A 55,785-nucleotide genomic window follows, 5' to 3' on the forward strand; every position below is an offset into this window, starting at 1 on the left:
CCCGTCCTTGCCAATGAAGTAGAGGTATCCCTTTTCGCGCTGAATCTTTTCTTTTCCAATTTTGGTTCCCATTTAAACACCTCAAAACCGCAATCGGGTTTTGATAATGAGAGTTGACGCCTGATAATATAAAAAGTTTCCGTCGAAAGCCCGTCGAAGTCCGGATTTTGGCCACATATTTAAGGCCTTTTTGGTCATTGTGACGCACTATTCACTCCGTTTCAAAACCCATGTAAAACGCTCCGTTTCAGTATATACCCCATTAAATACGGGTGAATCGGGGTTTGCCCACCCGGAATCACCGGAAGCAGAAGCGCAGCGCGGAGGGCCATTTTTAGGGGCCCGTGTCGGGGGTGCGGCAGGATCAGTGAAGATCCATAACCGGCCGGATCCAGGGAGGGACGCTCCGTGTAAGGATCAATGGCATTGCGCTGCCGTCAGGCTGGACCGTAATGGAGAATTTCTCATATGGCCGGACACCGTCCGAAGAGCAGAGAGTGAGCTCAAACTGTTCGTTTGGTTCGAGCCATTCATCCGAATCCGCTGTGTGGCCGGGGAGCATGTTGGACTTCTTGGAGATGGTCCAGTTCGGACAGATGAGAGGACTGCCGGAAATTTTCCCCAGGAGTTCAGAACGATTTGCATGGGCCCACTGCACCTGGACACGATCCATGTCGATTGCCCCGGTATCTCCGATGAAGAGCGAGACAACCATCTGTACCGCACCAAGCCTGCCCGGATCATCGTGTACAAACACAATCGGGGGAGTTCCCGTGGGGGTACTGACCATGGAGAAACCGTACACGTCACCTTTTGCATAGATATGGTCGCCGGACATGTACATACTCTCTGCCAGGAGACCGCCGGGAAACGTCCGGGACAGATCGGGAGCACTGCCATGGAGATATACAAGCAGGAGTATAGCGCCTGCAATCAGGACGACAACAAGGATGACCAGTTCCAGGCCGGTGAACCCGTCATCGGTCAGGCCGGTGTCCCGTGCTCTGGCCCCGGTAGTCGGTAAAAAGTTCGATCCGGGCGGCATAAGAGAGAATTGCGAAGATATTGTTTATAGGTTTGCGCCAACGGAGAGCCAGGTAATACCCGGTGATCAGATTTTATCGTCTGCCAGCACCCAGATATACAGGCAGTTTCATGTACTTCCACCTCATCCTTACCGATAACTGCAATCTCTGTTGTAGTTACTGCCGGGCCAAGGCTTTTCTTGATCTCGATGAGAGCGAAGGTGAGCGGGCGGTGGAGATCGATGAGAATATTCCCATCGAACTTGCTTACGATCCGGAGGTCCTGTACTCATTCCTCCGGAAAGATCCCGCCCCCACGCTCACGTTTTATGGAGGGGAACCGCTGCTCCGGGCAGATCTCATCGAGCGGATAGTCCGGGAGGCGCCAGTACACCGGTTCATGATGCAGACCAACGGGCTCCTGCTGGACCGGCTTCCCGCTGATATTATCAACCGGTTCACCACGATCCTCGTCTCCCTTGACGGGAGGAAAGAACTCACCGATGCCAACAGGGGTGAGGGCGTCTATGATCGGGTAATGAAGAATATCCGCCAGATCCGGGCGAACGGGTATACGGGGGAACTCATTGCCCGTATGACTGTTACAGAGCGAACGGATATCGTGGATACGGTCCACTGGCTTTCTGGGAATCCCGATCATTCCTTCACCTCCGTCCACTGGCAGCTGGACGCGAACTTTGCCGGTGATTTCTCACAGCGAACGTTTGCAGAATGGGCAGCAGACAGCTATAATCCCGGTATCCGTACGCTGGTCAGTGACTGGGTGGATCATATGGAATCCGCTGGAGAAGTCCTCCGGTGGTACCCATTCCTCGATCCCATGGAAGACATGCTCCTTGACCGCAAAAGCCTGCTCCGGTGTGGATCCGGTCACGCGAACTACAGCATCATGACCGATGGGCACATTGCCCCCTGCCCGGTCATGATCGGGATGAAACAGTATTATGTCGGGCATATCCGGGATGCCGACCCGTGCAGACTTGGCCGCATTGATATTAAGGGAGAGTGCAGTGCGTGTCATATCCGGACCTTCTGCGGAGGAAGGTGTCTCTATTCCCATATCACCCGCCCCTGGGACGAATCAGGCCGCCACCTTGTCTGCGAAACCGTGGAGAATCTCCACACAGCCTTAACCAATGCACTCCCCCGTGTCAGGTCGCTGATCTCAGACGGGACGATCACACCGGGGGATTTCGTGCATGAGAAGTTCAATGGGTGTGAGATCATCCCGTAATTTTTTTAATGATGGTATTAATATAAAATATATTATTCATAATGCAGATGTATTTATACTGAACGGGAGATTACATAGTGCAGATCAAAACTGCATGAGTAAAACAATGGAAAGAAAGAGTTTTGGCGGACCGAGAGATTTCGGTCCCAGAGAAATGACAAAGACAGTCTGCTCAGACTGTGGCAAGGAATGTGAAGTCCCCTTCAAGCCAACGGAAGGGAGGCCGGTCTACTGCAGGGACTGCCTGCCCAAGCACCGGAAACCCCGGTTCTGATTTCATCATTTTTTCTTTTTTTGTGCCTTGCACGCTGCACTCATCATTTCCGGATATCGTGTCATTTCCGACAGTCTCAAGACACAAGGGTACCCATCTCCACGCATGGCAGGATCATGGAACGAGGCAAAAGAGTGTGCCTCACGCGAGGGACTTTCCCATGTCTATCATGATTGTGATGACGGGATCTACGGTACGTGCAGGGAGGGGGAGTTGCAGGGCTCGTTTAAGAAAGGTGTGTTCATCGAGCACCGTTGCATCTGTATGCCGGCGCACCTGAACGCAGATGAACTGGAAGCAAAAGAGAAGAAATTCCGGACCGAGAATCCCGACTGGTGAACGCGGCAACAACGGCGCAATGCCCGTACGTGCTGCGGGCACTACCACCTATTGTTTTCTTTTGATCTCCATGCGGAACCGGTGAATGATATCAAAGAGCATCAAACGGAACTCAGCGCCTATCTCATCCCACGACTTCACATCGGTTAACGATATGCCGGGAGGTTCTGGTTCATAGCCCCGGTTTTCAGGGATGATCTGCCCGTCCGCTCCAACATGGGGCTGCCACCAGAGTTTCCGCATGATTTCAAAATACCCGCTCGCAAGGACGATCAGGAACACCAGGGCTGCGATGATGGGCGACAGGAACGAGAACAGGGGAGACAACGTTGTCGAGGTGATCTTATCTACCCATTCGAAGATCTGGAGGAGGAACATGATGCAGAAGACACTGCCAAATGCCCGGATAATCGGTGCCGGTAGGTTGAAGGGGAACGGGAATGCCCCGAATATCGCTCCCACAAAGAGGATGATGGCGATCAGCATCAGGAGCCAGAAATTCTCGTTGATGAAGGCTACCCCGGAATTATAGATAGGGTTTGAGATATAGTATTTCAGGATATTTGCCAGGACAATCGCAATCAGAAGACTGATGATCCCAATCATCCGTGTGACAAAAACCCGCCCGAATGACTTTGTACTGTTGTGCACGATACTACCTGCCAAAAATGCTGTATCTAAGTTGTCAGAATTGCTATAATAGTGTTTAAGATCTGTAATTTAACCGATTTCCGGTTCCCCCAGACATAACCTGTATACCATTGACAGGGGATGATCTGGTATGCAGGTCAACTACAAACGCTATGGACTCTACCTGCTCCGGTGGCAGGCAAGTACGCCCATACTGGCGGGCGTGGGAATTATCCTTGCGTCGATGGGACAGCTGGTTGCGGCCATTGTGGCAAACCTGATCGGGGGATTGATCTTCTTCTGGGTCGACCAGTTCATCTTCACTTCGCAGTCGCTTGCCGCCCAATGGGAAGTCAGGGACAATATCGCCTGCGTGGACTGCGGGAAGATTGCCCGGGGGTACCGGCTGGTGCGTTCCGGGGAGTATGACCGGTCGTGCGAGCACGAACCCGAGTTCCGGTGCGAGGAGTGCTCGAAGAAGAAGGCGGATGAACTGAGGGGGAGGGGGATCAGAACCGAGTGAGACGAAGTATCCCGGTATCTCTTTATCTCTTCTTTTTTTATTCTTCTTCAGTCTCCATCTGGCTCCTGTACCGATCAGAGAAGTACCGTTGGGGAAACAACAGCGGATCATTTTTCCCAATCTTCAGATTTTCCGCGCTGTCGCCCTGCTCAACAGTCATGTGCAGCGTAATAAAAAATACACCAATAACCAAAAAATTACAACAATGTATAAATATGTACAAAGTTAACCTGTAAAGCAGACAAGAGGTATGGTTTCTGCGATCGTTTTGCGGGAGCAGACCTCACGAGAAACGGCGGGTGCCAGATGGCCTGCCGGAAGGACCCTGACAGCATGATACCAAATCTGAATCTCAACCTTGGACAAGAGGAGTTTGTCACTGCGGTGAATACCCAGCCAAAACCGCTTATCATTCCGTTGTGCGCAGAATTTCCACTCCCGGATCTCTCGCCGCTCGATCTGTACAGGGGGATCCGGGCGGGATGCGGCTTCCTGCTCGAATCCATGGACGGGAGCGAGAAACTTGCCCGGTACTCGTTCATCGGGATCGAGCCGGAGATGATCGTCACCATCGGGGCAACAGTCGGGATACAGGGCAACGAGCCCTTTGTCGCCATTGCCCGCGACCCTGAAGGCAACAACCCGGTTGACCGGATCAGATCGATCCTCTCCCGGTTCCATTACATGAATGTCAAGGCCCCCCGGTTCTTCGGAGGGATGGTCGGGTATTTCGCCTACGACTGCGTGTATTCCCTCTTTGAGAAAGTCCCACGGAAGGAGCGGTGTAATGAGGAGTACGACGACATGCATCACGATGCCCGGTTCATGCTTGCAAAGGACTGTATTGTCATCGATCACCGGGATAAGAAACTGTATATCTTTTCCAGCCCGTTCCTGACCTACGACTCCGATCTGGCAGGGGAATACCACCGGAGCGTAGCGAAGATCCAGGCCCTTGCTGACCGGATTGCATTCTTGGGGCAGGAGTCGCATGACCCTCCCCGGTGCAACCGGGAAAAACCACAGGTTCCCGCAGTCCCGGGCGGTTCCCGGCAGTCATTCGAGAAGGCAGTCGGGTGTATCAAGGAGCATATCGTTGCCGGGGATATCTTCCAGGCCGTGATCTCGCGGCGCCTGGATTTCCCGGTATGCAATGATCCGTTTACCATGTATGAAGCACTCCGGGAGATCAACCCGAGTCCCTATATGTATTACCTGGACTTCGGTGAGGAGAAGGTCATCGGGGCGAGCCCGGAGATGCTCGTGAGGGTTGAGAAGCGCCAGGTGACCACGGTCCCCATTGCCGGAACACGACCCCGCGGTCGCACAACACATGAAGACGATCAGCTGGCAAAGGAACTGCTCTCCGACAAGAAAGAGCGGGCCGAGCATACCATGCTCGTTGACCTTGCCCGTAACGATCTCGGCCGGGTCTGCCGGTTCGGATCCGTAACGGTCGGCGAGTTCATGGGCATTGAGAAGTTCTCCCATGTCCAGCATATTGTTTCCACGGTAAGCGGGACACTCCGTGACAACCTTGACTGCTACGATGCCTTCAAGTCCTGTTTCCCGGCCGGAACCGTTTCAGGTGCGCCCAAGATCCGGGCAATGCAGATCATCGACGAGCAGGAACCGGGTGCCCGGGGCCTGTATGCCGGTGCCGTGGGGTATATCGGGTTTGACCGGAACCTTGATTTCGCCATTGCGATCCGGACCATCCAGGTCAAAAAGGATCGCGCTTATGTCCAGGTCGGAGCAGGGATCGTTGCCGATTCCGTGCCGGAGAACGAGTGGAACGAGACGGAGAACAAGGCCGCCGCTATGATCCGGGCGATCGAGCATTCGGGGGCATGCTCATGAGAGTACTGATTGTGGACTGTTACGACAGCTTCACCTTCAACCTGTACCAGCAGGTGGGAAAGCTCGGTGCAGAACCGGTAGTCCTGCCCTGCGATACCCCCCTTGACGTACTGGAGAAGACCGGCTGCGACCGGATCATCCTCTCACCAGGCCCGGGCTCCCCGCAGGATGCCGGGGTATGTCTCGACGTGCTGGAGACCATGAGCCGGAAGATCCCGACACTCGGGGTCTGCCTAGGACACCAGGCAATCTGCACTGCATTCGGGGGAGACGTTATCCGGGCACCTCACCTTATGCACGGGAAGACCTCATCCATCCGGCATGACGGGAAGGGGATCTTTGACGGGATCCCGACTCCTTTTACCGCAACCCGGTACCATTCCCTTGTTGCCCGCAGGGAGTCTATTCCTGACGAACTCGCTGTGACTGCCACCAGCGCGGATGACGGATATGTCATGGGCGTGCGCCACCGCACCTTCCCCATAGAAGGTGTTCAGTTCCACCCGGAGAGTATTCTCTCGGCAGAGGGTGACCGGATCATTGGGAATTTCCTGTACGGGCCCGGGGTGGCATCATGATGTTCAGGGAGGTGATCCTGCATCTCATGGACCAGAAGGATCTGGATGAGGCTGAAGCAGCCGCGATCATGGACACGATCATGGAGGGAAAGGCCACCCAGGCGCAGATCGGGGCATTCCTCGCTGCCCTTCACATGAAAGGCGAGAGCCCTGACGAGATCGCAGCGTTTGCCCGGGTGATGCGCCGGCACGCGGTCGCGGTCAGGCCGGTTACGAAGGGGATGCTGGTCGACACCTGCGGCACCGGAGGTGACGGGACGCATACGTTCAATATCAGTACTGCTTCAGCGCTCGTTGCAGCAGGGGCAGGTATACCGGTGGTCAAACATGGCAACCGGAGCGTGAGCAGTACCTGTGGTTCAGCGGACGTTCTTTCGGCGCTGGGAGTTAACATTGCCGCCGATCCTTATACCCAGGCCCGGATAGTCGAGACGATCGGGATTGCTTTCCTCTTCGCGCCGCTGCACCACCCGGCCATGCGCCACGTGATGGCGGCCCGACAGGAGATCGGTTGCCGGACAGTCTTCAACATCCTTGGCCCGCTCGCGAATCCCGCCGGGGCGCAGGCGCAGGTCCTGGGCGTCTACAGCCGGGACCTGACCGGCACGATGGCAGAAGTCCTCCGCCTGCTCGGGCTCTCCCGGGCGATGGTGGTACATGGGAGCGGGCTTGACGAGATCACGACAACGGGCGAGACCCTGGTGTCGGAACTTTTTGAAAATACAATCCGTTCTTACACCCTGGACTGCGGGACATATGGTATCGCCCCTGCGCAGCTCGCCGACCTGACGGGCGGGGATGCAGCAACCAATGCCCGCATCATCCGGGAGATCCTCGCGGGAGAACGGGGTGCCGGCCGGGATATCGTGCTCATGAATGCCGGGGCCGCGATCTACGTGGGAGGCCGGGCACGCGACCTGCACGAGGGTATTGCCCGTGCAGGAACCTCCATCGATTCGGGGAATGCCCTTAAACGGCTGGATGCACTCGTACAGGTAACGGGGAGTGCAGCATGATCCTTGACGACATAGTCCGGCGGACCGAGAAGCGGGTGGCACAGATGCCGGCCTCGTTCCCGGAACCGCCCGCGCGCGATATCGCAAGCCTTACCGGCGCTATCCGGGGAAAGAACGGGAAGAATGCCATTATTGCCGAGATCAAGTGTGCATCCCCCAGCAGGGGTATCATCCGCCGCAACGTGGACATGGCCCAGATGGCCGGCGTCCTTGCCGGGGCCGGGTGTGTTGCCTTCTCGGTGCTGACCGAACCGTACTTCTTCGGGGGAACCGGTAAGGATATCGCACGGGTGAAGACCGCTGTGGATATGCCGGTGCTCCGCAAGGATTTCATCATCGACGAGCGCCAGATCGCGGAGTCGCGGGCGCTCGGGGCGGATGCGGTGCTCCTGATCGCGGCGGTGCTCGGCAGGAGACTCCCTGCCTTCGTTGATCTGGCCATGGACTACCATCTCGAACCGCTGGTTGAGGTCCGCACCGCACCCGAAGCAGAAGCTGCGCTGGGCACGCGGGCGGCACTCATCGGCATCAACAACCGCGATCTCTCCACGATGACCATCGATCGTTCGAACACACGGTTGCTGTCAGAGCAGATCCGCCCGAAAGGCCGGATGATCGTATCCGAAAGCGGTATGCGATCTGCCGATGATATACGGGAGATGCGGAACTACTGCGATGCGTTCCTGATCGGGTCGTCGATCATGGCACATGAACAACCAGGAAAGAAACTGGAGGAATTTGTATGCGCATAAAGATCTGCGGGATCACCCGGCTGGATGATGCCCGTTACGCGGAAAAGGCCGGGGCACACGCAATCGGTGTCGTGCTCTTCAGCGACTCGAAACGATCAGTAACACCGGACCGTGCACGGGAGATCTTCAATGCGGTCGGGCCCTTCACCGCAACGGTTGCCGTGACGCACACGCAATCGAGAGAAGAGCTTGACGAGATCATCGCGCTCCATCCCTCCGCAATCCAGATCTTCCACCCGTTCGTCTTCGACAGGTCACCCGGCCCAAAAATAATCCGCGTGATCGCCCGGGGCGATCCGCTGCCGGATGACTGCGCTGCTGTGATCGTGGATGAAAGTCACGGGGGGGGAAAACTGTTTGACGCGGATCATGCAAAAGAGGCCGTGAAGCGGTCGCACGTGCCGGTCATCCTTGCCGGAGGCCTGACTCCGGCAAACGTTGGCAGGGCGATCTGCGAGGTCCATCCCTATGCGGTGGACGTGGCAAGCGGGGTCGAGGTCTCGCCGGGGATCAAGGACCATACGAAAATTGAGGCGTTCATCGCCGCATGCAGGAAGTTCTGATATGACGAAAAAAGGACGATACGGGAACTATGGCGGACAGTACGTCTCGGAAACGCTGATGACTGCGCTGATCGAACTCGAAGCTGCCTATGAAAAAATCCAGGGTGACCAGACGTTTGCTGCCGAACTGGCGGCACTCCAGACAGAGTACGCCGGCAGGAAAACGCCGCTCACCTTCTGCCCGAACGCTTCCAGGGAACTGGGGTGCCGGATCTACCTCAAGCGGGAAGATCTCGTGCACGGCGGTTCGCACAAGCTGAACAACACGCTCGGGCAGGCGCTGCTCGCAAAACGCATGGGCAAGAAACGGCTGATCGCCGAGACCGGCGCCGGCCAGCATGGCGTGGCAACCGCTATCATCGGGGCTGCCTTTGGCATACCGGTCGAGGTCTACATGGGGGAGGTCGATACGAAACGGCAGGCGCTCAATGTCTTCCGGATGGAACTGATGGGTGCAAAAGTCATCCCGGTTACCTCCGGGACACGCACCCTCAAGGATGCTACCAACGAGGCGCTGCGCGACTGGGCGGCGAACGTGAGGGATACCTATTACCTGATCGGCTCGGTTGTCGGGCCGCACCCCTATCCCATGATGGTACGGGATTTCCAGTCAGTCATCGGGAAAGAAACACGGGAACAGGTGATGAATAAAGAAGGGCGGCTGCCGGATACGATCGTTGCCTGCGTGGGGGGCGGATCGAATGCCATGGGCATCTTCTACCCGTTCGTCAGAGACGATGTGGAACTGATCGGCGTTGAAGCCGGCGGCAAAGGAATCGAGACCGGGGAGCACTCGGCCACGCTGTCCGCAGGAGAGCCGGGCGTGCTGCACGGTGCGTTCTCGTATCTGCTCCAGGATGAAAACGGGCAGGTGCTGCCCACCCACAGTATCTCGGCAGGGCTTGACTACCCGGGCGTTGGCCCCGAGCATTCGATGCTTAAGGACAACGGGCGGGTCACGTATGCTGCGGCCAATGATCCGGAAGTACTCGATGCGTTCCGGTTCCTCTCCCGCACGGAGGGGATCATCCCGGCGCTCGAATCAGCCCATGCAGTTGCATACGTGATGACGAACCGGGACAGGTTCGATCGCGACGATATTGTCGTCATCAACCTCTCAGGCCGCGGGGACAAGGACGTTGCTGAAGTAGCCCGGATGCAGGGATGTGCGGTATGAGCCGGATTGACCGGGTGTTTGAGACGCGGGGGACGACCGCGTTCATCGGGTTCGCCGTTGCAGGAGACCCTGATGAGGCGACTTCACTCAGGATCGCAAAGGCACTCATCGATGGCGGGACGGACATCCTCGAACTCGGGGTGCCGTTCTCAGACCCGGTTGCCGACGGGCCCATGATCCAGCGGGCGGACGACCGGGCGCTGGCTGCCGGGACAACCCCGGATACGATCTTCAGGATCGTGAAAGGTGTCCGGGCGTACTCCGATGTTCCGATCGTCTTCCTCACCTACTACAACATCGTGCACAAGCGGGGTATCGAGCGGTTCTATCGCGAAGCCCGCGAGGCCGGCGTTGATGGCATCCTCGTCGCAGATATGCCGGTAGAAGAGTCCGAAGAGGTCACGGAAGCTGCTGCACGGCACGGGATCGATCCCATCTTCCTCATAACCCAGACCACCGGTGACGACCGGATCGGGAAGATCGTGAAAAAGTCACGCGGATATCTCTACCTGGTCTCCGTGCTGGGTGTCACCGGTGTAAGGGATCAGGTCTCGACAGGGGCCATCGATCTCCTGCACCGGGTCCGCCGGCACACGGATCTCCCGCTAGCCCTCGGCTTTGGCATATCAACGCCGGAACATGCGAAAACGTGTGCCGCTGCCGGAGCCGATGGCGTGATCGTCGGGAGCGCGATCGTGGATATCGTTGAGCGGAACCTCGACAATCCCGGAGCCATGGAACAGAGACTCCGCAATTACGTCATGCGGATGAAACAGGCAACCGGTTCCACAAGGCGGCCGTAACCCCCGTTACCCATCTTTTTTATCCCGTGCCTGCCAACGATATCGTGGATTTTATCATGATGTCCAGAACCAGTATTTTTGTTATCCTTGGAGCCTGCCTCGTCGCAGGACTTCTCATTGCAGGATGTACGAGCACACAGCCGCAGGCAGCGGTCCAGACCACTGCAACCCCGGCACCGGCAACACCTTTGGCAACCGCCACTCCGGCAGCCGTAACAACCGAGGGTATGGCAAACCCGGCGTCCGTCAACTGTGTCTCCCTCAACGGAACCGTCGATATCAAAAAGAACGCTGATGGCGGGGAATACGGCATGTGCACTTTTACCAACGGCACCTCCTGTGAGGAATGGGCGCTCTTCCGCGGCGAGGGATGCAAGTCCGGTGTCTCCAACACACCCGTTGCAAATGTAACTGCCCCCAATGCAACTGCTCCGAAGGATGTTCCGGCAGGATCCGTTGGCATGGCGAACCCTGCCTCGGTCAACTGTGGAAAGGTCGGAGCTACGTCAGAGATCAAGACCGCCGCTGACGGCAGCCAGTACGGCATGTGTACCTTTACCAACGGTACCTCCTGTGAGGAGTGGGCACTCTTCCGCGGAGAAGGATGCAAGGCATACGTTCCGGCAGCAACAACCAATGCTTCGAAGTAATCCGGAAAACAGCTGAAATCTTATTCCACCGCATCCCCGCGGTACCCGTGTGCCGCGAGGATCCCGGTGACTTTTTTTACCCACGCAGGATCATTTGCCCCGGCGGGATGTGTGTGGGGTGTGGCCGCGATCTCTTCATTCCAGAGCCGTGCAAGGGCTTCGTCAGAGGTACTGATCCCACCGGCCCCGATCACTTTTCCCACATTGTTCCCGCTGCCATCGTAGACCAGCATCCGGTAGCACCGGAACTCGCGGCAGACCGGGGGACGGGAGGAATAGATGGCGCAGGCAAAGCCATCGCCGCTTCGCGAACGGCAGAGGAACGGGCAGGATCGTTTCCCGGTGAGGGGTTGCTCGGAGTAGCGGTCTGATACTTCATCTGCATATTCCGCATCAACATGCACCGGGAAGAGGTCATGGGTCAGGGAGTACCGGCAATAGTAATCTCGGTCATTCAGCTGGCGCTCAATGGTGATGAACGAGCCAAAACTTGAACAGCATTTTCCGCAGAAGTCGCAGGTGAATATTGCCATAAATGATCGTTCGTTTGACGGGCAGGCTGATAAAAAAATGGGTGTGATACATCAATTCGCCGATGCGGAGGGAAGGGTTGTGGAGAACCGGCAGCAGCAGAAACAATTCCGGCGAACGTATTTGAGGCCTGCCGCTGACATCACTCCCGGGTACATCCCGGACTATACAATACCAGGAGCATCCGACCTTGACAAAGCCAAAGATTCTCTTCATCTGTACGGCAAATGCCGCCCGCTCCCAGATGGCCGAAGGGCTGCTCAGGACCCGGTACGGTGACCGGTACGAGGTATACAGTGCCGGCACCCGCCAGTCGAAGGTGAGCGTACGGGCTGTTGCGGTGATGCAGGAGATCGGCATCGACATCTCCCACCACTATTCAAAAACCGTCGATGATGTAGCAGGGATCTCCTTTGATCTCGCCATTACATTGTGTGACAACGCCCACGCGATCTGCCCGGTTGTCCGGAATGCAAAAAAGACGATCCACCAGGGATTCGATGACCCGCATCTGGTTCCCGGGACTGACGAGGAGATCCTGAACGGGTACCGCAGGGTCAGGGACGAGATCGCAGCATGGATCGATACCACGTTCGGAACACCAGGTACACGTGAGTTCCCGGTTCATCCCTGACAACAACATTGATGAGATGCCATCGCGTTTATTGGATTGAGGTGCGGTTAACCTTGAAACGGGCAAAGAAGGGTGACATCTATGCAGAGTCTCTCGAACTTCACCGGAAACACCGGGGCAAGATCGAAGTCTATTCGAAAGTTCCTGTCACCAACCGGCATGAACTCTCCCTTGCATACACCCCGGGCGTTGCCGAGGTCTGCCGCGAGATCCACAAGAACAAAGATCTCGCATACAAATACACCCTTAAGGCCAACACCATTGCCATCGTGACCGATGGATCCAGGGTGCTCTCGCTGGGAAACATCGGGGGGTATGCCGCAATCCCCGTGATGGAGGGAAAAGCCCTCCTGTTCAAGAAGCTGGCCGGGATCGATGCGTTTCCCCTCTGTTTTGAGCGCTACCACATGGAATTTGCTGATGATATCAGGAATATCGCGCCGGTCTTTGGCGGGATCGCCCTTGAGGACATTGCGGCGCCACGGTGTTTTGAACTCGAAGAGTCGCTCCAGAACATCGGTATCCCGGTGATGCACGACGACCAGCACGGGACTGCCGTTGTGGTCCTCGCAGCCCTCCTCAATGCCTGCCGGGTGACAAAAAAACGGTTCGAGGACCTGAACATCGTCGTATGCGGTGCAGGAGCCGCAGGGTTTGCCATAACAAGGATGCTCAAGTGCATCGGCTACAACCCCGACCTTTGCAGCAGTGTCAATGATATCATTGTCTGCGACCGGAGCGGGATCATCCACCGGCACCGCGACGGTCTCTATGCCAACAAATACAAGTTCATCATCGCGGAGGAGACCAACAAGACCGGCCGGACCGGAACCCTTGCCGATGCCATGAAAGGCGCCGATGTCTGTACCGGGGTTTCAGTACCGGGGATCATTACGCCGTCAATGGTCCGCTCGATGAATAAGGATCCCATCATCTTTGCCATGGCGCATCCCATGCCGGAGATTCTGCCCGCCGATGCACGCGAGGCCGGGGCAGCAATTGTCGGTACCGGGCGGAATGATTTCCCCAACCAGATCAACTATGCCCTGGCGTTTCCCGGTATCTTCCGGGGGGCGCTCGATGCCCGTGCAACGCGGATCTCGGACGAGATGAAAGTTGCAGCCGCCCATGCCATTGCAGATTTCGTCAGACAACCACGAAAAGACAGGATTCTGCCTGCGGTCCTCAACCGTAACGTAGTAACCGCAGTGGCTGCAGCGGTCCGGAACGCCGCTGTTGCAAGTGGCTGTGCCCGTACGATTGACTGACAGGGTCCAGGGCAGTCATGGGATTCTCGTGAGACCGCAAAAAACCGGGTACTAGGTACAGGTGATAAACGCCTGTACATGCAAAACCCTGTCTCTTACTGCGGATCGTGAGGGGGAATTCCTGATGGATCGGAAAAGGGGTGCAGGTCATTATTCATGGGACGGGCGGTTGCTCCGATCTCATCACCCGGCACACATTCCCCATGAGTGCATGGTGCCGGAGGATCTGGTTGACAAACGAGGTGGTGCGTTCACCGGCAGGGATCGGGGTCCAGCTGATGCCACAGTCCGTGTCCCAGAGAATAAGACCTTCTGAAGGTGCAGGCTGGAGGGGTTTTTCTGCTTCAGCGGTCAGAAGTGCATCGATGCTCTCCTCAGCTTCCCCGTCACCGACACGGAGCAGGGCTGATGCCATGCAGCGGACCTGGTGCCAGAGGAAACTCTCCGCGGTCACTTCAAGGAAAACAAAATCTCTTTCTTCCACAACCGTTGCTGAAAGGACAGTCCGGTAAGGATTCCGGTCCTCGAGTCGGGCAAAGTTGGTGAAGTTATGGTTCCCGACAAACCGACCGGCCGCACGCGCCATTGCCCCGACGTCTGAGGGACGTTCGGCAAAGTAATAGCGGTAGGTCCGCATCTTCGCGTCATATCGCGGGTGGAACTGAGCCGGGACTTCCGCAAAGCCGGTGCACCAGCAGTCGGGAGGGAGTTGGGTATTGATGGTCCGGACTGCACGTTCCGGTGCGGTCGTTGTAAATGCGGCCACCTGCCCGATTGCGTGAACGCCGCGATCGGTCCTGCCGGCGAACAGGAACCCCGCTTCCCGCCAGTCAGAGAAGAGACTGAGCCGCTGGCAGGCTGCGATGAACTCCCCTTCCACGGTCCGGCTGGAGACCTGCATCTGCGATCCGAAGAAACTGCTGCCGAGATACGAGACCCGGAAGGCAAGTCTTACCGGAGTTGCAGGTGACGGGTTATCCGCTTTATCTTTCTCCATGTGTTGTTGATAGACTGGCGCGTATACGTGCGCAATGGTGTCTTCTTCCCGCCGCAGGATACCTTCCCGGCGCGGACCGCCTCAAGGATGGCCGGCACCGTCTTATCCGCTTCAACATACGTCCGGCCAAAACCAACGAACTTCGCGTTATGGGCATCGCTCCCGCCAACACAGGGCTTGCCCAGCCGTTTTGCGATCCGGGCCGCCTTCTGGTTTGCAGAACCGACGATATACCGGCTGTTGAATACCTCGACCGCATCCACAACGTTCATACCGGCTTTCTTCCTGCGGGCGACACCGTGCCTCCAGACATGGTACGGGTGGGGGAGGATGGCAAGGCCACCCATCTCCCGGGCAATACTGACCGTCGCCATAACATCCAGACCTGCGGGAATGATCTCGGTAACGCCGAGCACCAGCAGGTGGCCCTGCTTTGTCGAGACCTCTATCCCGGGGATGACGAGAACCGATGACGCAAGGGTCAGTGCCTTTTTTGCACCGTCCACGGTATCGTGATCGGTGATGGCGATAGCGTCGAGCCCTTCTGCTTCTGCCTGCCGGAGGATCTCCTCAACGCTGCTCTCGCCATCCTTGGAATAGTTCGTATGCACGTGCAGATCGCAGGTTAGCATCTGATCATAGTATTTTTATCTCTCTGGTATTAAGGGAACTTATGCGCATCCTCCTCCCCACCGGTTCCGCCACCGAAGAAATGGTCCGGAAGGCAGCCGCCGGTTTTGATGCGGATGTCGTCGTGACCGGGGAGATTGCTTCATTCCTGACACCGCACCGGCTCAGGGAACTCCTCAACCGGGCAGAGTACGATATGGTCATCGTACCCGGGATGAGTACCGCTTCCTTTGAACAGGTTGAGCGGGAGAGCGGGGTGCCGGTATACCGGGGTCCCCGCCACGCGGCAGACCTGGCGATGATCCTCCCTCGTATCGGAACGATCCCCCTCTCCCGCACCGTTCCCGCGGATGAGTTCTTCACCTCGCAGCGGGCACAGGAAGCGATGGCCAGGGTAGAGGCTATGGAGCGGGATGCCGGATGTGACTGTATCATCCGCACCACAAAGATCGGCGGGGAGTCGCGGATGAAGGTGCTCGCGGAGATCATGGATGCCCACCGGTGCAGGGATATCCGGGAGCGGGTGGAGCAGTACTTCCTGTCAGGGGCGGATATCGTTGACCTCGGGTTCGGATTCGATGCAACACCCGCTGACGTGAACCGGGTCTTCTCGGCGCTCGACGGGATCGACCGGCCGCTTGCCGCAGACACGCAGGATCCTGCCCTGATCCGGGCAGCGCTCGCCCGGGCCGATATCATCCTCAGCCTCCAGGAGATGAATCTCCCGCTCGTGGGAAAAGAGGTGGCAGAGGCCGGTGTTGCCGCAGTCATCGTTCCGGGAAATGCCACGCTCGCACAGAACATCAGCCTGGCACGACGGGCGGGGATCCGGTGTATTATCGCCGACCCGCTCCTGCGGCCCGTGGGATCCGGCCTGGTTGCATCGCTGAAAAATTTTAAAAACGGGCGCTACCCCCTCTTCTTTGGCGCCGGCAATGTTGCTGAGCTCATTGATGCAGACTCGATTGGCGCAAACGCACTCCTGGCCGGTATGGCAATGGAACTTGGGGCCGCCATTATCTTCACGAGCGAGCACTCCGACAAGACGCGGGGGTCTGTCTGCGAGATGCGAACGGCGACAGAGATGATGGCGCTTGCCCGGGACCGGCCTTACCCAAAAGATCTTGGGATCGATCTCCTAGTCCTGAAAGAGAAGCGGTGCCGGTGCGAGCCCCCGCTCGAATACGACACCGTGGTTGCGACAAAGAAAATGCCGGACGATCTGGAGTACGATCCGAAAGGCAACTTCCGGATCGGCATCGAGGGCAACCAGATCGTTGCGGTGATCCATGGGAGAGCCCTGAAAGGAACACGCTGGCACGATGTCCTGTACACGCTCCTCTCGCAGGGGGAGGTCTCCCTGCTCGACCATGCCGGCTACCTTGGCCGGGAACTGTACAAGGCCGAGCTGGCAATCCGGTATGGGCGGAGCTTCGAGCAGGACGGAGAGTTCTGACCGATCCAATCTTTTATCTCCCGAAAAAGGCACCTGTATTGCATGGTTACACAGGCACGTGCATCCCATATTCTTGTCAAGAGCGAACAGGAAGCATCATCGATGATGAAGCGCATTGCAGACGGCGAGGATTTCGCCGCGGTTGCAAAGCGGTTCTCCAAATGCCCCTCCGGTAAGAACGGCGGCGACCTCGGCTGGTTCGGGAAGGGCATGATGGTCCCCGAGTTCGAGAAGATCGCCTTCGAAGAAGAGGTCGGCAAGGTTGTCGGACCGGTCAAGACCCAGTTCGGGTTCCATGTCATCAAAGTGACCGGAAAGAAATAACCCGTTTTCTGGTGTCCGCATGGATCACAAGTTTTTTCTGGGCATCGGACTTGCCATTGTGCTCGTGTTTGCCGGTGCCTCCGTATATACCCATTTTGTCAAAACAACCGTGCCGGACTCCTCCGACCATGATACGGCTTACCAGGTCTCGACCATCGATGCCCTGGTACTGGGAGTCTTTGACGGGGTCCAGCCGGTCGGGGAACTGAAACGCCACGGGGATTTCGGGATCGGCACCTTCGAAGCGCTGGATGGCGAGCTGATCATGCTGGATGGCGTTGTATATCAGGCTAAGGCTGACGGGCATATCTATGTGGTAAGAGACAACCTGACCACGCCGTTTGCGACCGTGACGTATTTTTCCGGCGATCAAGCGGTTGTAACAGAAACCCCCATGAACTTATCCGTCTTCTCCTCTGATATGGAGAAACGACTCCCGACCGGGAACATGGTGTACGCGGTACGGATGCACGGGACATTCCCCTTGATGAAGGTACGGGCAATACCGGCCCAGCAGAAGCCGTATCCCACGCTGACCGAGGCGGCGAAGAACCAGTCGGTGTACACGTATACGGATACCACCGGAACGATTGTCGGGTTCTACACCCCGGTCTTCTTCAAAGGCCTCAATGTTCCGGGATACCACCTCCACTTTATCAGCGATGACAAGACAACCGGCGGTCATATCCTCGACTTCACCGTACCGGCCAACACCACGGTCGAATATGATATCACACCGGGATTTGCCATGGGACTGCCCACGAGCGGCGACTTCACCGGTGCCGATCTTTCGCAGGATCTGAGTTCGGATCTGGCAAAGGTCGAGAAATAAATCCTTTTTTATGAGGAGAGTTTTTTTGCGATCGCGTTCAAGAAGATCGGTACAGTACGACACGTGCTGGCAGGACAGTACCATGAAAATCCGCGGTATCCGGCAGGATCTCCTCACGCTTCTTCTTGAGATGGGGCGCGAGAACCACCCGAACGAGTTCGCTGCCGTGATACGGGAGCAGGACGGGGTCATGGAAGAGCTGAACCTGTTGCCCGGGACCATTGGCCGCGAGGACTCTGCATCCCTGTTCTATGATATGATGCCGCTCGATACCCACGTGGCCGGGAGTGTCCACAGCCATCCCAACGGCGTGATCATCCCCTCGGATGCGGATCTCAATTTCTTCCCGCGGACCGGGCGGTACCACCTGATCATCGGGTATCCCTACCGGAAGAATGACTGGCGGTGTTTCACCGCGGACGGGGAGCCCTGCGATCTTGAGGTGATCGCATGACCGGCCACCGTATCGTTGCCACGGGAACGTTCGATATCCTCCACCCGGGACACCTCTTTTACCTTGAAGAGTCCCGGAAACTCGGGGACGAGCTCTGGGTGATCGTTGCCCGTGACATCAACGTGAAGCACAAGCCGCAACCGATCATCCCGGAGGAGCACCGCCTTGCTATGGTTGCCGCGCTCAAACCCGTGGACCATGCACTCCTCGGGGACAAGACAGACATGTTCCGGCCCATCGAAGAGATCCAGCCGGAGATCATCACCATCGGGTTCAACCAGATGTTCAACGAGGCAAAACTCGAAGAGCAGCTCCGGGCCCGCAACCTCACGCCCCGGATCGTGCGCATCGGCAGGTATGCTGACGGTGAGCTCTGCAGTTCGCGGCTGGTGGTCCAGCGTATCCTCGACAAGCGGTGCCACGGGCAGCACAGCAGCTCAGGAAACGATCACGAATCCTGAAAAGGTGACCTGCCCTTTTGGCCGGAACCATTATCATTTCCGGCTCTGATCCTTCTCTTATCAGGGTAGCCTATGGAGAAGAATCTTCTTGATGAGATTGAATTCCTGAAAGCACATGCCCGTAAAAAAGGGGTGAACGCAGAGGAGATCGCCCCGGGGGATATCGTTGTCTCCCAGTGGGTCCGGTTCAAGTGCCGGTACGGCTGTAAGGGATATGGCAAGCATCTCGGGTGTCCCCCGTATGCCCCGTCACCGGATGAGACACGCCGCATGGTGAACGAGTACTCCATCGGGCTCCTCCTCTCGTTTGAGGGGGTGCCGGGCCATGGGGAATTCGGGCCGGACGATATCCCGATGGATTTCCACCCGTGGTATGCAGACCTGATCAAATGGGTGAACGGAACCGTTCACGAGCTCGAGAAGACAGCGTTCTATGACGGGTATTACAAGGCGTTCGGGTTCGGGGGCTATCCCTGCATCTGGTGCGAGCACCAGCACTGTGTTGCGGAGGAGTCCGAAGGAATTGTTGACGAGAGCATCCGGAGAAAGTGCCGGCATATGGACCTTGTCCGCCCCAGCATGGAAGCTGCCGGCATCGATGTCTTTGCCACCGCAGGGAACCTCGGGTGGAAACTCTCGACCATTCCGTGCAAGAATCTTGAGTACGGGAAGATCGTTCACTCCCGTGTCCACTCGATCGGGCTCGTCCTGATCGAATGACCGCTACCGGCCCGTATGCGGGCGGTGCATGAGGGCTTTTCTCCGGCTGTGGCTGACGATTCCCCGCCGCAGCCAGGTACTGTATTTTGACATGAACGCGCCGACAAGGGTCGTTACAATGACCAGCGCGGCGATAACCGTACCTACTACCGGCGATCCATAGAGAACCGCGAGGGCGATCGAGAACTCTCCCCGGCTGATCGTGTTTGACCAGATCTCAAGACCTGAAAGTGCAGAACCGAAAATGGTAAGCCCGATGAGCATTCCGGAGATCAGCTTGCTCAGGACAGCCAGGATGCAGAGTATTGCTATCGTATACAGGTCCACCCCGCTCGCGAAGTCGATCGTGACCCCGAAGAAGACAAAGAACATGACAAGGAAGACATCCTTGAACGGCCGGGCGTGCTGCTCGAAGGCATCGGGATCCGTTGTGGCAAGGGCGGCACCAAGGGCGATCACCATCATCGTGTCCGGAATGCCCAAGACTATCGCCAGAGCGGCGGTAGTGAGCACTGCGGCGAAGGTGAACAGGATCGGCGTCTCATCGTCGCGGTCAAGAATGGAGATCAGGAACTCCTTCCCGTAATGTGCAATGGCGTACATGACACCCAGTGCCAGTACGATCTTGAGGAAGAAGAACAGGAGATCCTTGTCCCCCGATGACAGCAGGGCGATGATGATGATCAGGACAAGGTCCTCGAAGACCTCCATCCAGATGATCAACTCTGCCTCTTTCATCATCAGCTTCCGGTTCTCGATGAGCGAGGTGATGACAATCGCCGTGCTGGTGATGTAGAAGGCCGTGCCGATGATGAAGGCCTCCTTGAGCGGGAAGCCGAGGAGGTAGGCCGCAGTGAACCCTATCCCCATATCCACGATGAGACCGATGAGGCCGGCGGTGAGTAATTTGGAGGGGTCGGCAATCATCCGGTCCAGTTTCAGCTCAAGGCCCATGAAGAATAACAGGAAGAGCAGGCCGATCTCCGAGAAGAACTGGCTGATCTCATCCGAATGGACAATGCCGAGCCCGGCTTTACCCAGCACGATACCGGCAAGGATATAAAACGGGATGGCGGGGATCGAGAGATATTTGGAAATAAGCGCAAGCACCATGCAGACGAAGAGCGCGATGATGAGGCCTTCCATTACTCCACCATAATTTCGCGCTCAAATTTTTTAATCTGGTCGCTCTCCCCAATGACCAGTGCCGCATCCCCATCCTCAAAGACGAACGAGGGCGCGGGGTTGATGATGTTCTTGTCCTGCCGGCAGACCGCAATCACGGTTGCACCGGTTTTTGCCCGGATCTGGAGGTCTTCGATCGTCTTTCCGGCGACCGTTTTCGGGATGTAAAAGGTATGGATGGTGACCCGGAGATCGGCAAGCGCCGAGAACGCGATCTCCACGCTCTCCTGATCCGCGTCGATGATCGCACCGGTGAGGATGTTTCCCAGGCGCCGTGCCTCAACCGGGGTCATCTCGGCTGCGCTCGGGGTCTTGCAGCCTTTCTGGAGCGTGTACATCTGAATCGTGCCGGTCTTGGTGAAAAAGATCGCAACCGTATCGCCCTTATCGGTTTCAAACTCGTATTTCGTTCCAATACCGGGAAGGTTCAGGGATCGAAGCGCCATAGAAGACATTAGAGAAATGATCCCTAAATATATTGTTTTTTTCACTACGCGTTCCCCGTTCTGGTAAGAGGGCGTGGATATACTGAATTCCGTGTTGCACGAAAAAGCCTCCATTATTCATGCTGAAAGGCAGATGACCGCCGGTGTGCGATGCACAAAAAAGAAAAGTGGGGTTTTTTGGTCTTGAGAGGTCGGGAGGAGCGATGCAGGGGTTACTGGCATCTGACTCTTGAGAGGGTTTGTGTCGTCCTCCCCACATACTCTGTTGATAAACGGGAGATTTAAACCCCGGACCGGGCAGGGTGAAAGTGATTGCTGCATCCGGTGTACCCGGGGATAGCTGCGGGAGGACAAACAACCCAAATTTTAATTCCCCCGGATTCGAGGGATTTGGAGATGATGTGGGGCGGGATGCAATAACCGGGCATTTCAAAGAGGCAATATCCGGCCTGACACTCCACCCCTTCCCCGCACCAGCCCCCGCACCGCGAGACGACAGTCCTCATGAACAGGCAGGCGGCCTCAGGACCGGATCTGATACTTTTTTCACTACTCATGATGAAGAATAGTGATAGATCCACGATCGCATGGTGCGCTCGGGCGATCCATTCACAACCACCAGCAGGAGTTGAATACCATCCCAGAAATTCCCAAGGAAAAATACATCCTGAAGTGCACGTCAGCGTGTGCCGGGTGCAGCGATTCGCTGGCCCTGCGCTACGTGCTCAAAGCCGCAGGACCGGACACCGTGCTGGTTGTGCCGGCCTGTTGTACGAGTGTTATCCAGGGAACCTACCCGAACACTGCCTTCAATGTTCCCGTATACAATATCGCCTTTGCCTCTGCCGCCGCCTGTGCTTCCGGTATGAGCAACGCGTTCCGGGCTGCCGGCAAAAAGACGAATGTGATCGCCTATGCCGGTGACGGGGGAACGCTCGATATCGGCATCCAGGCAATGTCGGGCGCCTTTGAGCGGGGCACCGATTTCCTCTATATCTGTTACGATAACGAAGCGTACGGCAATACCGGGATGCAGCGCTCCGGCGGTACCCCCCTCGGCGCACGGACCACGACAACCCCCGCGGGAAAGACCGAGGGGAAGAAGGACATCGATGCGATCATCGCCGCCCACGACCCGCCGTACCAGGCAACTGCCTGTGCAGCCTACCCGCAGGATATTTTCAAGAAAGTGAAAAAGGCCCTCACCTTCCGGGGGCCGACCTTCATCCACATCCTCGCACCCTGCCCGCCCGGCTGGCGCTATTCCACCGAGAAGAGTGTCGAGATGGGTAAACTTGCCGTGAAGTCCGGCATGTGGGTGCTCTACGAGCGCGAGTACGGGAAACTCACCATCGGGGCCCAGTCAAAAGCTGCCATGAAAAAGCCCATCGCACTTGAGGAGTACCTCGCGCCCCAGGGCCGGTTCAAGGGAATCGATACAAAAACCGTCGAGATCCTCAGACAGCGCATTGCAAAGAATTATGCAAAACTCCAGGCAGAGGAGGCGACCCCATGAAGAAGATCTCTACCGGCAACAAGGCAGTCGCCGAAGCCGTGAAACAGGTTGTCCCCGCAGTGGTTGCTGCATACCCGATCACGCCGCAGACCGAGATCGTGGAGCAGATCGCAGAATTTGTATCGAGCGGGGAACTGAAAAGCCGGTACATTGCCGTCGAGAGCGAGCACTCCGCGATGGCGGCCTGTATCGGCGCAAGTATCACGGGTGTCCGCACCTTTACCGCCACGAGCTCCCACGGGCTTCTCTACATGCACGAGATGACCAACTGGGCTGCCGGGGCGCGCCTTCCCATTGTCATGGCAACCGTCAACCGGTCTCTCGGGCCGGGTTGGAATATCTGGGCAGAACACACCGATGCCCTGCAGGAGCGGGACACCGGCTGGCTCCAGGTTTATGTCAGTACCGTGCAGGAAGCATACGACGCAACCCTGATGGCATTCCGAATCGCGGAGCACAACGATGTCCTCCTCCCGGTGATGGTCAATCTCGACGGGTTCCTGCTCTCCCACATCATGCAGCCGCTCGACACCGTGGACATCGGGGACTTCATCCCGCCCATCCACCTTCCGCACGCAATTGACGTGAAGAACCCGGCAGGATACGGATGCCTCACTGCCCCCGATCAGCAGGTCATGTTCCGCTGGGACATCGAGAAGTCGATACGGGATTCCGCAAAGGTCATCGAAGAGACCGAGAAGGAGTTCACAAAGCGCTTTGGCCGGAAGTACGGGATGACCGAAGACTACCAGTGCGCAGATGCCGAGGTAATTATCGTCGCGATGGGGACACTGGGAAAAGAGGCCGAAGTTGCCGTCGACCTGCTCCGGAAGGAAGGGATCAAAGCCGGCTCCATGCGCCTGCGCTGGCTGCGCCCCTTCCCGAAACTCAACCTTGTGGGAAAGCAGGTTGTTGTCATCGACCGCGATTATTCGTTTGGCCGCGGGGGAATCCTCGCCACGGAGATTATGGCACAGACCAAAGAAGAGGTCTTCAGTGTTATTGCCGGTCTCGGCGGACAGGAGGTCACGTACGAGGACATGGCTGACTTTGTCCGGAAACGCCGTATGGGAACTGAGTTCTGGTTCGGGGTGAAGAACCATGTTTGAGATCCGTATCCACTCGCGGGGCGGGCAGGGCGGCGTTACCGCGGCCCGGCTTCTTGCACTCGCGGCAATCCACGATGGCAAGTACGCCACCGCAGCGCCGTTCTATGGCGCAGAGCGCCGGGGAGCCCCCATCGTCTCGTTCGTCCGGATCGATGACAAGCCAATCCGGATCTACAGCCAGATCAAAAAACCCGACATGGTGATCGTTCTCGACGCGAGTGTCATGGACGTCGTCGATGTCCTCCAGGGGCTCAAGAGCGGGGGCAGGGTGCTGGTCAACAGCGCCCATGCCCGGGAGTTCAAAGGGTTCACGTCCAGCCATGTCGACCTGACCGGAATTGCCCTCAAGGAGAACCTCGTTGTTGCCGGGAGCCCGATCCTGAACACGCCGGTCATCGGCGCCCTTGCAAAGATCGGGATCGTTTCGGTTGATTCGGCAAAGAGAGCAATCCGTGAGACGTTTACCGATGAACGGAATGTCAAGGCTGCTGAAGCCGCTGCAAAGGAGATGAGCGCATGACCCGGAACACACAGCACGATCGCCTGGCCATAAGCCGGCCGATCGAAGGAGCTGCCGGGAAAACGGGAACCTGGCGGGTGTTCCGCCCGGTCGTAGACAAGGAGAAGTGCAATGCCTGCGGGCTCTGCTCCACGTACTGCCCCGATGCCGCCATTGATCAGGATCTCAATGTCGATCTCGTATTCTGCAAGGGCTGCGGAATATGTGCCAACGAGTGCCCGAAAAAAGCGATTGCAATGGTCCGGGAAGAGAAATAAACCGACTTTTACCTTTTTTTATAACAATTTTTACAGATGATATAATTCCACAACCTTTTTCATCCCGGGATTAAAATCTCTCGCTTTGGGATGATTCCATGAATAATTCTTTTTCCGGTGATACACGCGACCTCTTCAAGTTCGATCTCGTCCGCCACATTATGAAAAGTTTTCCCGATCTCAACAGTTTTTCCTTTATACCGATGCTGACAGACCATAAAGAACCGACAAAAGAGAGGTCGGGCACTACCCGGGATCTCAAAAAGGCGTTCAGCGCAGGGAGAGCGGGTTCCCAGAACAGGGACCTGATGGTGCACCTGGGACGGCTCCATGAGATCGAGGATGACCTGGATTACTTCGAGGGGATCCGGACTTATTTTACAAAAGAGAATATTTTTATCGATATCGTCCATCCCGACCGGTTCTCCCATGAACACCGGGCAGACTATTTCCAGAAAATGTTCGAGAAATTTCCCCGCCAGTCCCTCATCTTCCTGGATCCCGACACCGGGCTTGAGGTAAAAAATCCCACACAGCAACACCTGCTCTTCGATGAACTCAAAAAGATCGCAGACGCCATGGACACCCGCTCAATCCTGATGATCTACCAGCATTTTCCCCGCCGGTCACGCGATGGGTATGTCAGGAGCCGGTGTTCGCAGATCGAGGACGTCACGGGTATAAAACCCATCTCCATAACGGATAACGAGATCGTCTTCTTTCTCCTTGCCAAGAGCCCGAAACTCCGGGAGAGTCTCTCGGAAAATGTGGAGAAATACGCAAATACCTACCCGGCCATCCAGTCATGCGGGTGATCATCCGTTTTACCTCAGTATGCCTGAATATCAGCACTGCGTGCCCCGACCACATTTCTCCCCGGAAGGGATCCCGACAGGTCCCTCAATATAATAGGTCTTCCCGTGATACCAGACTATCCGGTCCTGGAAGGCAGAAAGGAACGCTTCATCGTCCGGTGAGACCGGCATCCAGCTGTACCGGTTCCACTCCCGTGCCAGGGACAGTACCTGGCGGGGATCAAGGGAGACCACAACCCTTTTCCGGTGGATAATCAGTGCAGAAAGTGCCGGATGAGCAGTCATATCCTCCTCGGTCAGGTCCCGGGCACTGACAACATCCGGATGATCCCGCGGGGATTCATCACGGTAGGCTTCATAGTATTGTGCCGGAATGGTGAATCCGTCTATATGGAAAATAAAGATTATCAAAAGCCCGGCCATAAAAAGCGTCAGGAAAAGCGCGGCCAGGATCACCAGGGTCATTAACCCCGTTTATTATCCATCAAATATCTTTAACGCAGATATCCTGATAAATCCGGCAGGTCAGATCCCGAGATCATCTGACAACACAACTATGTCGGGATTGAGAGAGTCCTCCACCAGGCATCCCGTGCGAGCACCCCCTCCGACCCCGGACCCCGTTCAGGTACTAGGGGGTATGAGTGACCGGAACGGGATCGGACTTCACCTCATCCTTTGCCATATATTCGAGATCAAATTTGTAGAAGTGCGTGAACTGGCAGTGCCTGCACCGGACCGTGAGATACCGGGTGCTGACAATGATGCCATGCGGGCCGGTAACCTGACAGTTACGGCACGTGGTCTCCTGTTCCAGTTCCCAGACCGGGTACTTCCCGATCTTTGAGAGGATACCCGCAGTATCTACATCCTCAATACGGGGAATGAAGACCCGGGTGGCCCCGCAGTTGTCGCAGGCTACCTGCGCCTGATACGGGACCGCCGTGATGATCTGGTCCGCGATCTTCCTGCAATGGTAACAGTCCGTACGGTACTTTGTGAAGATGAACCGGCCGCTCATGGAAGATACTGAATGCGTGCGGGTTCATTAACCTGTTGCCTGCATGATACCATCGATCACTGAGGGTATGCTTTGCCACACCTGCGAGTCATTTTTAGTATCGCGTGATCCGGGAAGGGACACGCTCAATGATTTTGTTTTTTCCCTCCAGAAGAAAATTCTGGTTTGTTTAAGGGAACGGGACACAGAACGCTTAGCAAATTTAATTATCAGGAGAATTCAATTTACTGGTTATGAAGAGATGTATCGGAATCCTGATTTTAATTATCGTTCTTGTTGCGGTCAGTGGATGTACCCAGCAGACAACAACCGCTCCCGTGACTACAACTGTGCCAACAACAGTACCGACAGAAGTACCTACACCCGTTGAAACAACCGTCGAGACCACCGTTGCCCCGACCACTGAAGTCACCACGGAGGCAATACCCGTCGGGACAATTGCAGCCAATGAGACTGCCGCCGCTACCGAAACAGAGGTAGTTCCTGCAACAACCACCCTTATCACCGCAGGCATGACCCCGTCAACCAAGATCACGGTCATCCATATCGCAAATAATACGTTTACTCCTTCTGTCCTGATGGTTCTCCCGGGCACAATGATTACCTGGACCAATGATGAAAAGACCGTACACTCTGTCAAGATCATCGGGGACCATGCAGGTAAGTTCAACTCCGGAGATATCGTCGGTGGTGCCAGCTCAGGATATACGTTCGGCGAATCCGAGGGAACCTTCGAATATACGGATGGCTATAACCTGAATGCAACCGGTGTCATCATCGTCAAGAAAGGCGATACTTACTATGGCATGAGAGCAGCGACCACGGTAGCAACAAGTAATTCATCCTGATACCAGACCCATTTCCTTTTTTTTATCTTACCCGCTGGCGAATCTCGCCGTGGACAGACAAATGTGATATTGTGTCGCGGTCCCTGAGGTCCGGACAAGTACCTGTGATTGTGATGGCAATGACTAGAACCGTCAGGTCACTACGGTGATGGGTAAGAGTTCCGAAAGCAAGAGTTCCGATAAAGGACTGAATAAATCGTTTTTTAAAAAAGGGGTTTAGAAGTCGCCGCCCATGCCGGGGGGCATACCGCCCATTCCACCCATGCCGCCCATTCCACCCGGAGGCATACCGCCTTCGGGCATCGGGCTCTTGGATGAGGCGATGACATCGTCAATACGCAGGATCATGACTGCTGCTTCTGCAGCAGAGGAGATGGCCTGGGTCTTGACGCGGAGGGGCTCGACAACGCCGGCCGCCTTCATGTCAACTGCCTTGCCTTCAAAGACATTGAGACCGAAGGTCTTCTTGCCCTTCTCGTGCGCTGCACGGATCTCGACAAGCATGTCGATGGGGTCAAGTCCTGCGTTCTCTGCAAGGGTGCGGGGGATGACTTCGAGTGCATCGGCAAATGCGTTGATGGCGAGCTGGGCCCGGCCGCCAACGGTTGCTGCGTACTCGCGGAGACGGAGCGAGAGCTCGGTCTCGGGTGCGCCGCCACCTGCGACAACCTTCTTGTCCTCGACAACGACACCGACAACGCGGAGTGCGTCGTGGATTGCGCGTTCGAGTTCGTCGACTACGTGCTCGGTACCACCCTTGACAATGATCGAGACTGCCTTGGGGTTCTTGCACTGCTCGACAAAGGTCATCTCTTCACCGCCGACCTTGCGCTCTTCAACGAGTCCGGCCTTGCCGAGCTCATCCTTGCTGATCGCATCGATAGAGGAGACGAGGCTTGCACCGGTTGCCCGGGCGAGTTTCTCCATGTCGCTCTTCTTGACACGGCGGGTTGCAAAGAGTCCTGCCTTTGCCAGGTAGTGCTGTGCAATGTCGTCAATGCCCTTCTGGCAGAAGAGGACGTTTGCACCGCTCGCTACAATCTTGTCGACAATGTTCCTGACCATGCGCTCTTCCTCATCGAGGAAGGACTGGAGCTGGTCGGGGGAGGTGATATTGATCTCGGCGTCGACTTCGGTCTTCTTGAACTCAACAGCTGCGTTGAGCAGGAGGATCTTCGCATTGGTGACCTTCTTGGGCATTGAGGGGTGAACGCGTTCCTTGTCGATAAGTACGCCTTCAACGATCTCTGAGTCCTCAATCGAGCCACCGGTCTTCTTCTCGACCTTGATGTTCTCGATGTCAACGGTGCCGTCTGCATCGGTGACCATGGTAACTGCCTTGACAACGAGATCACAGAGCTTGTCCTTGCTGGCCTCTGCGCTCTTGCCGGTCATTGCAGTGCCTGCAATATTCCGGAGCAGTGCCTTGTCGCTTGGCTTGACATCGAAGGCGATCTCTTTTAAGATTTCCTGCGCCTTTTCAGCTGCCTGGCGGTAGCCTGCCGCAATAACGGTCGGGTGGACATCCTGTTCAAGGAGGTCTTCTGCCTTCTTGAGGAGTTCCCCGGCAATGACGACCGCGGAGGTGGTTCCGTCACCGACTTCGGCGTCCTGGGTCTTTGCAACCTCGACCATCATCTTTGCGGCCGGGTGCTCGATGTCCATTTCCTTGAGGATCGTGACACCATCGTTCGTGATAACTACATCGCCGATGGTGTCGACGAGCATCTTGTCCATACCTTTGGGACCGAGTGTGGTCCTGACTGCAGCGGCCACTGCCTTAGCGGCGGTGATGTTCATACCCTGGGCGTCGCGGCCGCGGGTACGGGTGCTGCCTTCCTTAAGAATAAGAATCTGCTGTCCTCCAAGTTGCTGTGACATTAAAAATCACCACTTTTAGCACTAAAAGTGGTTTGTGGTTCTATATATAGGTTATTGAGAATTCACTCTCCGAGCAGGTCGAGAAGCTCAAATCCGTCTTCGATTTTATGCAGGCGCTGCTCGCTGATCACCAGCGTCCGCCCGATCTTCTTCTCCTTTTCGGAATCGGTGATGATACACATCGCGTGCTTCTTTGCGATGTGCGAGAGATTGCCGATCAGGGCAGCCCGCTTGACCACTTTCTGGGAGGTGCCGTACCCGGTCAGGATCGTATGCTTGTCAAAGGTGAGGAGGGCCTGGAACGGGGCGCCGTGGAGCGTGTGGAGCCGGACGCCGATCTGTTCCAGGAAATCCATCGGGCTCTGGACATAGGAGCCGGTCTTCTTCTCTTCGGGTTCCATTGCCTTTGGCTTCTCGTTCCGGATGAGTTCGATGGATTCTACCACACCGGTGTTGAAAAATTCCTCGATCCGGATTGCCACGTCCAGGGTTGTCCCCATGCCGCTCTCGTACTTGCTGATCGTGCGCCGCGAGACCCCGAGCACATTGCCGAGATCGCCGAGCGACATGTTGCGCTTCTCCCTGAGATCGCGGAGGGCATCCCCATTGATATTGACGTACAGCCCACCGGGCGATGCATACACGAGCGGGGGAATCTTCTCCACGAAATAATCATAGAGCGTGGAGGGGCTGACCGCATAGATCCCGTACCGCACATAGACCGCCCCCCGCTCCAGCTCCGCATCCCGGGCCCGTTCCCCGACAATGAGCGGGACACCGCCAAGGAGCCGGGATATCAGTTCGATATCAAACGCCACCTCCTCGCTCACCGAGTCGATGTGGGAGACCACCTTGATCACGAGCAGCGTCCCGTCATTCCGTGCTATGAGGTCAAAACTCCGAGGGCGCAGGGTGAAGCGCTCGGAGACCTCGAAGCCTGCCGAGATCATAACGCTGGTAACCAGCTGGAGCTGGCGGTCCTGGGACATGTGAATACAAATGGATTAAGCGCTCCCATCTATTAATATACATCCGGTAAACAGTCAAAAAAACACTGAACGCATACAAAACCGGAAAAATCGTACGGTGAACAGAAATACACGATTACTCTTCGACATGCTGATCGGCATTGATGATACGGATTCGCCCCAGGGGATGTGCACGACCTACCTCGGGGCAGTGCTCGCCCGCAGGTTGATCCATGAACATATGCAGGTGCGCGAGTCCCGACTCGTCCGGCTCAACCCGAACGTCACCTTCAAGACCCGGGGCAACGCCGCGATCATGCTCACTGCAGAGGGAGAACCTGACCGTGCCTTTACTATCGCATGCGATCTTGTGGAGGAACTCGCCGATTTTTCCTGTGAGAACACCAACCCGGGGGTGGTTGTCACCGAGAAGAAGCCCGACCCGGCCTTTTACCGGAAAGCGGTTACCGATTTCTGCACCATTGAGGAAGCCGTTGCCATCCTTGATACGGCAGGTGCACGGTACCGGGGCTGGAAGAACCGGCGCGGCCTGATCGGGGCAACCGCAGCAATCGCAAGCGAACTCGCAGACCAGACTTCCGAGATCCTCGTGTACCGCGAACCGGCCCGGTTCGGCACGCCCCGCGAGGTTGACCGCAGGAGCCTGTTTGACGCCGAAGCGGCAACCTTCCCGCACACGTGGGACACCGTGGACGTGGCCAACGATGTCGTGGTCTGCGTCCCGCATACCCCCGACCCGGTCCTCTTCGGCATCCGGGGGGAGAGCCCCCGGTGGGTGATGGCCGCCCGGCAGATGATCCAATCCGAGCCCCCGTCGCTCGAACAGATCTGGGTGACCAACCAGGGCACCGATGCCCACCTGCTCGATGCAGCGATCGGCGAACTCCGCGAAGGGCTCTCGTACCGGGTCCGCGGGACCGTTGCTGATGTTCCGAAAACCGGTACCGGCGGGCATGTCTCGTTCACGATCCGGGATGGCGATCCCTCCGTGCGGTGCATGGCGTACGAGCCAACGAAAAATTTCCGGCAGCTCGTCCGCCAGCTGATACCAGGAGATGACGTGATCGCGTGCGGGAGTTTCAAAAAAGGGAGCATCAATCTTGAAAAACTGAAGATCGTCTCGCTTGCAGACGATCGGAGAATCCGCCCGCCGGTCTGTACCGCGTGCAACAAGCGTATGACGAGTGACGGGAAGGACAAGGGGTGGAAATGCAGGAAGTGCGGTGCCCGGGCGGATCTACCGGATGTGCAGGAAATTTCCCGCACGCTGGAAACGGGCTGGTTCGAAGTACCACCAACTGCACGAAGGCACCTTGCCCGGCCATTGTGCAGGGAGATACCGGAATAAACCGGCTGCGGGGATTTCTTACGCAAAGATCCATAAATCCGTCGTGAGATCCATACGACCTAAAGAGTACGACGACATCTTTTTCTATCATGCTAATCTTCTGTAGATCATCGATATCCCACGGACCCCGCGATGATCTCCATCCTTTATGTCGATGATGAACGTGACCTCCTGGAAATAGGAAAGATCTTTCTGGAGCAGTCCGGGGAGTTCCGGGTAGAGACCTCAGTTTCGGCACAGGAAGCGCTCGATACCCTCCTGCTCCGGTCGTACGATGCCATCATCTCCGATTACCAGATGCCCGTCATGGACGGCATCGCATTTTTAAAAGCCGTCCGGGAGCGGTTTGGGGACGTTCCGTTCATCCTCTTCACCGGCCGGGGCCGCGAGGAGATTGTTATCCAGGCCATCAACAATGGCGCGGATTTCTACCTTCAGAAGGGCGGCAACCCGGACGCACAGTTTGCCGAACTGGAGCACAAGATCAGGCAGGCGGTTGCCCGTCGTCATGCAGAACGATCCCTCAGGGATTCCGAGCGCCGGCTTGCCGATATCATCAACTTCCTGCCCGATGCCACGTTCGCCATCGATAACAAAGGTACCGTGATCGCGTGGAACCGGGCCATGGAGAAGATGACAGGCACCCGTGCATCCGACGTATTGGGCAGGGGGGATTATATCTATGGCAGGGCATTCTACCGGGAAGCCCGCCCGATGCTCATCGACCTCGTCCTCACACCCGATGAACAGTTCGAGAAGGGGAAGTATTCCTATACGCTCCGGGATACCACGACCCTGACCGCTGAGACCATCCGCCAGGAACCGGACGGGACATCTGCCCATTTCTGGGGAAAAGCCTGCCGGCTCTATGATGAGAACGGGAACCTTACCGGCGCAATAGAATCCATCCGGGACATCACGGAATTAAAAAAGACCGAACAGGAACTGCGAAAACGCGAGGAGCAGTACCGTTCCATTGTCAACGACCAGACCGAGATGATCGCCCGTTTCACCCGTGACGGTACCATCACCTTTTCCAACGAAGCGTTCCGGCAGTACTTCCTGCCCCTGCTGGCACTCTCTAGTATCGACAACAAGAAGATGTACGACATCATGCATGGGGGTCATGAAGCGAGGCTGAATACCTTCACGGGCATGCTTTCCCCGGATGCGCCGATACGCGAGATCGAGCATGGGATCACCGGCAATGATGGCAGGACATACTGGCAGGTCTGGTCGGTCCGGGCCCTGTTCGACAGGGATGGTCAGCCAACCGAATACCAGGTTGTCGGCAGGGACATCACCGGACAGAAGCGGGCAGAAGAAGAGGTCATGTTCAAGAATATCCTCCTCTCCATCGAACAGGAAGCATCGCCTGACGGGATACTTATCGTTGACGAGCAGGGAAAGATCCTGAGTTACAACCGGAAATTCATTGCACTCTGGGAGATTCCAAAAGAGCTCATGGCATCCCGTCTCGATGAGCCGGTCCTGCAGCATGTGGCGGGAAGATGTACCGACCCGGAGGCATTTCTCTCCCGGGTCAGGTATCTCTACGATCACAAAGACGAGAAGAGCTTTGAAGAGCTCCTGCTGAAAGACGGAAGAGTGTTCGAGCGGTTCTCAACTCCCATGAACGGGGAGAACGGGAAATATTACGGGAGGGTGTGGTACTTCCGGGATATTACCGGACGCAGGAGAGCGGAAGAGAGGCTCAGGGAGAGCCAGGAGAGTTTCCATAACCTTTTTGCGAATATGACGGAAGGTGCCGCTCTCCATGAACTCATCTGTTCCGGGGACGGCACCCCGACGGATTACCGGATTCTCGACACGAACCCCGCATTCGGGCATCACCTCGGCATCGACAGCGGTACGGTGATGGGAAAGACCAGCCGTGAGGCTTACGGTGTCTCTGAACCCCCGTATCTTGAGATCTATGCCCGGGTCGCGAGGACCGGCGAGCCAGAGATCTTTGAGACCTACTTTTCCCCCATGGGCAAATTCTTCTCCATCTCGGCCTATTGCACGGGAAAAGACCGGTTTGCCACGATCTTTGAGGACATCACCAAACGCAAACGGGCTGAAGATGCCCTGCGGGAGAGCGAGGCGAAGTTCCGGGGCATGGCGGAACGGATCTCGGATATCGTTCTTCTGGTGGACAGGGATTTCCTCCTGACCTATGTCTCCCCGTCCCTTCTGGCGATGATGGGGATGACCGCCCCGGACCTCCTGGGAAAAGCGCTCCCGATCAATAACTTCCCGCCATCAGAACAGGAGAAGATCCATGCCGCGTTCCTCGACAACAGGGCACTGAGAACAACGGGGCCCCTGGAGATCACCTTCCCCCTGCCAGACGGGAGATCGAGAATTCTCGAATTCCATGGGATCCCTTTTCATGACAAGGGTGTTTTTCAGGGAGTCCAGCTGGTTGCCCATGACGTCACGGACCTGCGCAGAGCGCAGGATGAACTCCGGTCGGCATACGAACAACTTGCTGCATCGGACGAGGAACTCCGGCAGAACTATGAGGAACTCCGTAAAAATGAGCAGATGCTCCGGGCCAGTGAAGAGAAGTTCCGGGCGCTGGTCGAGTACTCGCTTGACGGCATCCTGATCACGGACGTAACCGGCATACTCCTCTTTGCCAACCGGGCCGCAGGCCTCATCGTTGATGTCCCGGATCCGGTAGTATTGACAGGTACAGCGAACGTGCTGCAGTTTGTCGCCGGGGATTGCAAGGACGAGGCGCTCCGGGATTTTGAGAAGATCCTCCAGGGTACCGACGCATACCTGGTGAATTATAAACTCGTTACAACAACAGGCCGGAAGATCTGGGTCGAATGCATCGGGAAGAAGATCCCGTTCCAGGACCAGGACGCCGTGCTGGTATCCATGCGGGATGTGACCGAGCGCAAAAACAGTGAGGAGCGCGTACGCGAGTCAGAGAACAGGTTCGCAACGGTCTTCCGGAGCAGCCCGGTCGCGCTTACGCTCGTATCCGCCGCTGACGGGGTCTTTGTTGATGTCAATGACACGTTCGTGAGAAATACCGGATTTCTCCGCGATCAGGTGATCGGAAAAACCTCTGAACAGATAGGGCTGATCCCGGAGGCTGAAGACCGCGGAAAGATGATCTCTGCATTCAGGAACCGCCAGGATATCCAGGGCATGGAGATTACGTGCCGGAACAAGGCCGGGGAGAACCGTGCATGCCTCTTCGCATCCCGCCATATCCTGATGCAGGAAAAACCGTACATCCTCTCCACCATCCTGGATATTTCCGACCGCAAAACGGCAGAAGGTGCGCTCCGAAAGAGCGAGCAGAAGTTCCGCCGGATTGCAGACAATGCGCCGGATATGATTTTCCGTATATCGGTTCCTGACGGGAAATTCGAGTATGTCAGCCCGGCATCGATCGCACTCACGGGATATACACCGGAAGAATTCCATGCAGACCCCGGCCTCGTCAGGACCCTGATCCACCCTGCCTGGAAGGAATACTTCCGCATCCAGTGGGCTGCCCTTCCTGAGAAGAAGGTCCTGCCGGCCTATGAGTACCAGATCATTGACCGTGCCGGCGAGATCCACTGGCTCAACCAGAGGAATATGCCTGTCACGGATGATGCGGGTAACCTCGTGGCAATCGAGGGAATCGTCACCGATATCACCCGGCAGAAGAACACCGAACGTGAGCTGCGGAGAAACGAGCTGCGGTCTCTTGCAGTGAGCGAAAACGTCGGTTCCTGGATCTGGGAGATCGATCCTGATGGCACCTACCGGTATTCCAGTCCCGCAGTCGTGCAAATTCTCGGATACCGGGCGGATGAACTGGTCGGGAAAATGCATTTCTACGACCTGCTCGACCCGTCCATAAAGGAGGATCTGACAAAAGCGGTATTTACCACCATGGAGGGGCGTGAGCCGTTCCGGAATTTCACTAATCTCAACCGTCACAAAAACGGGACGCCGGTCCTCATCAGGACAAGCGGATCACCGGTGTTCGATGAGGACGGGACGTTCATCGGCTACTGCGGGGTTGATGAGGACATCACGGAACGCACCGCCCGGGAGTCTTCATTCCAGGCACTGGTCAGGAGCATGGTAGGCACAACAGGAATCAATGCTCTCCGGCAGATCGCGGAGAACATCAGTTCCTGGCTGGGAACCGACGGCGTCATGATCGGGGAGATCCAGCCGGACAAGCAGACCGTGAACGTCACGTATATGCTCCTTGACGGGAATGAGGTTGCCGGTTTCATGTACACGCTCAAAGGAACTCCCTGCGAGAACGTAACAGAGATGGGATTCTGCCTGTACGAGGATAATGTCAGGGAACTCTTCCCCGAGGGCAGGGATCTTGCTGAGTTTAATATCCGGGGATATATCGGCACGCCCCTCCGGAATTCTGCGGGGGAGGTATTCGGGATCCTCTGCGCAGTATCCCGCAACCCGATCATACCTGCCCCGACCATGCAGGAGACCATGGACATTATCGCCGTGAAGGCGGCTGCGGAGATCGAGAGCATGCAGATGGATCGTGCACTCCGTGAGAGTGAACAGAAGTTCCGGTCTCTTGTGGAATATGCCCTTGAAGGCATCTTCGTTCTCGAACTCGAGGGAACGATCCTGTTTGCGAATGATGCTGCGGTCCGCACACTGGGATTTGAGAGTCCTGCAGAACTGACTGGCAGGAATGTGATGGAATTTGTCGCTCCCGAATCACAGCAGGATGCGATCAGGGATTTTGGTGAGGTTGCCAGGGGGCACGATGCGTACCTTGCACAATACAAGGTGACAACAGCACACGGAAAAACCATCTTCCTTGAAAGTATTGGCAAGGTCATCAACTATGAAGGAAAAACCGCGGATCTCGTTTCCATTCGGGATGTGACCGAGCGCAAACGGGCGGAGGAGGCGCTGAGCAGGAGCCAGCATATGCTTGCCGAGGCAATGGACATGGCTCACCTGGTTCGCTGGGAGTATGATGTCGCGTCAGAACTTTTCACGTTCGATGACCGGTTCTATGCTCTCTATGGTACCACCGCGGAGAGGGAGGGCGGCAACCTGATGCCAGCAGAGGTCTATGCCCGGGAATTTGTCCACCCGGATGATATACATCTGGTGAGAGAGGAAGTACAGCGGGCCATTACAACGAACGATCCCGACTACCTGTCCCGGATTGAACACCGGATCATCCGCAGGGATGGCGAGGTCCGGCACATGGTTGTCCGGATCGGGCTCACCAAAGATGCTGAGGGCCGGACGATCAAGACCCATGGTGCAAACCAGGATATAACCGAGATCAGGATGGCGGAGGAAGCCGTCCGGGAGAGTGAGGCAAAATACCGCCTGCTTGCCGAGAACGTCCATGACGTAATCTGGACAGCCAGCATGGATATGCACCTCACCTACATCTCCCCCTCGGTGATGGCATTGCGGGGATTTACCGTTGAAGAGGCGATGGCAGAATCCATCACTGACGCGCTGACTCCGGCATCCCTTGAAGTATTGATGAGGGGACGGGAGATCGGACTTGAGCGCCTGAAGGAGAACGAGATCCTTCCCAACAGCACCATGGAACTGGAATTTTACCGAAAGGACGGTTCAACGGTCTGGACCGAGACCATCATCTCCCTTGCGTTCGACAGCAGCAGGAGACCGGTCGGCGTAGTGGGGGTGATCCGGGACATCACCCAGCGCAGGCAGGTCGAGAATGCGCTCCGGGAGAGCGAAGAGAGGTACCGTTCCCTTGTGGAGACCTCACCGGGCATGATCTGGGAGATCGATCTCCAGGGAAAATTCCGGTATATCAGCCCTATGATGAAAATGACCATGGGATACGAACCAAAAGAGATCGAGGGAAGATCCATCACCGACCTGATCCCGGAAGAGAACCGGCCTCAGGTGATGCAGATACTGGCCCGGCACGTGACCTCGGGGGGGCCCATCCCGCCATTTGAAGTCCCCGCACGCCACCGGGACGGGCATGAGATGGTGGTCGAGATCCGCCCGACACGGATGCTGGACACCGGGGGGAATCTGGTCGGATTCCGGGGCGTGGCCAATGATGTGACGGAGCGGAAGAAAGCCGAAGAGGCACTCACCCGGGCGAACCGGCAACTCACCCTGCTCGGCAGTGTCACGCGGCACGATCTCCTCAACAAGATCACTATCATTCTCGGGTACCTGAAGATCGCTGAGAAAAAATATTCAGATCCCGGCCTTGCTGAACATCTCATGAAGATACGATCCGCCACGACAGCCATCAAGACCCAGATGGAGTTCACCCGCATCTACCAGAACCTCGGTACCCATGAGCCGCAGTGGATCGACCTCGCGACGATCATGCCCTACCCGTACGTCCCGTCAAGGATTTCCCTGGATGCAGATATACGGGGCATCCTGGCACTTGCCGATCCGATGCTGGAGAAAGTGTTCTTCAACCTTCTTGACAACTCCACCCGGCACGGACAGCAGGTGACGAAGATCCGGGTCTCTTACCAGCAGTCGGGAAATGACCTTGTTATTGTCTGGGAAGACGATGGTGTGGGTATTGCTGCGGATCTCAAAGAGCAGATCTTCGAGCGGGGATTCGGGGAGAACACCGGGCTCGGGCTGTTCCTTGTCCGGGAGATCCTCTCCCTTACGGGCATCACCATCACCGAGACCGGCGGGCCGGGCAAGGGTGCACGGTTCGAGATCAGGATACCGCAGGGGAAGTACCGGATCACGACCCCGCAGTAAACGCCTCCGGGGATTCCTGGTTTCACGACGGGATCTTTTTATATTATGATATTCTTCAGTAGATCATCCAGTTGCCCGGGTCCCTGCGATGATCTCCGTTCTCTATGTTGACGATGAGCCGGATCTCCTTATACTCGCCAGAATATTCCTGGAGCGGGCAGGCGGGTTCCAGGTCGCTACCTCGACTTCTGCACAGGAGTCCCTGGACTCGCCGTCCCTCCCCTCGTACGATGCCATCGTCTCTGATTATCAGATGCCAGGCATGGACGGGATTGAATTCCTGACCGCGATCCGGGAGCGGATCGGGACCATCCCGTTCATCCTCTTCACCGGCCGGGGACGCGAGGAGGTCGTGATCGACGCGATCAACAACGGGGCTGATTTCTACCTCCAGAAAGGCGGTGATCCCAGGGCCCAGTTCGCCGAGCTCGAGAACAAGATCCGGTACGCCGTAGAGCGCAAGCACGTTGAGGAGGAACTTGCCGCAAGCGAGGAGCGGTACCGTTCGGTTGTCAATGACCAGACCGAGATGATCGCCCGGTTCACTCCTGAGGGTATCATCACCTTTGCCAATGCAGCCTATGAATCCTATTTTTCCCGGCAGCTCGGCCTGAGCGGGATCAAAGGGCGGACGTTCCGGGAGATCATGGATATCATGCAGTATACCGGGGCTGATGAATTTCCCGGTTCGCTCACCCGGGAGACTCCGACCCGGGATGTCGAGTATGTGCTTACTGCACGGGACGGGAAAAAACTCTGGCAGCACTGGTCGGTCCGGGCACGGTTCGGGGAGAATGGCGACCCCCTTGAATACCAGGTTGTCGGCAGGGACGTTACCGCTGAAAAACTGGCGGAAGTGGAACTGAAGAGGAAGAACGATGAACTCAATGAGTCCTACGAACGGATCGCCATAAACGAGGAAGAACTCCGGCAGCAGCTGGATGAACTTACGGTCCAGCAGGAAGCCCTCAAAAATTCCGAGGAAAAATTCCGGGCGTTCACGGAAAATATTCCCGATCTTACAACGATTGTCGATATGACGGGGGTGTACACGTATGTCAGCCCGTCCATCCAGCGGCTCACCGGGTGGGATGAGGATGCCCTGCTGGGGAAAAAATTTGCCGACATCGATGCGATCTTCGGAACCGGGCCGGAGGGGAGAGAGATCCTCCTGAAGACAGGACAGATCGCGGTGCAAAAACCCGGGGAACCGGTGCCGGTACCGCCATTCCGGGTACGTGATTCCAGGGGAGAGACACTCTTCATAGAAGGCTCGAACACGTACCTGCCTGACGTGAAAGGCATCCAGGGAATCCTGTTCCACGGGCGTGATATCACGGACCGGATCCGGGCAGAGGAGGCACTGGGCAGGAAGACTGAGGAACTGAGGGGCCGGTACGAGGAACTTGCCGCAGGCGAGAAGCAGATCCGGGAGCGCGAGGAGATGTACCGCCGCATTCTCGAGAATATGCAGGATGCCTATCTCCGGTTGGACAGGGACGGGAACCTGCTCATGGTGAGCCCGTCGGCAGCCCGCATCTACGGGTACGGCTCTCCCGCCGAGATGATCGGCATGCCATCTTCCGTTCTGTACAGCAATCCCGGGCAGCACAAGGATCTGCTCTCAAAGATCAACCAGCAGGGAAAGATCACCGATTTCGCCGGTGCAGGCAAAAGGAAGGACGGGACAACATTCTGGGCCTCGCTGAATGTCCAGTATATTTTTGACGAGGCGGGAAACATTGCCGGCATCGAGGTGATGGTCCGGGACGTCTCAGAGAGCAGGGCTATGGAGCGTGCAATCCAGGAAGCAAACAGGAAACTCAACCTCCTCAACAGCATCACCCGTCATGATGTGGTAAACCAGTTGACCATCCTGGAGGGATATGTCCAGCTCGCGGCAATGAGGGATCCCGGGCCGGTTGTTGCCGACTTCCTGGATAAGATCGGGGCAACCGCAGAGATCATCTCCCGCCAGATCGCGTTCACGAAGGCTTACCAGGAACTGGGGGTCCATACGCCGGCCTGGTTCCGGCTGGACGAGACCCTCTCAACGGCCGGAAGAACGGATGTTACAATCTCCGGTACCTGCAGGCTGATTGAAATTTTTGCAGATCCGATGCTTGAGCGGGTCTTTTCCAATATATTCGAGAATGCAACCCGGCATGGCGGGAAGGTGACCGGCATCTCTGTCCGCTGCGAGCGGGAGCCGGACAGCCTCGTGATCATCATCGAGGATGACGGGGTCGGGATCGCTCCCGGGGAGAAGGAGAAGATCTTCGGGAAAGGGTACGGGAAGAACACGGGCTTTGGTCTCTTCCTTGCCCGGGAGATCCTTGCCATCACCGGCATCACGATCCGCGAGACGGGATACCTGGGCGTTGGAGCCCGGTTCGAGATCACGGTGCCAAAGGAACGGTGGCGGGTTGATGAGGGACAATAATTACCTTTTTTAAAAATGCCCGGAGCTTCACACAAGAAGGCATATCACGTTTAGATTCATTATTCTAAAGAAATATTTCGGCGCGAATGTTTCGCGTACGATACCAGGATGATGAGATCGTGAAAGGACGCGCTCCAAAAGATCTGAACGATGAGGGACGGCAACAAGCGCATCGCATGGGATACCATTGGGCGAAGAACACCGATACAGACGTACCGTTCGATGGATTCATGTACCGCGGCAGGGTGATGGTGGCGGTAAAATTATTAAAAGCACGGTACGGGCCGGGAGATGACTGCATCATCGAGCAGCAATACCCGGACGCGATCGAAGCGATCCGGTCGTTTCCCCTCCCGCCCTGGGTGATCCGCGAGTTCTGGCTCCGGACCCAGAACGAACGGGCATTCCGGCGATTTTACATCCTGCCGGATACCACTGCGGAGATCGAGGAGAACACGGCCGAGAATTACCGGAACACCCATTACCGGGAACAGTATTGGAAGAAAGCACCGTACCGGATCGACATCTCCCTCGGTAAAGGGGATGAAAAGGAGACCTGAAGTCGGATAAGCCCATATCGGGCTCCTTTTGCCAAAAGGACGATCCTCATTTCCGGCTGGAGTGGAACTGTTGTCCACGCCCATGGAAAATCATAAATTTTAAGGGTATTTTTCGAAACGGGGCACAATTAACCCCACTTGAACCTGCAATATAGCGGGCGTCCAGCGCCCCCTTTTTTTCCCCAGGTTTCGGGACGCGTAAAAATACCCGCTCGCCGGCGGCCGCTATGACCGTTTTGGAGGGGGTCACGACGGAGAATCTTCCGTCAGGGCGGATTCCACGACGGCAATCTCCTCCTCTGTCAGGCCATACAGATCGGATACCACCGCTTCTATCTGTACATCCGTTGTCCGGATTTTTTTCTGCAGGATTTCACGCTCCGGATCCGTTCGGGCATGTCGGAAATTTTTTTCAAGATCGATCCTCCTGAGTACCAGCTTCTCCAGCCGCTCATGCCGGGACCGGTCTTCCGGCCGGTCAAGATCGGGCGTATAGATGGGAAGATGCACGAGATCCTCCCATGAAAAAAATTCCTGGTCCGGCCTCTGCTCCTGCACGGTCCGGTTGAACACAAACGCGATGAGCCGGCTGTTCAGGATCCCGGCAAGATACTGGTCAGCAGATGGGATGGCGCAGATCGTTTCATCGCCAAGGCCACGGCCGGAGTCAGGCCAGAATGCCGGCCGGTGAAAGTGTGCGGGAAAGAGAATCTTCTTCTGCGGATCCTGCCAGAACGCATCGCAGGCCATCTCCCACCACAGCGCATCCGGCCCGGACCGGGCTTTCAGGATTGTGGAGAACGGTTGCAGGTACCGGGCAATGAGCGGGTGCCGGTGCCGGAACCACTGCCAGGGATTCTTTACCGCATGCTGGTGCGTGAGTGTCCATCCCTTCGGGATGAGGAGCAGGAATTTTTCCGGCTGACCGGACTGGTAGCGCCCGATTGCGGCTCCTGCAACAATCCTGCGGAGAAATGATTTACTGCGGGGGTCGCGCCGGAGCCACTCGCGTGCCAGCGTCTCATCGATCACGAACGGATCATCGTCCGCGATCCGGATCCCGGCATACACCTGCCCCATCACGTACTCTTCAAGCGGCGTGCTGTACCGGCTCACCTTCTCAAGGACGGCCTCAGTCCGGGTATCGCGAAGTGCCCATCCTCCTTCTCCCAGTGCGTCCTGGTCAAGAGGAAATGCATGGGACACGACGTACTCCCCGATATCCCCGGAAAAACCGGAGGGCACCAGCGCCACGCAGGGCCGGTGATCCAACGCCCGGTTCGAAAGCAGGAGAACAACGAGCCCGCCCGCCCCGCTGCCACCGGCGTCTTCCCTGATATCCACGATCTCCTCGACCTGCCGGGCAGCGAGCAGGAAACGGAACGGGGCCGCAGTTCTCCCCCGGAGCCAGCGATCCGGCATGCAGACCCCGAGCGTGCCCCCGGGCCTGAGCAGGGACAGGCTGTTCTCGATGAAAAAGAACGAGCGCTCTGCTGCCGGATCATAGGCTGCATAGTGCCGCTGGAGGTACCGCTGGATCCATTCCTTCTGCTCCGGCTGCCCTGCGGGAGGATTCATGATCACGGCATCGAATCCCCCGGCCGCGAAGATCTCCGGGAACTCCCTGCTCCACGAAAACGGGGTCAGGGTGTGCCGGTCACGCACCGGGCAGAACGACCAGGACTCATCGTCAACAATATCAGGACCGATGATCGCGTTCCCGCACCGGATCGTATGCCGGAGATCCCGGAGCACACCCGCTGCATGCAGGAGAAATTCATCCGGGGATTTCTCCCGGCAACAGGTTTCGCAGAGCTGGAAGAAGAGGAGGATCTTGATCACCGCAACGGCATGCCGGCTGATATCCACGCCATGAACCGAACCGGTAAGGATCGCATATCTCTCATCGTACGTGACGGCCCCCTGCCGGTCGCAGATGGCGCGGTACGCACAGAGAAGGAGTGTGCCGGATCCGCATGCCGGATCAACGATGCGCAGCGGCAGAAGTTCGTCTTCTGACCGCCCGTCGATGGCTGCCCGCACAGAACTCTCCGCCAGGTACCGGATCACGGAAAGAGGTGGACGTGCAGAGCCACACGAAAGAACGGAATCACGCGTATCCACAACATCCGCATGGTGTGCCGCAGACCGGCGGATCGTCCGTTCAAGGTACTGTGCCAGCACCTCCGCGAGAGGTTCTGTCCCGAATGAATCGAACCGGTACGGCCGGTCCGGGGCGACAAGACGCGAGAGGATCGCGTGGATCAGCCGGCCATCATACACTAGAGTGCCCATCGGCACCGGATCCTGGTCCGGAGCGGTAGTCCTGTCCTCCCACAATACCGAGAGGGGTGCGGTGATCTCCAGCAGCTGCCCGTACGGATCGGGACTGTCATGGAGCCCCTGCAGGACATCTCCCGAGAGTAATCCCCGGTCTTGGGCAATCCGCAGGAACAGGAGCGAGAGGATAATCCGGTTTGTCGCCATCGCAATCCCCTCGCTCCGGAGAGCAAGGTTGTTCCGGGCAAGGGTGCGGGAGATCTGCTCCCGCCACCGGGTGAGGTCATGGAGGAGCGCGATCCGGGCAACATCCGGTGTTGAGGGAACCATAGCATCCGAAGAGGATGAGCCCGGGGGGGTCATTGGTCTAGTACTTCGTTTTTGTGAAAATAACGGTGTTGATGGGAGTACGTCAGCCTGACGGAATTCCCCTTACCGCTCCCGATTTAAAATCCCATTGCCACTTCACCATCGCTGCTGCCCGAAGGCATTTTGTCTTTTACTGCGAGCATCAGGAGAATCCCGAGGATCTCCAGGCCCATGCAGAACAGGAACGCAGCATCGAACGCAGATGCAAGGCCTGCCCCCTCAAGGGTATGAGCGGAATACTCGGCAAGTTTCGGCCCCGCTGCAATCGTGGCGACCAGCATCACAAACGCAACCCCGAGCGATGACCCGAGGTTGGTCATCATCTTGACAAGACCGCTCGTGGACCCCCGGTCCTTTGCCTCGCACTCGCCCATGACAGCGCTGTTCAGCGGCGAGAAGGCGATACCGGTGCCGGCGCCTAAGAGGAAGAGGTAGATCCCGATGTGTCCCACGCTCGTATGGGCAGAGAGCGTAGAGAGGAGGAGAAGGGCGATCGTACAGATGACAAAGCCGGTGATGATCGGTTTCTTCGTCCCGATCACATCCGAGATCCTGCCGGCAAGCGGAGCGGTCAGGATCATGCCGATGGGCAGCGCGAGCAGGATCGTCCCGGCATTGTCCGTCGGGATCTTCTTGACCAGCTCAAGGTAGAAGGGCATGATGACCATGACACCGGCCATCGCCATCTGGATCAGCATCACGTTCACGTTCTGGAGCGAATACCCCCGGTGTGCAAAGAGGCTGAGATTGACGAGTGGCTGTGCAGCCCGACGCTCCCGGACGATGAAGAGGATCCAGAATATCACCGATATGACAAGGGCGATCAGTCCGGGCATGGCATTGCTGCCCTGGACCGAGGTCAGGCCAACGATCAGCGTGGAGAGCGCGACAAAGACCAGCAGGACACCGGGGATATCCAGCTTCGCTGCGGGGGATACGGGATCCCGCTGCGGGAGAATTTTCATGCCAAGGATGATGGCAACGATCCCCACCGGGAGGTTGACAAAGAAGATGTACTGCCAGCTGAATGCACTCGTGAGAAATCCCCCGACTACCGGGCCAAGGGCTGCCCCGAGCATGGTGAACATGGCAACGATCCCCAGTGCCTGGCCCCGTAGGGAGGTGGAGAGGTAGGACGTGACCATCACGGCACCGAGAGCCGAGATGACCGCCCCGCCCACGGCCTGGACCATCCGTGCCAGGATGAGCATGCCAATCGTCGGGGAGAGCCCGCAGAGCGCCGATCCGATCGTGAAAAGGGCAAAACCCCCGATGAAAATATTCCGGTACCCCTTCATGTCCCCGAGACGCGACGCCGCGAGCAGGAGGCTGACGAGGATGATGAGATACGCGTTGAGCACCCATGAGACCATCACCGTGGAGACCTCAAAGGATTTTGCAATAGCGGGGAGCGCGATGTTCACGATCGTTGCATCGAGACCGGCCATGAACGAGCCGAGGGCAATGACGATCACGATCATCAGCTCTTTTGTGGACATTTTCTGTTGGGGGACGGGTTCAGCCATGGTACCTCTGCTTCTCTTTTGAGGGTGATTGGTTTACTTCCCTATGAACGTTCGGTTCATGTACACGGGGCCGGCGGGGGGAAACGGTTATCCTGCTTACGGGAAAATTACCCCATACGATACGCAGGTACTGGTGACCAGGTATGCCGGAACAACAGACAAGCGCAGATGGAACAGCACATGTTCCGTTCAGGACGATTGCCCATCTCTTCGATGCTGACGACCCTTCACCGGAGGACCGCCGGGAACTCTCGGACCGGGCCGAGGAGCAGATCTTCCATACGGTGCTGGATCCCCGGAAGAGATCCCGGAAAGTACTCTGCGACCGGATCGAGATCACGCTCCCTGCAACCGACCTGACACCGGGCCGGGATGCATCCATTATTTCGGCGGTACGGTCCCACTTCCGGCTCCGGTCGGGCGAGGTGCAGCGGAGCATGAGGCTTACCCAGCGGGTCGGCCTCCGGGAGATCCGGCTGACGGTCGCCGTGTGTATTCCTTCCTTCATCGGGATTGCCCTCTGCTCCCAGCTCAAAGGAGATCCCCTCGTTGAGGTGATCGAGAATGTCCTTGTCATCTTCTGCTGGGTGACAATCTGGCAGCCGTTCCAGTCGCTGGTATTCGATCGCTGGACCCAGAGCGAGGCCTCGAAGGTTTACCGGAAGATTGCGGATATGGACATCAGCGTGCGGGCGGCATAAACCGGTATCCGGCGGGAGCCGCGGATCTTCAAACCTGCACGAGACGAAAATGATCCGACTGCGATCACCTCGCAACGCGGAAAAAAAGGAGGGGGTTATTCCCTGCCCTTCATAGAATGGATCTTTATCAGGCCGGCGCAGGACTTGCAGGTATAATACTCGTCCTTCCAGCAGGCCTCGCATGCCCAGCGCCCGCAGAGCACGCACTGGCGGAGCTCTGATACGGGATGGGGCGTGCTGCACAGATCGCACATGTACTGGGCAAAGGTGTGGGGATCCTTGACGGGAGGTTCCCCCTGTTTCCTCATCACCACGATCTCTTTCTTCAGCTCGCGGAAGCGATCGGGAGCATCATTACTTTTTGGCGCTTCCCTTCCGGGCAAGCTCTTTTTCCAGAGTGTCAAGTCGCGTCTCCAGGGAGGTCAGCGTGGTCTGCATGCCGGCCTCGTACTTCTTCAGTTCGGCAAGGCGGGCCTCGTTTGATTCGATCTCTTTGAAATTCTGTTCTTTGAAGTTCTGGAGCCGGGGGCGGGAGACCAGCTCCCACTCCTCGACCATCTGCTGGAACCGGCGGTCAAGGTACTCGTCCACCCGGCTCTCCACCGGCCGGGCGAGCGAGAGATCCCCTTTTGCGCCCCGGAAGAAGTAATACACCAGGAACAGGACAACACAGAGGATGATGACGAGGATGATAAAGGTCAGGAGATCCATGTTACACCCTCCCTTTCAGTTTCCTGGCACGGGTTTCAAGCTCGGTCAGCTTGTCTGCGGCTGTATGCCCGAATGCCTGCATCCGGGGGATCTCCTGTTCCAGGGCATACAGGCGTTCCGTGAAATCAGAGAGATCCGCACCCGTGGAGAGATCCCATTCCTCGACAATGCTTTTCATCCGGCGGTCCACGTAGGCATTGAGATAGGAGTCCATGCCGATCATAGCGACTGCTCCAGGGACGTTATCAGGTCATCCAGTTTCTTTGCCCGTGTCTCGAGGGCCACCTTTCCTTCATAGAGACTGCTGATCTCATCGCTCACGCGGGAGAGCCGGCCTTCCAGCCGCTCGAGATCGCTCTCGGTCACAAGGTCCCATTCCTCGATGATCGCAGCAAAGTGCCGGTCGAAATAGGCATCAAGCGATCTGTCGAGCGTAGGGACACGGGATGCGATCGTTCCCGGGATATGGGAGAACTGGTCCCACAACGAATCGCCGGTTGCGTGTTGGTCCGGGGTCTGGTTGATTACGGGATACATTTACTTCACCTTCTTCTCCTGTTCGTTGACATTGCCAAGGAGGTTATCCAGTTTTCTTCCTTTCACGAGCTGCTCGAGCCGGGTCAGCCGGGTCTCAAGGAGTTTCTCCTTTGCAAAGATGTTCGTCTCAAGGACCCCGATCTCGTCTTCAACCTGCCGGATATCCCCGATCTGTTCCGACGAGAGCCGGGTGAACGGGAACGACTTTGCCGCTTCGTGCTGCTGGAGGAGTTTGAGCTTGTCCTTCTCCAGTTCCAGCTCGATCGTCCGGTTGGCGGTCTTCATGATCCGGACCTCGCGGATGATGAGATAGATTATGATCATCCCGAGAACCACGAGGATTCCTAAAATAACGGTATCGTTGAGTATGCCACCCGGTATTACTACTGCTTCTGCTGCCATTGTTGCTTCACCACATCACGGGTTGTCCCTGTCTGTGCACAAACGGGCACGCTTCAGAGATCATCCTTGCCCTTCACCTTTTTTACCGTCTTTTTCACCGTATCGGCGGTCTTTGCAGCAGCCTTCCCGATCTTGTCCGATGCTTTCTTTGACTCTTTCTTCACGGTTTCCGTTGCTTTTGCGGCACCGGCTTTCACATCGCCGGCGGTCTTCTTCGCAGCGCCGTCAAGTTTCTTTGCTCCTGCCGAGAGCGCGGTACTGGCATCTGCTGCCGCTTTCTTGATCTTTGCATCCAGGGGAGGGGTTTTCCTCACAAGGACTTCCTCGTCATCATCGAGACCAAGGATCTTGAGATCCTCCTCGCTCACACGGACCTGCCCTTCCCGCACCATGGTATCGGCGATAACCGATGTCGTGACGGTCTTTTTGGTAGCTTCGTTGATGAGATCTACATGGTCCCCTTCATGGATTCCCAGTTCCGGGAGGTGCGCGATATTGATGCGCACCCGTCCCTGGCTCGGAAATGCCCGCTTTTTGAGGGTTAACCGGATTTCCTGCATAGAGGATAAACCATCCTTGAAGGGTATATAACTTCCTGATTTGAGGGCCCATGAGGTGACCTGCCTGACCTGAAACACAGTTATCTCCAAGGCACACCAATACTGAGTGCAAATTCTGGTGAGGGTCAAGATGTCACATCCATGCGATGAGCCGGTCACCCAGCTTCATGTGAAACCGGGCATGACGGTGAACGAACTGGTGGGCGCAATGGGAAAAGCCGGCGCCTACAACGGGGGATCGCTCTCCCGCGCAGCTAATATCTGGGAGCAGATGCTCCGCGATAAGGAGACCACGAAATTCTTCGGGCTTGCCGGCGCGATGGTGCCGGCAGGGATGGGCGGCATCGTCTCCGATCTCATCCGTGAGGGTTACATCGATGTGCTCGTCTCGACCGGCGCCAACCTCACGCACGATGTCATCGAGGCGATCGGCTGCCACCATTTCCACGGCACCGCGTTCTGCAATGACATCGAGCTCCGGCACGACGAGATCAACCGGATCTACGATGTCTACCTCCCCAACGATGCCTTCGAGGTCTTCGAGGAGTTCATGCAGGGCGTGTTCAGCGAGCTCGAACCCGGAAGCAGGATCTCCATCTCCGGGCTCCTCAACCACATCGGGAAACACACGAAGTCCGGCATCCTTCATACTGCCGCCCGCAACAATATCCCGGTCTACTGCCCGGCCGTGCAGGACTCGATGATCGGCCTCCAGTACTGGCTCTTCTCGCAGACCAACAAGGTCACGGTTGATGCGTTTGCCGATATGCCGGCCCTCCTGGACCTCTGCTTTACCACGAAAAAAGCCGGTGCCATGCTCGTGGGCGGCGGCGTGCCCAAGAACTTCATCCTCCAGAGCATGATCATGACCCCGAACGGGTTCAGCTACGCCATCCAGCTCACCGGCGACCGGCCGGACCTTGGCGGACTCTCGGGCGCAACCCTGGACGAGGCGCGGTCGTGGGGCAAGATCACGGAAGAGGCGCAGGCAGTCACGGTGTACGGGGACGCAACCATCACCCTCCCGGTACTTGCCGCAGCGGTGATGGAACGGCTGGCGAAATGACGGAACTGATCCTTGCGCTGGACGTGACGGAGAAGAAGAAGGCGTTTTCCATTGCGGAGGCCTGCGCTCCCCATCTCGATGCAATCAAGCTCGGGTACCCGCTTATCCTCTCAGGCGGCCTTGCCATTGCAGGGGAACTCGAAGAACTGGACCGTCCCCTCATTGCGGACTTCAAGGTCGCAGACATCCCCAACACGAACCGGCTGATCGCGGAGCAGGTCTTCGATGCCGGGTTCTCGTCCATCATCTGCCACGGGTTCACCGGTAAGGATGCGGTGCAGGCCTGCGTGGACGTGGCCGAAGATTACGGCGGCGCATGCTTTGTTGTGGCTGAAATGAGCCACCCGGGCGCAACAACATTCTTCCATGGAGGAACCGCCGAGAAGATCGCCGCGCTCTCCGTGGAGTGCGGGGCCGACGGGATCATCGCTCCCGCCACGCGCCCGGAGCGGGTGAAGGAACTCCGGAAGATCGTCGGGCAGCGGAAGATCCTCTCGCCGGGTGTCGGGGCACAGGGCGGGGATGCCGCAACCGTCGCGAAGCTCGTCGACGGGATCATCGTTGGACGGGCAATTTACGAAGCAAAGGACCCGGTAACCGCGATAACAACATTTTCAGCGGTCCGGAAGACGTAAAGATTTATTAATAACCTCCAATTTTTGACGGGATCCGCATATAGGCGATTTATAAAGGGGGAATCGCGGATTGGCTGAACCTGCAGGTTCTAAAAATTTATTAAGCACTTACGCGATTGTTATACTATGGAGTGGACAGTTGAACAACGGAAACTGGCAGAAAAATACAGGAGATTATCCGATATTCCAAAAGAAGAGCGCAAATACAAGTGCCACACCTGCCACCTCATCGTTGAGGAGAACCCATGTCCCAACTGCGGCGAGACCCATCTTGAACTCATGTGTCCCCTTGACCACTGCCACTGCACCCATGAAGTGATCTCAGGGATCGAATACTGCCCGCTCTGCGGCCAGGCTGTCTGCCCGGAGTGCGGCTCCCACGACGTCACCCAGATCAGCAGAGTCACCGGGTATCTTCAGGATGTCTCCGGCTGGAATGCCGGCAAGCAGCAGGAGCTCAAGGACCGCATGCGCTATTCGGTTGCATGAGATATTATTCCGATAAAAACACGCTTTTCATCTGCGGATCGTTCCGCGCTGCAAGTACCGGCCTCTTCGGGGGCATCCGATCGGTCTCAACCCTTTTCAATCATACGGTTCCGCAGGGGTGGGACCACAACAACCCGGAGAAGGAACTGGAGCGCGTGGCTGCTGAAGCCGGGATCGGCCCGGACACGTTCGGGCTCCTGACCGCAGTTCCTGTTGAGCAGGCCTGCGTGCTCCAGTACGATTTCATCACCGTCTTCATCACAGCGGGTATCCGGCGCGAACCCCCGGCAACCGCCGGCACCATCAATATCATGGTTACCAGCAGCGAAGGAATGGAGGATGCTGCCCTGCTCGAGACCATCATGGTCGCAACCGAGGCGAAGGCTGAGGCGCTGCTCGCGCTGGATCTTCCGGCAACCGGTACCCCGACCGATGCCGTGATCGCTGCCTGCGAAGGGGAGTTGAAACACCGGTATGCAGGCCGCATCACGGAGGCCGGCCTGCGGGTCCGGGAGGCTGTCCTCCGGGGGATTCCCGAAGCGCTCCGCCGCCATGATGCCGGCGGGATCCCGGATCACCCGGCATTCTTCATCTACAGCCGGTTCAAAGGCGGGCACTGGGTTCACTGGACACCCGGCGCGGAGTGCCCCTACTATCCCTGCCACTTCAAAGGGCAGGCCTGCGATTTCTGTTACTGCCCGTTCTATCCCTGTAAGGACGAGAGTCTGGGGCAGTGGATCGAGAGTTCCGGTGGGGGAAAGGTCTGGAACTGTGCGGCCTGCACGCTCCTGCACGAGCCGGACGTGGCGGCCTATTACAAAAAATTCCCCCAGGCTTCACGCGAAGAGATGGTCCAGTTTGCCCGGAAGATCGTGAAGTGATTCCTGTCCTTTGACTGCCCGTCAATAAGCCACATGCGGACAGGCTCTTTTGTTCAGTGCTACACAGTAATGCAAGAGCCCTTGAGGGACTGCGTTAAAAAAGGTTATTCCTTGATGCCGAGTGCCTTGACGAGCTCGGGGAGGGGGATTCCGTGGGCTTCTGCTGCTTCGCGGATGGTCTCGCCACGGGCGATTGCACAGCCGACACATCCCATACCGAACTTGAAGAGTGCTTCGGTTGCCTCGGGTTTTGCCTGGAGGAGCTCGTAGATTGTACTGTCTGCGGTAAGATCTGCCATAGTAGACTTAAGTCAGCTGTCAGGTCAGATAAACTTCACGATAGTGACCACCCGGGCAGGGAAATTACATTCCTGATCCCGGGCACAAAGCAACACTTTCACTACGCATGGTGACACATTTATGTTCTAAGCGATTTGGATTTTATAGATGGAGATGTATGAAAATGGATTATTCCGAAGCAGCTAACAGAATCTCCCGAAAATTTGCAAGCGGCGGCGAGACCCCCGATGTCAAGAAGATCGAGGGAAAGCTCAAACGACTCGTGGATGAATTCGGGGTCCAGCCATCAGAGGCGGAACGCAGCGTAACGAACGAACTCGCAAAAGAGTTCAACCTTCCCGCGCCGGGCTTCGGCACCACTGCCGGCAGCACCGGGAAGAACGGGGGAACGGAAGAGAAGAAGATCGCAGAAGGTGTGCCCGGCGAATGGGTGACCATCGAGGGCAAGATCGTTGCGCTCGCTGCCCCGGCCTCGCCATCCATTGCGCAGAGCGGCATCATCGCGGATGAGTCCGGCGCAATCCGGTTCGTGGTCTGGGCAAAATCCAATGCTCCTGCCATGGCGGATGGATCATGGTACAGGATCGAGTCCGCGGTCGTGGACGAATACAAAGGGGTTGCCAACCTGAAGATCCATTCGGGGACCACGATCAAGGAGATCACCGAGGACCGGTCGCTCATCCCGACGCCAACGCCGATCAAGGACCTGCGCCCGGGTATCGGGGGCATCCGGGCGAAGTTCGTGCAGGAGTGGGATGCCAGCCACGAACGGATGCTCCAGTCCGGGTTGCTCGGCGACGAGACCGGCACGATCAAGTTCGTTATCTGGAAAGAACCGGGCAAGGAGAAGCTCGTGCCAGGTGCGGTGTACAATATATTCTACGCACAGGTCGACGAGTTCAATGGCCGGCTCTCCCTGAACCTGAACGCGGCAACCATCCTCCAGGAGGAGGGCGAGATCGAGGTGAGCGGGGGCGAGGCCACCATGACCGGCGCCATCGTCCACATTGCACCGGGCTCCGGTATCATCAAGCGGTGCCCGGTGGAGGGCTGCAACCGTGCCCTCTCGCGCCAGAACTACTGCCCGGTCCACGAGATCCAGCCGAAGTTCGTGTACGATCTCCGGATCAAGGGATGGCTGGATGACGGGGAGAAGACCCACAATGTCCTGATCCAGCGCGACGTTGTTGAGTCCCTGACCGGGATCTCCCTTGCGCAGGCACAGGAGATCGCGGAGAACAACCCGCTCGGGATGGACGAGGTATTCATTCAGATGCGGGAGAAGATCCTTGGCCGGTATATCCAGTGCTCCGGTCGGGAGATCGACGGGCGCCTGCTGGTCAACAAGTGCGAGAAGATCGCGTTCAGTACAGCGGAGCATACCGCCCTGCTGAACCGCGCCGGGGGTGCGCCATCATGAGCACGAATGCCACCGATATGCCGGCCCGCCGGGAGGGCCAGTTCGAGCGCGAGCCGGCACGGCGTGTCTTTGCCGCCGAGCTGCGCGAGTGCCGGTACCAGTTCAAGGACGGCGAGGACGAGAAGAGCCCGACGTTCGTCCTGCTGCCGAGCGGCGAGCGCTCGAACCGGATCTTCATTGTCGGCACCCTGACCGAGAAGACTCGGCAGGGCGAGCAGAACATGTTCTACCGGGGCCGGGTCGTGGACCCGACCGGGACCTTCTTTGTGATGGCCGGCAGCTACCAGCCGGAAGCAATGCAGCAGCTGGCAAAGATCGAGCCGCCGCAGTTCGTTGCGGTGATCGGGAAGGCCTCCATCTACCAGAAGGATCCTGCAAGTGCACCCCTCGTTTCGGTCCGGGTCGAGTCGATCAATGTCGTGGACAAGGAGACCCGGGACCAGTGGGTGCTGGACACGGCGAAGCACACGCTGGACCGGGTTGACGCGTTCACAAAAGAACCGACACCCGATATCCTGAAGGCGAAGGAGCAGTATCCCACGATCGATCCCTCGCTCTTCCGGAAGATCGCCTACGATGCGCTGGCACAGATTAAGATGTAATTTTTTTGAGTTATGAGTGCCAGTCCATTCAATCTAAATCCTACAAGTCAAGAAGTAATTTTAATAAACGATATTTTGGATGGTTATCCTTGCTTGAAAAGTATAATCCCTCCATGTAATTCACAGAGTATCCTTCATTTTGATCAATATTCAGGAAATATTCCCCCCGCAAGAAAAAAGGATCTCTGTGAATCGAAGGTTTATGAGGTATTACTTGATTCAAAAGCGATAAAACGTTGGTCTTTCTTACTATCTCATTTAGAGGGGATGCTTGCTAGATATCCTAAGTATTGCACAAAATCATTTGGACAACAATTAGTCGGCTCATTTTTTTCACATTATCTTGAGATTGAAGTCTATGATAATCTCAAGGTGTGTGGATACGACCCCCTGATCGATCCTCCTGTAATGCCAAATTTGAAGAATTCCTCAAAGGCTGATTTTAAAATAAATCAAAACGGTTATGACATTTTTATTGAGGTCTTCACCCCGCGTCTACCCATGGATGAAGAGTTAATGTTTGAAGAAAAACCAAAAACAGGATACTTCGGAGATAGTGAGAGAGATGACACCTTAAACAAAATATACAATGAATACAGTCATCATTTCAAACCGTATGAACCACGATATAATTCTCCGACATTAATTGTTCTCGATAAGACCTACTCAATGGGACTTTCAGAAGCCTTGGGCTCACTCGATTTGAGCAAGATCTACTCAAAATATGAATTCCCTGACTATTTTATCGGAATCTTGGACAGGACTCATTATAATATTGATTTTCTTTACAAAATGCAGAATGAATCGAAACCCATTCGATTCTATCTCAATCCAAGTTATGTGGATCATTATTCATTAATACCAGAATTCTCTCGTTGTTTTATACATAATAAGACCATATCAGGCTAATTGCAAATTTGGATGAGGGATTCTCTATCACTTTCTTGCCCAGCGAGGCCCCGACGAGGCGGCCGAGCGACCCCCATCAGGGGGTGGGAGAACTCACTATTTTTCGAAACACCGGGAGTACATTCTCGTTTGAACCACCAAATCACAACACTAAAATCCCGCCGGAAAAATAACGATACCTGACACACGGGAGATCTGATACCATTCTCACAAAACCCGCAACACTCCTCCTCATTGCAGGACTTTTCTGCATACTCCTCATTTCCGGCTGCACGACATCCTCATCAGAAAAGACCGCCGCAGTACAAACCGGAACAACCGGTCCACAAAATGTAACCGCCCTCATCCCGCAGTTCGATGCCTACGCGGAACAGACCTTCAACCGGAGCGGCGTCCCGGGAATGGCCGTTGCCATAGTACAGAATGATTCTGTCATCTACATGCGGTGCTTCGGGGTAACGAACACCACGACCAGAGAGCCGGTCACGCCCGACACCCGGTTCCAGCTCGCGTCCATCTCGAAATCCTTTACCTCTGCCACGATCGCCTCCATGGTCGGTGACGGCGAACTCTCGTGGGACACGAGGGTTGCGACTATCACTCCGGACTTCCGGCTCTTTGACCCGTGGGTGAGCCAGCATGTCACCTTCCGCGACCTCCTCTCCCACCGGACCGGGCTGCCGGAGTACGCCGGCGACGACCTCCAGGACCTCGGGTACAACCGGTCGGAGATCCTCGGCCGGCTCCGGTACATCAACCTGACCGGCGACTTCCGCTCCTCCTACGCATACACAAACATCGGCGTTACTGCCGCTGCAGAAGCGGCCGCACACCGGGCGGGAACGCCCTGGGAGGACCTCGTAACCGAACGAGTCTTTGTCCCGGCCGGCATGAACAACACGAGCGCCCGGTTCGCTGATTTTGTCGCGGCGAAAAACCACGCTGACACCTACCGGGTGTATA

59 protein-coding genes (1 of these 59 only partly in view) are annotated in these 55,785 nt (G+C 56.8%); 39 read left to right on the forward strand and 20 right to left on the reverse strand.

Translation table 11 applies throughout. The features are described 5' to 3' along the window. Positions 1-364 precede the first annotated feature (364 nt). Positions 365-1,045, reverse strand: a complete 681-nt coding sequence (locus tag LUQ43_RS10195; protein ID WP_299967114.1) for a hypothetical protein — start codon at positions 1,043-1,045, stop codon at positions 365-367. A 110-nt stretch (positions 1,046-1,155) separates the two neighbouring features. Between LUQ43_RS10195 and LUQ43_RS10200 the strand changes: the two genes are divergently transcribed. From LUQ43_RS10200 to LUQ43_RS10210, 3 genes are all read left to right on the forward strand, one after another. Further along, entirely contained in the window at positions 1,156-2,280 is a 1,125-nt protein-coding gene (locus tag LUQ43_RS10200) for a TIGR04084 family radical SAM/SPASM domain-containing protein (protein ID WP_299967117.1), read from the forward strand. A 106-nt stretch (positions 2,281-2,386) separates the two neighbouring features. Continuing rightward, a complete protein-coding gene (locus LUQ43_RS10205) occupies positions 2,387-2,554 on the forward strand; it encodes a CxxC-x17-CxxC domain-containing protein (protein WP_299967119.1) in 168 nt (55 codons plus the stop codon). Between the two features lie 105 nt (positions 2,555-2,659). After that, positions 2,660-2,893, forward strand: a complete 234-nt coding sequence (locus LUQ43_RS10210; protein WP_299967121.1) for a hypothetical protein — start codon at positions 2,660-2,662, stop codon at positions 2,891-2,893. Between the two features lie 48 nt (positions 2,894-2,941). On the opposite strand, the gene LUQ43_RS10215 is transcribed toward LUQ43_RS10210, so the two are convergent. After that, positions 2,942-3,544 carry a hypothetical protein gene (locus LUQ43_RS10215; RefSeq protein WP_299967123.1) on the reverse strand — a complete coding sequence of 201 codons (603 nt, stop codon included), beginning with the start codon at positions 3,542-3,544 and terminating at the stop codon, positions 2,942-2,944. A gap of 130 nt (positions 3,545-3,674) precedes the next feature. On the opposite strand from LUQ43_RS10215, the gene LUQ43_RS10220 reads away from it, so the two are divergent. From LUQ43_RS10220 to LUQ43_RS10260, 9 genes are all read left to right on the forward strand, one after another. Further along, a complete protein-coding gene (locus tag LUQ43_RS10220) occupies positions 3,675-4,046 on the forward strand; it encodes a hypothetical protein (RefSeq protein WP_299967125.1) in 372 nt (123 codons plus the stop codon). Between the two features lie 333 nt (positions 4,047-4,379). Further along, complete coding sequence (gene trpE / locus LUQ43_RS10225; protein ID WP_299967128.1) at positions 4,380-5,906, forward strand: anthranilate synthase component I; 1,527 nt, start codon at positions 4,380-4,382, stop codon at positions 5,904-5,906. Beyond that, entirely contained in the window at positions 5,903-6,484 is a 582-nt protein-coding gene (locus LUQ43_RS10230) for an aminodeoxychorismate/anthranilate synthase component II (protein ID WP_299967131.1), read from the forward strand. Before trpE ends, LUQ43_RS10230 begins: the two co-directional genes overlap by 4 nt. After that, complete coding sequence (gene trpD / locus LUQ43_RS10235) at positions 6,481-7,500, forward strand: anthranilate phosphoribosyltransferase (protein ID WP_299967134.1); 1,020 nt, start codon at positions 6,481-6,483, stop codon at positions 7,498-7,500. The genes LUQ43_RS10230 and trpD overlap by 4 nt, the downstream gene beginning before the upstream one ends. After that, entirely contained in the window at positions 7,497-8,252 is a 756-nt protein-coding gene (locus LUQ43_RS10240; protein WP_299967137.1) for an indole-3-glycerol phosphate synthase TrpC, read from the forward strand. Before trpD ends, LUQ43_RS10240 begins: the two co-directional genes overlap by 4 nt. Beyond that, positions 8,243-8,815 carry a phosphoribosylanthranilate isomerase gene (locus LUQ43_RS10245; RefSeq protein WP_299967140.1) on the forward strand — a complete coding sequence of 191 codons (573 nt, stop codon included), beginning with the start codon at positions 8,243-8,245 and terminating at the stop codon, positions 8,813-8,815. Before LUQ43_RS10240 ends, LUQ43_RS10245 begins: the two co-directional genes overlap by 10 nt. A gap of 1 nt (position 8,816) precedes the next feature. Next, the gene (gene trpB / locus LUQ43_RS10250; RefSeq protein ID WP_299967143.1) at positions 8,817-9,992 is read left to right on the forward strand and encodes a tryptophan synthase subunit beta; all 1,176 of its coding nucleotides are present in this window, start codon (positions 8,817-8,819) and stop codon (positions 9,990-9,992) included. Then, a complete protein-coding gene (gene trpA / locus LUQ43_RS10255; RefSeq protein WP_299967146.1) occupies positions 9,989-10,795 on the forward strand; it encodes a tryptophan synthase subunit alpha in 807 nt (268 codons plus the stop codon). The genes trpB and trpA overlap by 4 nt, the downstream gene beginning before the upstream one ends. Before the next feature lie 56 nt (positions 10,796-10,851). Continuing rightward, complete coding sequence (locus LUQ43_RS10260; protein WP_299967148.1) at positions 10,852-11,445, forward strand: DUF333 domain-containing protein; 594 nt, start codon at positions 10,852-10,854, stop codon at positions 11,443-11,445. Between the two features lie 20 nt (positions 11,446-11,465). Here LUQ43_RS10260 and LUQ43_RS10265 read toward each other — a convergent pair whose 3' ends face one another. Further along, positions 11,466-11,978: a YkgJ family cysteine cluster protein gene (locus LUQ43_RS10265; protein WP_299967149.1), complete on the reverse strand. Its 513-nt coding sequence runs from the start codon at positions 11,976-11,978 to the stop codon at positions 11,466-11,468. A gap of 188 nt (positions 11,979-12,166) precedes the next feature. On the opposite strand from LUQ43_RS10265, the gene LUQ43_RS10270 reads away from it, so the two are divergent. Together LUQ43_RS10270 and LUQ43_RS10275 are read left to right on the forward strand one after the other, a co-directional pair. Then, positions 12,167-12,610, forward strand: coding sequence for an arsenate reductase ArsC (locus LUQ43_RS10270; RefSeq protein WP_299967151.1), 444 nt, complete (start codon positions 12,167-12,169; stop codon positions 12,608-12,610). 53 nt (positions 12,611-12,663) lie between these two features. Beyond that, positions 12,664-13,878 (forward strand): NADP-dependent malic enzyme, encoded by a 1,215-nt coding sequence (locus LUQ43_RS10275; protein ID WP_299967153.1) that lies wholly within the window; start codon positions 12,664-12,666, stop codon positions 13,876-13,878. Positions 13,879-14,032: 154 nt separating this feature from the next. On the opposite strand, the gene truA is transcribed toward LUQ43_RS10275, so the two are convergent. After that, positions 14,033-14,875: a tRNA pseudouridine(38-40) synthase TruA gene (gene truA, locus LUQ43_RS10280; protein WP_299967155.1), complete on the reverse strand. Its 843-nt coding sequence runs from the start codon at positions 14,873-14,875 to the stop codon at positions 14,033-14,035. Beyond that, positions 14,830-15,507 carry a PHP domain-containing protein gene (locus LUQ43_RS10285; protein ID WP_299967157.1) on the reverse strand — a complete coding sequence of 226 codons (678 nt, stop codon included), beginning with the start codon at positions 15,505-15,507 and terminating at the stop codon, positions 14,830-14,832. The genes truA and LUQ43_RS10285 overlap by 46 nt, the downstream gene beginning before the upstream one ends. A gap of 41 nt (positions 15,508-15,548) precedes the next feature. Here LUQ43_RS10285 and LUQ43_RS10290 point away from each other — a divergent pair, with 41 nt between their 5' ends. From LUQ43_RS10290 to LUQ43_RS10315, 6 genes are all read left to right on the forward strand, one after another. Continuing rightward, positions 15,549-16,961 carry a dihydropteroate synthase-like protein gene (locus LUQ43_RS10290; RefSeq protein WP_299967159.1) on the forward strand — a complete coding sequence of 471 codons (1,413 nt, stop codon included), beginning with the start codon at positions 15,549-15,551 and terminating at the stop codon, positions 16,959-16,961. 42 nt (positions 16,962-17,003) lie between these two features. Beyond that, positions 17,004-17,285, forward strand: coding sequence for a peptidylprolyl isomerase (locus tag LUQ43_RS10295; RefSeq protein ID WP_299967162.1), 282 nt, complete (start codon positions 17,004-17,006; stop codon positions 17,283-17,285). Between the two features lie 19 nt (positions 17,286-17,304). Further along, positions 17,305-18,117, forward strand: a complete 813-nt coding sequence (budA, locus tag LUQ43_RS10300) for an acetolactate decarboxylase (protein WP_299967164.1) — start codon at positions 17,305-17,307, stop codon at positions 18,115-18,117. A gap of 82 nt (positions 18,118-18,199) precedes the next feature. Further along, a complete protein-coding gene (locus LUQ43_RS10305; protein WP_299967166.1) occupies positions 18,200-18,571 on the forward strand; it encodes a Mov34/MPN/PAD-1 family protein in 372 nt (123 codons plus the stop codon). Then, complete coding sequence (locus LUQ43_RS10310) at positions 18,568-19,032, forward strand: FAD synthase (protein ID WP_299967169.1); 465 nt, start codon at positions 18,568-18,570, stop codon at positions 19,030-19,032. Before LUQ43_RS10305 ends, LUQ43_RS10310 begins: the two co-directional genes overlap by 4 nt. 72 nt (positions 19,033-19,104) lie before the next feature. Continuing rightward, positions 19,105-19,752 (forward strand): DUF2284 domain-containing protein, encoded by a 648-nt coding sequence (locus LUQ43_RS10315; protein ID WP_299967174.1) that lies wholly within the window; start codon positions 19,105-19,107, stop codon positions 19,750-19,752. Between the two features lie 3 nt (positions 19,753-19,755). On the opposite strand, the gene LUQ43_RS10320 is transcribed toward LUQ43_RS10315, so the two are convergent. After that, positions 19,756-20,898, reverse strand: a complete 1,143-nt coding sequence (locus LUQ43_RS10320; protein ID WP_299967177.1) for a cation:proton antiporter — start codon at positions 20,896-20,898, stop codon at positions 19,756-19,758. After that, positions 20,898-21,383: a TrkA C-terminal domain-containing protein gene (locus LUQ43_RS10325; RefSeq protein WP_299967179.1), complete on the reverse strand. Its 486-nt coding sequence runs from the start codon at positions 21,381-21,383 to the stop codon at positions 20,898-20,900. The genes LUQ43_RS10320 and LUQ43_RS10325 overlap by 1 nt, the downstream gene beginning before the upstream one ends. 637 nt (positions 21,384-22,020) lie before the next feature. Between LUQ43_RS10325 and LUQ43_RS10330 the strand changes: the two genes are divergently transcribed. From LUQ43_RS10330 to LUQ43_RS10350, 5 genes are all read left to right on the forward strand, one after another. Then, positions 22,021-22,899: a thiamine pyrophosphate-dependent enzyme gene (locus LUQ43_RS10330; RefSeq protein ID WP_299967269.1), complete on the forward strand. Its 879-nt coding sequence runs from the start codon at positions 22,021-22,023 to the stop codon at positions 22,897-22,899. Next, the gene (gene porA, locus LUQ43_RS10335) at positions 22,896-24,008 is read left to right on the forward strand and encodes a pyruvate ferredoxin oxidoreductase (RefSeq protein WP_299967181.1); all 1,113 of its coding nucleotides are present in this window, start codon (positions 22,896-22,898) and stop codon (positions 24,006-24,008) included. Before LUQ43_RS10330 ends, porA begins: the two co-directional genes overlap by 4 nt. Beyond that, the gene (locus LUQ43_RS10340) at positions 24,001-24,528 is read left to right on the forward strand and encodes a 2-oxoacid:acceptor oxidoreductase family protein (RefSeq protein WP_299967184.1); all 528 of its coding nucleotides are present in this window, start codon (positions 24,001-24,003) and stop codon (positions 24,526-24,528) included. The genes porA and LUQ43_RS10340 overlap by 8 nt, the downstream gene beginning before the upstream one ends. Beyond that, complete coding sequence (locus LUQ43_RS10345) at positions 24,525-24,785, forward strand: 4Fe-4S binding protein (RefSeq protein WP_299967187.1); 261 nt, start codon at positions 24,525-24,527, stop codon at positions 24,783-24,785. Before LUQ43_RS10340 ends, LUQ43_RS10345 begins: the two co-directional genes overlap by 4 nt. A gap of 98 nt (positions 24,786-24,883) precedes the next feature. Further along, positions 24,884-25,600, forward strand: a complete 717-nt coding sequence (locus LUQ43_RS10350; RefSeq protein WP_299967190.1) for a hypothetical protein — start codon at positions 24,884-24,886, stop codon at positions 25,598-25,600. A 30-nt stretch (positions 25,601-25,630) separates the two neighbouring features. Here the strand turns inward: LUQ43_RS10350 and LUQ43_RS10355 are convergent, their stop codons facing one another. Together LUQ43_RS10355 and LUQ43_RS10360 are read right to left on the reverse strand one after the other, a co-directional pair. Next, positions 25,631-26,065, reverse strand: a complete 435-nt coding sequence (locus tag LUQ43_RS10355) for a hypothetical protein (protein ID WP_299967193.1) — start codon at positions 26,063-26,065, stop codon at positions 25,631-25,633. A gap of 166 nt (positions 26,066-26,231) precedes the next feature. Continuing rightward, positions 26,232-26,621 carry a hypothetical protein gene (locus tag LUQ43_RS10360; protein WP_299967196.1) on the reverse strand — a complete coding sequence of 130 codons (390 nt, stop codon included), beginning with the start codon at positions 26,619-26,621 and terminating at the stop codon, positions 26,232-26,234. A 233-nt stretch (positions 26,622-26,854) separates the two neighbouring features. Here LUQ43_RS10360 and LUQ43_RS10365 point away from each other — a divergent pair, with 233 nt between their 5' ends. Next, positions 26,855-27,469, forward strand: coding sequence for a cupredoxin domain-containing protein (locus tag LUQ43_RS10365; protein WP_299967199.1), 615 nt, complete (start codon positions 26,855-26,857; stop codon positions 27,467-27,469). Between the two features lie 216 nt (positions 27,470-27,685). Here LUQ43_RS10365 and thsA read toward each other — a convergent pair whose 3' ends face one another. Then, a complete protein-coding gene (gene thsA / locus LUQ43_RS10370; RefSeq protein WP_299967201.1) occupies positions 27,686-29,350 on the reverse strand; it encodes a thermosome subunit alpha in 1,665 nt (554 codons plus the stop codon). A gap of 62 nt (positions 29,351-29,412) precedes the next feature. Then, positions 29,413-30,339, reverse strand: coding sequence for a transcriptional regulator (locus tag LUQ43_RS10375; protein WP_299967205.1), 927 nt, complete (start codon positions 30,337-30,339; stop codon positions 29,413-29,415). Positions 30,340-30,466: 127 nt separating this feature from the next. On the opposite strand from LUQ43_RS10375, the gene LUQ43_RS10380 reads away from it, so the two are divergent. The 4 genes from LUQ43_RS10380 (at position 30,467) to LUQ43_RS10395 (ending at position 41,434) form a co-directional block, all read left to right on the forward strand. Continuing rightward, positions 30,467-31,687 carry a tRNA(Ile)(2)-agmatinylcytidine synthase gene (locus LUQ43_RS10380; protein ID WP_299967271.1) on the forward strand — a complete coding sequence of 407 codons (1,221 nt, stop codon included), beginning with the start codon at positions 30,467-30,469 and terminating at the stop codon, positions 31,685-31,687. 132 nt (positions 31,688-31,819) lie between these two features. Beyond that, positions 31,820-38,431, forward strand: a complete 6,612-nt coding sequence (locus LUQ43_RS10385; RefSeq protein WP_299967208.1) for a PAS domain S-box protein — start codon at positions 31,820-31,822, stop codon at positions 38,429-38,431. Positions 38,432-38,519: 88 nt separating this feature from the next. Further along, entirely contained in the window at positions 38,520-40,874 is a 2,355-nt protein-coding gene (locus LUQ43_RS10390) for a PAS domain S-box protein (protein WP_299967211.1), read from the forward strand. Positions 40,875-40,960: 86 nt separating this feature from the next. Next, positions 40,961-41,434 (forward strand): hypothetical protein, encoded by a 474-nt coding sequence (locus LUQ43_RS10395; RefSeq protein WP_299967214.1) that lies wholly within the window; start codon positions 40,961-40,963, stop codon positions 41,432-41,434. 246 nt (positions 41,435-41,680) lie between these two features. Here the strand turns inward: LUQ43_RS10395 and LUQ43_RS10400 are convergent, their stop codons facing one another. Together LUQ43_RS10400 and LUQ43_RS10405 are read right to left on the reverse strand one after the other, a co-directional pair. Further along, entirely contained in the window at positions 41,681-44,077 is a 2,397-nt protein-coding gene (locus tag LUQ43_RS10400) for a TaqI-like C-terminal specificity domain-containing protein (RefSeq protein WP_299967217.1), read from the reverse strand. Positions 44,078-44,160: 83 nt separating this feature from the next. Further along, complete coding sequence (locus tag LUQ43_RS10405) at positions 44,161-45,609, reverse strand: MFS transporter (protein WP_299967220.1); 1,449 nt, start codon at positions 45,607-45,609, stop codon at positions 44,161-44,163. Positions 45,610-45,752: 143 nt separating this feature from the next. Here LUQ43_RS10405 and LUQ43_RS10410 point away from each other — a divergent pair, with 143 nt between their 5' ends. Continuing rightward, the gene (locus LUQ43_RS10410) at positions 45,753-46,310 is read left to right on the forward strand and encodes a hypothetical protein (RefSeq protein WP_299967223.1); all 558 of its coding nucleotides are present in this window, start codon (positions 45,753-45,755) and stop codon (positions 46,308-46,310) included. Positions 46,311-46,405: 95 nt separating this feature from the next. Here LUQ43_RS10410 and LUQ43_RS10415 read toward each other — a convergent pair whose 3' ends face one another. The 6 genes from LUQ43_RS10415 to LUQ43_RS10440 are packed head-to-tail and all read right to left on the reverse strand — an operon-like array spanning position 46,406 to position 48,520. Beyond that, positions 46,406-46,693 carry a hypothetical protein gene (locus LUQ43_RS10415; protein WP_299967226.1) on the reverse strand — a complete coding sequence of 96 codons (288 nt, stop codon included), beginning with the start codon at positions 46,691-46,693 and terminating at the stop codon, positions 46,406-46,408. Further along, positions 46,665-47,021 (reverse strand): hypothetical protein, encoded by a 357-nt coding sequence (locus tag LUQ43_RS10420; RefSeq protein WP_299967229.1) that lies wholly within the window; start codon positions 47,019-47,021, stop codon positions 46,665-46,667. Before LUQ43_RS10420 ends, LUQ43_RS10415 begins: the two co-directional genes overlap by 29 nt. Before the next feature lies 1 nt (position 47,022). Next, entirely contained in the window at positions 47,023-47,244 is a 222-nt protein-coding gene (locus LUQ43_RS10425; RefSeq protein WP_299967231.1) for a hypothetical protein, read from the reverse strand. Beyond that, positions 47,241-47,558 (reverse strand): hypothetical protein, encoded by a 318-nt coding sequence (locus tag LUQ43_RS10430; RefSeq protein WP_299967233.1) that lies wholly within the window; start codon positions 47,556-47,558, stop codon positions 47,241-47,243. Before LUQ43_RS10430 ends, LUQ43_RS10425 begins: the two co-directional genes overlap by 4 nt. Next, positions 47,559-47,960: a hypothetical protein gene (locus LUQ43_RS10435; RefSeq protein ID WP_299967236.1), complete on the reverse strand. Its 402-nt coding sequence runs from the start codon at positions 47,958-47,960 to the stop codon at positions 47,559-47,561. It abuts the gene before it with no gap. A gap of 53 nt (positions 47,961-48,013) precedes the next feature. After that, entirely contained in the window at positions 48,014-48,520 is a 507-nt protein-coding gene (locus LUQ43_RS10440) for a hypothetical protein (RefSeq protein ID WP_299967239.1), read from the reverse strand. A 130-nt stretch (positions 48,521-48,650) separates the two neighbouring features. On the opposite strand from LUQ43_RS10440, the gene LUQ43_RS10445 reads away from it, so the two are divergent. From LUQ43_RS10445 to LUQ43_RS10460, 4 genes are all read left to right on the forward strand, one after another. Continuing rightward, entirely contained in the window at positions 48,651-49,586 is a 936-nt protein-coding gene (locus LUQ43_RS10445) for a deoxyhypusine synthase (protein ID WP_299967242.1), read from the forward strand. After that, a complete protein-coding gene (pyrF, locus tag LUQ43_RS10450) occupies positions 49,583-50,221 on the forward strand; it encodes an orotidine-5'-phosphate decarboxylase (protein WP_299967245.1) in 639 nt (212 codons plus the stop codon). Before LUQ43_RS10445 ends, pyrF begins: the two co-directional genes overlap by 4 nt. A 126-nt stretch (positions 50,222-50,347) precedes the next feature. Then, positions 50,348-50,710 carry an anaerobic ribonucleoside-triphosphate reductase gene (gene nrdD, locus LUQ43_RS10455; RefSeq protein ID WP_299967248.1) on the forward strand — a complete coding sequence of 121 codons (363 nt, stop codon included), beginning with the start codon at positions 50,348-50,350 and terminating at the stop codon, positions 50,708-50,710. Further along, on the forward strand, positions 50,707-51,591 hold the full coding sequence (locus LUQ43_RS10460) for an adenosylcobinamide amidohydrolase (protein WP_299967251.1): 885 nt from the start codon (positions 50,707-50,709) through the stop codon (positions 51,589-51,591). Before nrdD ends, LUQ43_RS10460 begins: the two co-directional genes overlap by 4 nt. 104 nt (positions 51,592-51,695) lie before the next feature. On the opposite strand, the gene LUQ43_RS10465 is transcribed toward LUQ43_RS10460, so the two are convergent. Beyond that, a complete protein-coding gene (locus LUQ43_RS10465) occupies positions 51,696-51,890 on the reverse strand; it encodes a DUF1858 domain-containing protein (RefSeq protein ID WP_299967254.1) in 195 nt (64 codons plus the stop codon). A gap of 164 nt (positions 51,891-52,054) precedes the next feature. On the opposite strand from LUQ43_RS10465, the gene LUQ43_RS10470 reads away from it, so the two are divergent. The 4 genes from LUQ43_RS10470 to LUQ43_RS10485 form a co-directional block, all read left to right on the forward strand. Beyond that, on the forward strand, positions 52,055-53,311 hold the full coding sequence (locus LUQ43_RS10470) for a nucleotide-binding protein (protein WP_299967256.1): 1,257 nt from the start codon (positions 52,055-52,057) through the stop codon (positions 53,309-53,311). Next, complete coding sequence (locus LUQ43_RS10475; RefSeq protein WP_299967258.1) at positions 53,308-53,913, forward strand: nucleic acid-binding protein; 606 nt, start codon at positions 53,308-53,310, stop codon at positions 53,911-53,913. The genes LUQ43_RS10470 and LUQ43_RS10475 overlap by 4 nt, the downstream gene beginning before the upstream one ends. A gap of 12 nt (positions 53,914-53,925) precedes the next feature. Next, positions 53,926-54,822 carry a hypothetical protein gene (locus LUQ43_RS10480; RefSeq protein ID WP_299967260.1) on the forward strand — a complete coding sequence of 299 codons (897 nt, stop codon included), beginning with the start codon at positions 53,926-53,928 and terminating at the stop codon, positions 54,820-54,822. Between the two features lie 260 nt (positions 54,823-55,082). Next, positions 55,083-55,785: the start of a serine hydrolase domain-containing protein gene (locus LUQ43_RS10485; RefSeq protein WP_299967274.1), read on the forward strand. It continues 809 nt past the right edge of the window; the window shows 703 of its 1,512 coding nt (coding positions 1-703); its start codon is at positions 55,083-55,085; its stop codon lies beyond the right edge, outside the window.

Origin of the sequence: Methanoregula sp. (assembly GCF_028679125.1) — an archaeon.
In the GTDB taxonomy this organism is placed as follows: Archaea; Halobacteriota; Methanomicrobia; order Methanomicrobiales; family Methanospirillaceae; genus Methanoregula.

What these genes read in the sequence shown, in the direction of transcription:
- LUQ43_RS10240 (WP_299967137.1), top strand. Translation starts at nt 7,497, where the DNA reads ATGATCCTTGACGACATAGTCCGGCGGACCGAGAAGCGGGTGGCACAG.
- LUQ43_RS10395 (WP_299967214.1), top strand. Translation starts at nt 40,961, where the DNA reads ATGTTTCGCGTACGATACCAGGATGATGAGATCGTGAAAGGACGCGCT.
- thsA (WP_299967201.1), bottom strand. Translation starts at nt 29,350, where the DNA reads ATGTCACAGCAACTTGGAGGACAGCAGATTCTTATTCTTAAGGAAGGC.
- LUQ43_RS10460 (WP_299967251.1), top strand. Translation starts at nt 50,707, where the DNA reads ATGAGATATTATTCCGATAAAAACACGCTTTTCATCTGCGGATCGTTC.
- LUQ43_RS10320 (WP_299967177.1), bottom strand. Translation starts at nt 20,898, where the DNA reads ATGGAAGGCCTCATCATCGCGCTCTTCGTCTGCATGGTGCTTGCGCTT.
- LUQ43_RS10430 (WP_299967233.1), bottom strand. Translation starts at nt 47,558, where the DNA reads ATGTATCCCGTAATCAACCAGACCCCGGACCAACACGCAACCGGCGAT.
- LUQ43_RS10420 (WP_299967229.1), bottom strand. Translation starts at nt 47,021, where the DNA reads ATGGATCTCCTGACCTTTATCATCCTCGTCATCATCCTCTGTGTTGTC.
- LUQ43_RS10470 (WP_299967256.1), top strand. Translation starts at nt 52,055, where the DNA reads ATGGATTATTCCGAAGCAGCTAACAGAATCTCCCGAAAATTTGCAAGC.
- LUQ43_RS10315 (WP_299967174.1), top strand. Translation starts at nt 19,105, where the DNA reads ATGGAGAAGAATCTTCTTGATGAGATTGAATTCCTGAAAGCACATGCC.
- LUQ43_RS10405 (WP_299967220.1), bottom strand. Translation starts at nt 45,609, where the DNA reads ATGGCTGAACCCGTCCCCCAACAGAAAATGTCCACAAAAGAGCTGATG.
- LUQ43_RS10265 (WP_299967149.1), bottom strand. Translation starts at nt 11,978, where the DNA reads ATGGCAATATTCACCTGCGACTTCTGCGGAAAATGCTGTTCAAGTTTT.
- LUQ43_RS10205 (WP_299967119.1), top strand. Translation starts at nt 2,387, where the DNA reads ATGGAAAGAAAGAGTTTTGGCGGACCGAGAGATTTCGGTCCCAGAGAA.
- pyrF (WP_299967245.1), top strand. Translation starts at nt 49,583, where the DNA reads ATGACGGAACTGATCCTTGCGCTGGACGTGACGGAGAAGAAGAAGGCG.
- LUQ43_RS10445 (WP_299967242.1), top strand. Translation starts at nt 48,651, where the DNA reads ATGTCACATCCATGCGATGAGCCGGTCACCCAGCTTCATGTGAAACCG.
- LUQ43_RS10260 (WP_299967148.1), top strand. Translation starts at nt 10,852, where the DNA reads ATGATGTCCAGAACCAGTATTTTTGTTATCCTTGGAGCCTGCCTCGTC.
- LUQ43_RS10365 (WP_299967199.1), top strand. Translation starts at nt 26,855, where the DNA reads ATGAAGAGATGTATCGGAATCCTGATTTTAATTATCGTTCTTGTTGCG.
- LUQ43_RS10355 (WP_299967193.1), bottom strand. Translation starts at nt 26,065, where the DNA reads ATGACCCTGGTGATCCTGGCCGCGCTTTTCCTGACGCTTTTTATGGCC.
- LUQ43_RS10210 (WP_299967121.1), top strand. Translation starts at nt 2,660, where the DNA reads ATGGCAGGATCATGGAACGAGGCAAAAGAGTGTGCCTCACGCGAGGGA.
- LUQ43_RS10305 (WP_299967166.1), top strand. Translation starts at nt 18,200, where the DNA reads ATGAAAATCCGCGGTATCCGGCAGGATCTCCTCACGCTTCTTCTTGAG.
- LUQ43_RS10425 (WP_299967231.1), bottom strand. Translation starts at nt 47,244, where the DNA reads ATGATCGGCATGGACTCCTATCTCAATGCCTACGTGGACCGCCGGATG.
- LUQ43_RS10200 (WP_299967117.1), top strand. Translation starts at nt 1,156, where the DNA reads ATGTACTTCCACCTCATCCTTACCGATAACTGCAATCTCTGTTGTAGT.
- LUQ43_RS10340 (WP_299967184.1), top strand. Translation starts at nt 24,001, where the DNA reads ATGTTTGAGATCCGTATCCACTCGCGGGGCGGGCAGGGCGGCGTTACC.
- LUQ43_RS10475 (WP_299967258.1), top strand. Translation starts at nt 53,308, where the DNA reads ATGAGCACGAATGCCACCGATATGCCGGCCCGCCGGGAGGGCCAGTTC.
- LUQ43_RS10380 (WP_299967271.1), top strand. Translation starts at nt 30,467, where the DNA reads ATGCTGATCGGCATTGATGATACGGATTCGCCCCAGGGGATGTGCACG.
- LUQ43_RS10440 (WP_299967239.1), bottom strand. Translation starts at nt 48,520, where the DNA reads ATGCAGGAAATCCGGTTAACCCTCAAAAAGCGGGCATTTCCGAGCCAG.
- LUQ43_RS10310 (WP_299967169.1), top strand. Translation starts at nt 18,568, where the DNA reads ATGACCGGCCACCGTATCGTTGCCACGGGAACGTTCGATATCCTCCAC.
- trpD (WP_299967134.1), top strand. Translation starts at nt 6,481, where the DNA reads ATGATGTTCAGGGAGGTGATCCTGCATCTCATGGACCAGAAGGATCTG.
- LUQ43_RS10435 (WP_299967236.1), bottom strand. Translation starts at nt 47,960, where the DNA reads ATGGCAGCAGAAGCAGTAGTAATACCGGGTGGCATACTCAACGATACC.
- LUQ43_RS10385 (WP_299967208.1), top strand. Translation starts at nt 31,820, where the DNA reads ATGATCTCCATCCTTTATGTCGATGATGAACGTGACCTCCTGGAAATA.
- LUQ43_RS10390 (WP_299967211.1), top strand. Translation starts at nt 38,520, where the DNA reads ATGATCTCCGTTCTCTATGTTGACGATGAGCCGGATCTCCTTATACTC.
- LUQ43_RS10245 (WP_299967140.1), top strand. Translation starts at nt 8,243, where the DNA reads ATGCGCATAAAGATCTGCGGGATCACCCGGCTGGATGATGCCCGTTAC.
- nrdD (WP_299967248.1), top strand. Translation starts at nt 50,348, where the DNA reads ATGGAGTGGACAGTTGAACAACGGAAACTGGCAGAAAAATACAGGAGA.
- LUQ43_RS10350 (WP_299967190.1), top strand. Translation starts at nt 24,884, where the DNA reads ATGAATAATTCTTTTTCCGGTGATACACGCGACCTCTTCAAGTTCGAT.
- budA (WP_299967164.1), top strand. Translation starts at nt 17,305, where the DNA reads ATGGATCACAAGTTTTTTCTGGGCATCGGACTTGCCATTGTGCTCGTG.
- LUQ43_RS10360 (WP_299967196.1), bottom strand. Translation starts at nt 26,621, where the DNA reads ATGAGCGGCCGGTTCATCTTCACAAAGTACCGTACGGACTGTTACCAT.
- LUQ43_RS10410 (WP_299967223.1), top strand. Translation starts at nt 45,753, where the DNA reads ATGCCGGAACAACAGACAAGCGCAGATGGAACAGCACATGTTCCGTTC.
- LUQ43_RS10285 (WP_299967157.1), bottom strand. Translation starts at nt 15,507, where the DNA reads ATGCTAACCTGCGATCTGCACGTGCATACGAACTATTCCAAGGATGGC.
- LUQ43_RS10400 (WP_299967217.1), bottom strand. Translation starts at nt 44,077, where the DNA reads ATGACCCCCCCGGGCTCATCCTCTTCGGATGCTATGGTTCCCTCAACA.
- LUQ43_RS10345 (WP_299967187.1), top strand. Translation starts at nt 24,525, where the DNA reads ATGACCCGGAACACACAGCACGATCGCCTGGCCATAAGCCGGCCGATC.
- LUQ43_RS10375 (WP_299967205.1), bottom strand. Translation starts at nt 30,339, where the DNA reads ATGTCCCAGGACCGCCAGCTCCAGCTGGTTACCAGCGTTATGATCTCG.
- truA (WP_299967155.1), bottom strand. Translation starts at nt 14,875, where the DNA reads ATGGAGAAAGATAAAGCGGATAACCCGTCACCTGCAACTCCGGTAAGA.
- porA (WP_299967181.1), top strand. Translation starts at nt 22,896, where the DNA reads ATGAAGAAGATCTCTACCGGCAACAAGGCAGTCGCCGAAGCCGTGAAA.
- trpA (WP_299967146.1), top strand. Translation starts at nt 9,989, where the DNA reads ATGAGCCGGATTGACCGGGTGTTTGAGACGCGGGGGACGACCGCGTTC.
- LUQ43_RS10220 (WP_299967125.1), top strand. Translation starts at nt 3,675, where the DNA reads ATGCAGGTCAACTACAAACGCTATGGACTCTACCTGCTCCGGTGGCAG.
- LUQ43_RS10325 (WP_299967179.1), bottom strand. Translation starts at nt 21,383, where the DNA reads ATGGCGCTTCGATCCCTGAACCTTCCCGGTATTGGAACGAAATACGAG.
- LUQ43_RS10295 (WP_299967162.1), top strand. Translation starts at nt 17,004, where the DNA reads ATGGTTACACAGGCACGTGCATCCCATATTCTTGTCAAGAGCGAACAG.
- trpB (WP_299967143.1), top strand. Translation starts at nt 8,817, where the DNA reads ATGACGAAAAAAGGACGATACGGGAACTATGGCGGACAGTACGTCTCG.
- trpE (WP_299967128.1), top strand. Translation starts at nt 4,380, where the DNA reads ATGATACCAAATCTGAATCTCAACCTTGGACAAGAGGAGTTTGTCACT.
- LUQ43_RS10195 (WP_299967114.1), bottom strand. Translation starts at nt 1,045, where the DNA reads ATGCCGCCCGGATCGAACTTTTTACCGACTACCGGGGCCAGAGCACGG.
- LUQ43_RS10230 (WP_299967131.1), top strand. Translation starts at nt 5,903, where the DNA reads ATGAGAGTACTGATTGTGGACTGTTACGACAGCTTCACCTTCAACCTG.
- LUQ43_RS10480 (WP_299967260.1), top strand. Translation starts at nt 53,926, where the DNA reads ATGAGTGCCAGTCCATTCAATCTAAATCCTACAAGTCAAGAAGTAATT.
- LUQ43_RS10465 (WP_299967254.1), bottom strand. Translation starts at nt 51,890, where the DNA reads ATGGCAGATCTTACCGCAGACAGTACAATCTACGAGCTCCTCCAGGCA.
- LUQ43_RS10290 (WP_299967159.1), top strand. Translation starts at nt 15,549, where the DNA reads ATGCGCATCCTCCTCCCCACCGGTTCCGCCACCGAAGAAATGGTCCGG.